Raw genomic sequence first — 57282 nt, 5'->3', positions numbered from 1 at the left:
GGAACGGCGGCCGGATGCTGACACGGTCGCCGACCTTGGCCAGCAGCTCGCGCAGCAGGGCGTGGCGTTCCGACGGCGGCAGGTCCAGGGCGTTGTAGCGCCCCATCCAGGCCACCGCCGCCTCGTGATCGGCCATGATCTCGGGATCGACGGGGCTATAGAGGTCGCCGGCCAGCATGCGCTGCTTGTGGGTGCGGACGTCGGTCACGAGGCGAAGGCTCCTTGCTCGCCTCCTCCATGCCAGACCCGGCAGGTGGCGACAAATCCGGCCGCGTCCCGCTAGAATCTCTCCAGCGCCTCGCGCACCACGTCCGGCGCATGGTCGATGACCCGCAGATAGGCCGTCAGTGCCGCGTCCGACCGGGCCTGGCCCAGCTCCAGGGCCGCCAGCTGGGCCAGCGGGATGCCGAAGGCCCGCGCGAATTCGCCTTGCGACAGGCCGCTGCGCCACCGTACGCCCTGCACCAGGGCCCGGGCCGAACGGGCGTGGCCGGGGTCGGCCTGATCGTCGACGGCCATGTCGGCGGTGATCTGGGATCTGGTCATGCAACGCTCCTCGCACTTCCCCCGATGCGAGGGTGTGTAGGCCCGTTCCGTTGCAGGAATTCGACCCCTTTGCGTCGGCGAGGCGACTCTATCAGGGCTTTTTGGGCGTGATCACCTTCACCGGCTGGGCCGCCATCGCCCGCGCCCTGGCGTCGACGGCTTCGACGCCCTTCAGCGGGTCGCCGGCCGCCTCCAGCATGCTGTTGAACACCTTCAGGTCCTTGGTGCTGATCTTCTGGACGTCCTTGTCCTTGGCCCATTCCAGGCCAATCAACTGACCCAGGCGGCAGGCCTTGGGCAACAGCGCCGGCTGTTCGCCGGGACCGCCCTTGACCAGCAGCTTGCCGACGATGTCGTTCCAGTTAGGCGAGCCGGGGAAGCAGAACGACAGGTGATCGCAGGTCCCCGTCCAGAACCGCTTGTACCAGCGCAGGTGCTCGTCGGTGTCGAAGCGGATGGCGTCCGTCGGCTTGACCACCGACCGGCAATCGGCGCGCACGAACTCGCCGGCCCGGGCGGCCGGCGCGGTTCCCAACACCGCAACGGTCGCCAGCACGACCCAACCTCTACGCAACGCCAATAACGACTTCCCCGAAACGCGACCGAACACGTCCTTTTCGGACACCCTGGCCAAACTTGGTATCCCGCTGATTAAGAACGATCTTCCGACAAAAATGCGGCGGTCGCCTCGATCGCCTCGACCAGGCCCACCCGCTCGATGGTCACGCCCTCCGGCAAGCTGGAGAACAGGCGGGTTGGCGCGGCGGCGTCCAGCATCACGAACACGCCTCGGTCGTCGGCCCGGCGGATCAGGCGGCCGAACGCCTGGCTGATGCGGGCGCGCGCCGTCGAGTCGTCATAACCCTTGCCGCCGAAGCGCGCGCGGCGGGCCTTGTGCAGCACGTCCGGACGCGGCCAGGGCACGCGGTCGAAGACCAGCAGGCGCAGGGACCGGCCCGGCACGTCGATGCCGTCGCGGATGGCGTCAGTGCCGAGCAGGCAAGCGTCCTCCTCGGCCCGGAAGATGTCGACCAGGGCGCCGGCCTCCAGCGGGTCGACGTGCTGGGCGTAGAGGGCTAGGCCCTGGTCGGCCAAGGGCGCGGCGATCCGCTCGTGCACCGCCTTCAGCCGGCGGATGGCGGTGAACAGGCCCAGCCCGCCGCCGCCGGCCGCCAGGAACAGCTCGCGCATCGCCGCCGAGACCTGGCGCGGATCGTCCTTGCCAACGTCGGTGATCACGAAGGCCCGAGCGTTCTTCTCGTAGTCGAACGGCGAGACCAGGCGCAGCACCTTGGGCGACTGCGGCAGGCGCGCGGCCCCGGTGCGCATCTCGGCCAGGGCGAACGGGTCTTCCAAGGCCGGGTCGGTCAGGGTGGCGCTGGTCACCAGCACGCCGTGGGCGGGCGAGAGGACGGCGGCGCGCAAGGGCTCGGTCGGATCCACCCAGTGGCGACGGCAGGCGGCGTCGACGACCCGGCCATAGAGGAAGGTGGCCTCGAACCAGTCGACGAACTCCGGATCGTCTTCCGCGTCCTCGTCGATGGCCTTCAGGATCGAGCGCCAGGCCGGCAGGGTCATGCGGGCCCGGCGGTCCAGGCCGCGCAGCGCCCCCTCGATCCGCGCCCGTTCCGAGGTCGGCAGGGTGTCGGCCTCCTCGTCCAGCACGTCCTCCAGGGTGCGGGCCAGGGCCAGGAGCGGGGCCTCAATGGCGGCCAGGGCCTTGGCGGCCTCGCCGGCCCGCTCGCGCACCAGGTCGATGGCCGGACGGGCGGCGCATTGCAGCCCCTGCTCGGCCGCGCCGGGGCGGTCGGTGACTCTAGCCCGCAGCTGTTCAATCACCGAGACCAAGTATGTTTCAATGGGACCGATCGGATTGACCTGGCCGTCCGGCGGGGCGATGCGGCCCGACCAGCCCTCGCCCGGCAGGGCGGCGGCGGCCTGCAGGGCGGCGTTCAGGGCCGCGCGGGCGCCTTCGCGCTCGCCGATGATGTCCAGCAGCCGGGCCTCCAGCCCCCTGCCCCGCCGGCCGCGTCCCTCCGGACCTCGGAGCCAGCGGCGCAGCTCGGCCGCCTCGGCTCCGGACAGGGCGGCCGAGAAGGCGCTGTCGGCGGCGTCGAACAGGTGGTGGCCCTCGTCGAAGACGATGCGCTTGAGCGAGGTGGTCTCGTTATCGCCCTTCAGGCCACGCGCCGCCCGGGCGCCGTCGAAGGCCGCCTGGCTCAGCACCAGGGCGTGGTTGGCGATGACGATGTCGGCGCGCTTGGACGCCCGCACCGCCTTTTCGATGAAGCAGACGCGATAGTGCTGGCAGCCGGCGTGGATGCACTCGCCCCGCCGGTCGACCAGGTTGGCCGGTCCGGCCTGGACCGAGGGCGGGATGGCGAACAGGGTCGGCAGCCAGGCCGGGAAGTCGCCGCCGGTCATGTCGCCGTCGCGGCTGGCGCGCGCCCAACGGGCCGCCAGGGCCAGGCCGATCAGGTCGCCGTTGCCCAGCTGGGCGGTGTTGACCTGCTCCTGGAAGTTCAGCAGGCAGATGTAGTTCTCGCGTCCCTTGCGGACCACCGCCTTGCGGGCCCGGACCAGGGGGTCGGGATAGATCGAATGGCTCTCGCGCTCGATCTGGCGCTGCAGGGCGCGGGTGTAGGTGCTGATCCAGACCGAGGGGCCGTTCATCTCGGACCAGACCGAGGCCGGCGCCAGATAGCCCAGGGTCTTGCCGACCCCGGTGCCCGCCTCGGCCAGCATCATCTGCGGCTCGCCTTCGCGCTCGCGGGGGGCGAAGGCGTAGGCGGCCTCGCGGGCGAAGGTGTCCTGGGCCTCGCGCACCTCGTCTAGGCCCGAACGGTGCAGCAGCTCGCGCAGGCGCTCGCTGGCGCGTTCGGGATCCACGGGGCGCGAGCCGGGCTCGCCGGGCGGCGCCTGGTCCTCCCACTCCACGGCGCGGGCCCAGACGTCGAGGCCGGAGCTGCGGAACTGGTTGCCGACCGGGGCCGAGCGCAGGGCGCCGACCACTGCGGGTCCCCACGCCCAGCCGGCGCGGGCCAGAGTCTCGGCGACGGCCAAGGCCTCCTCGCGCGACGGCCTCGGCGTCAGGGCCAGTTCGTGCAGCAGGGCCGCGGCGGCGTCGCGCAGGGTCTGGGCCTGGGCGGCGGCCCCCTTGGGTTCGGCCAGGCCGAGGGCGGTGGCCAGTCCCACGGCCGACGGGGCGCAGAAGGTGGCCGGCCGGGTGAAGGCGTAGAGCTCCAGCACGTCGAACACGCCGCGCCCCCGGACCGGGGCCTGCAGGTTCAGCCGCTTGGCGGTCATCGACGCGTGGGCGACCAGCACCGGGCCGTGTTCGAACAGGTCGCGAGCGTCGGGCGTGCGCAGCGTTCGCCCGCCGCCTTCGTCACCCGGCCGCCCCGCGCTTCCATCGGCATAGCCGGCCCGCGGCCCGGGCAGCACGACCAGGGCGGGAGCCAGTTCGAGGGTGGGAATCTGGGCGCTCACGACCCCCTATTAGCAGTTCGGGGTCCGAAACAAAATGCGAACAGGAACGTCAGGCGATCGGGGTTTCCGACGAGCCGCTTTCCAGGCGCTCGACGGCGTCCTCGGCCGTCTGCGCCACCTCGGCGTCGTCGCTCTCGGCGGCCATGCGATACAGCTGCGCGGCCTTGGCGCGGCTGGCCTTCACGCCTTCGCCGTCCTCGTACATCTGGCCCAGGTCGTAATAGGCCGTCAGGTTGCCGGCCTTGGCCGACAGGGCGTAGAGGCGCAGCGCCTTTTCCAGGTCGACCGCCACGCCCTCGCCGTTGCGGTAGGCGGCGGCGACATTGGCCAGGGCGACCGCCGAGCCTCGCTGGGCCGCGTCCACATAGAGCGTCAGCGCCCGGACCTCGTCGACCGGCACGCCGTAGCCCTGCAGATAGTAGGAGCCCAGGTCGTTGGTCGCGTCGACCGAGCCGGCGGCGGCGGCCCTGCGCATCCAGGCCACGGCCAGGGTCTCGTTGGCGGAGACGCCGCGTCCCAGCTGATAGGCCAGGGCCAGCTTGTACATCCCGCCCTCGTCGCCGCCGGCGGCCGCGCGCCAGTACCAGGCCAGGGCCTGGGTCAGGTCTTCGGAGCTCGTCTCATAGACCAAGCCGGCGTTGTAGGCGCCCAGGGCGTCGCCCTTGGCCGCCGCGGCCTTGTACAGCGACAGCGCCTTGGCCTCGTCCTGGTCCAGGTCCTGACCGGCGAAATAGAGGTTGCCCAGGGCGATCATGCAGCCGGTGTCGCCGGCCTTGACCCCGGCGTCGAGCCAGCGCACCGCGGCCTCGACGTCGCGCTGGTCGCCCTTGGCGTTCAGATAGCTGTCGGCCAGGAGGTCGTAGGCGCCGACGTCCCCAGCCTGGGCGCGGCGCAGCAGCTCGGCGCGCGCGGGCTCTGACGGCGCCGTCGGCGCGGCCAGGCACGGCGCGCCGATCGCCAGCATCGTCGCCAAGGCCAAGCCCGCAAGGCTGTTTCGAGCCACCCGTCCCATGTGCGTCACGCCCTCGCGATCCTGACCTTCGGGTAGACCCGCCTACCATCCTTGTCAAAAGGCCGGACTTAGGCAGGTTGACGCATGGAAACGGAACGGGAACATGCTATAGGCCGGTCAATGGCCGAGGCGACCGCCCTTCCTCCCCGCTTTCAGCAATGGTTCGCCGCGCGCGGCTGGGCCCCGAGGCCGCACCAGCTGGCCATGGTCGAGAAGGGCCGGCTGGGCCGCGACGCCCTGCTGATCGCGCCCACCGGCGGCGGCAAGACCCTGGCCGGCTTCCTGCCCAGCCTGATCGACCTGACCGAGCGCCCGCCCCGCAACACCCCGGCCGGGGTGCACACCCTTTATATTTCCCCGCTCAAGGCCCTGGCGGTCGACATCGAGCGCAACCTGGCCACGCCGATCCGCGAGATGGGCCTCAGCATCGTGGCCGAGAGCCGCACCGGCGACACCGGCGAGGCCCGAAAGCAACGCCAGCGCCTGAGGCCGCCCGACATCCTGCTGACCACGCCCGAGCAGCTGGCCCTGTTCTGCGCCTGGGAGGGCGCGCGAAACTACTTCGCCGACCTGTCCTGCGTGATCATCGACGAAGCCCATTCTCTCTGGCCCTCCAAGCGCGGCGACCTTCTGTCGCTGGGCCTGGCGCGGCTGCGGCGGTTCGCGCCGAGGATGCGGCGGGTGGGACTGTCGGCGACGGTGGACGATCCGGATCTGGTGAGACGGTGGTTGGGGATCAATGAGTCCCCTCCCCCTTGCGGGGAGGGGGCAGGGGGCGGGGGTGTCAGCGCCGAGCCGGCCGATCCAGCGCCGGCTCCCCCACCCCCACCCCTCCCCGCAAGGGGGAGGGGCTCGCACTCCGTCGACCTCGTCCTCGGCTCCGGCGGCGCCCAGCCGATCGTCGAGGTGCTGGTCTCCGGCGGCAAGGTGCCCTGGGCCGGCCATACGGCCGAGCACGCCATGGCCGAGATCTACGAGATCATCAAAGGCGCCAGGACCGCCCTGGTCTTCGTCAACACGCGCTTCCAGGCCGAGTTCGCGTTCCAGGAACTGTGGAAGCTGAACGACGACGGCCTGGCCATCGCCCTGCACCACGGCAGCCTGGCGGCCGAGCAGCGGCGCAAGGTCGAGGCGGCCATGGCGCGCGGCGAGATTCGGGCCGTGGTCTGCACCTCGACCCTGGACATGGGCATCGACTGGGGCGACGTCGACCTGGTCATCCAGTTGGCCGCGCCGAAGGGCGCCTCGCGGATGGTCCAACGGATCGGCCGCGCCAACCACCGCCTGGACGAGCCCTCGCGGGCCATCCTGGCCCCGGCCAACCGCTTCGAATATCTGGAGTGCCGCGCCGCCGCCGACGCCATCCTGGGCGGCCATCTAGACGGCGAGCCGGCCCGGGTCGGCACGCTGGACACCCTGGCCCAGCACGTCATGGGCTGCGCCTGTTCGGAGCCCTTCGCCCTGACCGACCTCTATGACGAGGTCCGCACCGCCGGCCCCTATGCCGACTTGTCGTGGGAGGATTTCGAGACCGTCATCGACTTCGTCTCAACCGGCGGCTACGCCCTGCGCACCTACGACAAGTTCCGCCGCATCGTGCCCGGCCAGGACGGCCTCTGGCGGGCCCGCAACGCCCAGGCGGTGCTGGCCCACCGGATGAACGTCGGGGCCATCGTCTCGCCGGCCATGATCAACGTGCGGATCGGGGGCGGCAAACGCCCGATGGGAGGCCGCAAGGTCGGCGAAGCCGAGGAAGGCTTCTTCGAGGCGATGACGCCGGGCGACACCTTCATCTTCGCCGGCCAGGTCTGGCGGTTCAACAGCCTGGTCGGGGCCGACGCCTTCGTCACCCCCGCCCCGGACAAGGACCCGAAGATGCCCAGCTGGGGCGGGTCGAAGTTCCCGCTGTCCACCTATCTGGCCGGTCGGGTGCGGGCGATGATGCACGACGAGGCCGAATGGCCCGCCCTGCCCCCCGACGTCCAGGAATGGCTGGGCTGGCAGAAGGTCCGCTCGATCATCCCCGGACGCGACGAGATGCTGCTGGAGACCTTCCCGCACGGCAAGCGCTTCCACCTGGTCTGCTATCCGTTCGAAGGCCGCCTGGCCCACACCACCCTGGCCATGCTGCTGACCCGGCGACTGGACCGGCTGGGTGTCGGCCCTCTGGGCTTCGTGGCCAACGACTACGCGGTCAACATCTGGTCGCTGAAGCCGATGGACGCCTTGGACCTGGACGAGCTGTTCGCCCAGGACATGCTGGGCGACGACCTGGAGGCCTGGCTGGCCGAAAGCTTCCTGATGAAGCGCGCCTTCAAGGCCTGCGCCCTGATTTCCGGCCTGATCGAGCGCCGCCATCCGGGCCAGGAGAAATCGGGCCGCCAGGTGACCTTCTCGACCGACCTGATCTATGACGTGCTGCGCCGCCACCAGCCCGACCACCTGCTGCTGCGCTGCGCCCGCGCCGACGCCGCGACCGGCTCGCTGGACGTGGCGCGGCTGGGCGACATGCTGGCGCGGATCGGCGGCGGCCGCATCCGCCACGCGGCGCTGGACCACGTTTCGCCGTTCGCCGTGCCGATCATGCTGGAGATCGGCCGCGAGCGGGCGCCGGGCGACGCGGCCGGCGAAATGATCCTGGCCGAGGCCGAGGAAGACCTGATCGCCGAGGCGATGGCTTGATGAGAGTATGCATGGCGTGACCAGTCTGGCGTTCCAAATCGGCGACTGCGGCGGCCTGCGGGTCGAGATCGCGGGGACGCGCGCCGTGCTGCGCCACTCCGGAGCGCTGTGGCTGGAGGCCGAGCGCACGATGGTCGTGGCCGACCTGCATTTCGAGAAGGGCAGCAGCTACGCCGCCCGCTTCGGCCAGATGCTGCCGCCCTACGACACCCGCGAAACCCTCGACCGGCTGGAGCGCGAGATGGCCCTGCTGTCGCCGGCGACCCTGGTGTTCCTGGGCGACAGCTTCCACGACGGGGCCGGCGAGGATCGGCTGCCGGGCGAGGACCGGTCCCGCATCGCCGCCCTGGCCGTGGGCCGCCGACTGGTCTGGGCCGTGGGCAACCACGACGCGGACGGCCCCCGCGCCCTGCCCGGCGACGTGGTCGACGAAGCCAGGATCGCCGGCCTGACCTTGCGACACGAGCCCCTGCCCGGCGCCCAGCCCGGCGAGGTGGCCGGCCACCTGCATCCGGCCGCCAAGGTGACCAGCGGCCGGGCCACGATCCGCCGCCGCTGCTTCGTCACCGACGGACGGCGCCTGGTGCTGCCGGCGTTCGGCGCGTTCACGGGCGGGCTGAACATCCTGGACCAGGCCTTCGCCCCGCTGTTCGGCGGGCCCGCCCTGGCCGCCGCCCTGGGTCCTCGGCGCGTGCACGCGGTCGGCTGGAAATCGCTGCGCCCGGACTGAAGCGGATCACCCTTCTCCTCCGGGCGTTTTGCCCCCGGGACGCTGAAAAGGAAAACCCGTCATGCGACCGATCCTGATCGGCATCGGCGCCGTTCTAGCCTTGTCGTCGCCGCCGATGGCCGCCCTGGCCGGCGAGGCCCCGGTCAAGACCGTGGCCAAGCTCGACGCCAAGGACCCGAAATACGACACCGAAGCCTGCAAGGCCCTTCGCGCCAGGGCGATCGACTACGAAGAGCCCGGCCTGGTCAAGAAGGCGCTCAAGATGGGCGGCAACGCCGTCGTGCCCTTCGCCGGCACAGTGGCCTCGACCGCCCTGGGCATGAAGCAGAGCAGCAAGGAGGACAAGCTGAGCCGGCAGGTGGCCGCCGCCTGCGTGTCCGACCCGCTCAACGAGGAAACGCCGCTGATCAACGCGCCCAAGGCCGAGACCGCCGCAGTGGTCGCGATCGAGGCGCCGGCGGCCGATGTCGCCACGACCGGCGTGGCGGCGGACGTCTCGGCGACCGAAAACCTGACCACGGCCCGATAGCCGCGCGCAAAAAGCTAGAGGTGGAGGGCCTGCTCCAGGGCGAAGGCCAGCGAGATGGCCGCGCCGGACGTCAGCAGGGTGCGCAGGCGCGGCCGCCAGGCCGGCCCCTCGTGGCTGGTCACGTCCCACAGCCATTGCAGGATGAAGACCAGCAGGAAGCCGGAAAGCTGCCAGGCCGGCTCGAACTTCAGTCCGCCCAGCAGCAGGCCGAATCCAGCCAGGGGGAACAACAGGGACAGGCCCAGGGTGATCCAGCGCGGGCTGGCCCGTTCGATCTCGAGGCCGCAACGCACGCCGCCCAGGTACGACATCATGGCCGTCGAATAGGCCAGCAGGCTGATCAGCGCCACCTGGCGCATGTCGATCGGGCCGTAGCAGAACAGCGCCGAGCAGATCACGAAGGGCACGAGCGTGGCCAGGCCGCAAACCCATACCGCCGGGGGAACCGGCACGCGATCCTGCGTGTGATCGGCCGCTGTTGCTTCAAACGCCATACCTGCTCCTTCGGGCGCGCGTTCCGACGCACGCCCTTCCCCCCGGAAGGGATCGACTATTACCGAGGTCAGCCCATAGGTCCACGGACGATATTTGGCCACAGGACACAGCTTTTGAGCGAGCACCGCAGGGCGTTCGCTAAAAAAGACTTTGAAAACCTGGCTTTAGGAGCCGAAGGGCCGTCCGGGGTCAGCGCGCCCAGGTCGACAGGCGGCTGAGGGTTTCGCCGTCCAGCGCCCCGGAGGCCTGGAGGTTCTGGTCGCGCTGATAGGCGGCGATGGCCATCTGCAGGGCCGGCGAGGCGACGCCGTCCTGCGGACCCTGGTAGTAGCCCAGCTTGGACAGCGCCCGCTGGGCGGTGGCCAGGCCGGCGCTGGGCGCGGCGGCCGAGGCGACGGCCTGGACGGGCGCGGCGGCCTGCGAGCGGAAGCCGCTGGCCGAACGCTCGGCGATCCGCTGGCCCTCGGCGGTCAGCTGGCTGCGCAGGGCCATGGCCCGGGCGCGCGAGGCGGTGTCGCCCGACCGCGCCGCGATCAGGTACCACTTGTAGGCCTCGGTCGGGTTCTGGCTGACGCCCCAGCCGCCTTCGTAGAGCTGGGCCAGGTTGAACTGGCTGTCGACCAGGCCCAGGTCCGACGCCTTGCGGAACCAGCTGGCGGCCTTGGTCGAGTTCCGTTCGCCGCCTTCGCCCTTGTAGTAGTAGAGGGCCAGGTTGTGCATGGCGCGGGCTTCACCGGCCGTGGCGGCGCGCTCGGTCCAGCGGCGGGCCTCGGCCAGGTCCTTCTTCACCCCGCCCTCGCCGACCTCGTACATCTTGGCCAGGTAGAACTGGGCGCGCGGCAGGCCCAGGTTGGCGGCCTTGCGCAGGCTTTCCAGGCCAGTGCGGTCCTTGGCCTCGATGCGACGCACGCCGTCGTCATAGAGGGCCTGGGCGTTCTCGCCGGGCGAGGCGACGGCGAGGGGCGCGGCCTCGGTCGAGATCGTCGTCGCTTCGACGGGGGCCTGGGAGGTCAGGGCCACGGCGGCGCGGGCGGCGGCCGGGCTGGTGTCGGCCTCGGCGGCGCGAATCTCGCCAGTGGCCTTGTTCGACGTGCCCTCGGCCACGCGCTCGGGCAGCGGGCCCGAACCTTGGGCCATGCTCATGATCACGCCAGCCGAGCCAACACCCAGGCAAGCGGCGGTGGCCGAGACCATCAGGGCGGTCTTCATGCCGCCCTTCTTGGCCTTCTTCTCCGAGCCCTTGGCGCCGAAGCCGGCGAACAGCGAAGTTCCCGCTTTCTTGGCCTTCGGCTTGTCCTTGCCCTTGGCGTCGCCCGACAGAGCGGCCTGGCGGGCGGCGGCCCGGGCCTGCTCGATCACCTCGCGGGTCGACAGCGGGCGCGACGGCGCGGCCGACTCTTGCGGAGCGGCGAAGTCGGAGCTGGCGAACTCGGGAGCCGAGAAGTCGCCGTCATGATCGTCGGCCGGCTCGAACGCCGTTTCCGGCTCCAGGGCCGAAGCGAAGCCGTCGGCGGCCTCGAAATCCTCATCGCCGAACTCCAGCGCCGGCGGCTCGCTGGCGGGGAAGGCCGGCGCTTCGAACACCGGGGCCTCGACGACGGCCGGCGCCGCGGTGCGGGCGGGCGTCGAGGCGGGAGACGGCGCGTGGGGCGGAATGAAGGCGGCCGGCTGGTGGAAGACGTCCTCCGGGACCTCCTCGCCGCCGAACGAGAAACGCTCGCCGTCGTCGAACGGCGACGGGGCTGGACGCGCGGGCGGCGGAGCCGCGGCAGCGACAGCAGCCTGCTCGGCGGCTCGGCGCTGAGCCTCGGCCAGCCTGGTGTCGATCTTCTCGCGCGCTTCCTCCAGCAGGCGCGCGGTGCGCTCCTCGCTCTGGCGGATGCGGTCGACCAGCTCCTGCGACGTGCGCTCGTGGCGCTGGTTCAGGCGGTCGGTGACGCGGGTGACCTGGTCGCCGACGTCATCGATAGCCAGGGCGTTGCGGCGCTCGGCGTTGCTGATCCGCTCGGCCAGCTTCTCGGTGATCCGGGCGATCTCCGTGCCCAGCTTCTCGAGCGCCTGGGCCTGGACGCTGTCGGCGCGGTTCAGCTTCTGGTCGATGCTGGCGGCGACCTGCTCGATGGCGGCGGTGTTGCGGGCTTCCGAGGTCTGGACGCGGCGGTTCAGGGCGTCGGCCATGCCGACCACCTCGCGGCCCATGCGCTCGATGGCCTGGGCCGAGCGCTGCTCGGCGGCCTGCACGTGGGCGGTCATCTCGCCCAGCTTGCGCTCCATGCGGTCGAAGCGGCCGTCGGCGGATTCGCGCAGCTTGGCGGCCATCTCCAGGCGGGCGGCCTCCATGCGCTGGGTCAGGCTGCCGGCCAGGTCGTCCAGGCGCTTCTGGACGCCTTCGCCGGGATTGCTGCTTTCGACGGTCCGCAGGCGGCCGTCCAGGGCGCTGAACGAGGCGTTCAGGGCCTGCAGGGCGTCCGAGGTGCGGGCCTCGGCGGCTTCCAGGCGCTGGCCGAGACGGGCCACGACCTCTTCGACCAGGGCCGAGGGATCGCCGACGCCGGCGCCGGCCTGGTTGTCCAGGCGCTGTTCCAGGTGGGCGATGGTCTCGCGGGTGCGGGCCTCGCCTTCATAGAGGTGGCCGGCGACCTTGCCGAGCGCGCCTTCCAGGGCGCGCAGGGCCTCGGCCGAGCGCGGACCGGCGGCCTCGGCCTCGATGCGGCGCAGCCGCTCGGCGGCGCGGGCCTGGTCGGTCTTGATGTCGTCCACGGCGCCCTCGAAGCGGGCGGCGACGGCGACCTGTTCGCGCTCGGCGGCGACCAGGCGCTGCAGGGCGCCGCGCACGGACTCGTCGATGCCGGAAATGGCCTGGGCCGAACGCTTCTCGGCCGCCTCGATGCGGTCGGTCAGCCGGTCCAGGGCGACGGCCACGCGGCCGACCTCGTCGGCGGGATGCTCGCGCGCCTCGATACGCGACGGCGCGCCGCCGCGGGCGGTCTCGTAATAGGAAGGATTGGCGCGATCGTTGTTGACCGCCAGGGAGGGACGGCTGGGCTCGCCGAACGCTTCAAGCGACGCGGCGTCGAAGCCCTCGCCCTCGATGATCATGCGATTGAGCCATTCGCCCAGGGTCATGCCGGAGCGGCGCGCGAGGTCCTTGGCGACCTCCCGTGCCTTGGGGTCTATCCCCTTAACGCTCCATGGCGCCGCGGCCGTCATGCGAATCGTTCCCTCTGCACCTGGGAACCAACGCTAGTCACCGATTCCTAGCGTGTAAACGCGACCCATACCGCTACATATAGCAATGGTCTAGATTAACTGTGGATGGTTAACAGGCGCACCTTCCTAACGTGTGTACCTAAGATTCGGCTCCGTGTAGTTAACGCTTGTTAACCATTTGCATGGCCGATTGTCGCAGGCCATGAGAGGCGAATGGACCTGCCCACGACCCTCGCCATCGCCCTGGCCGCCCTGCTGTTCGCCATCTTCTGCGGCTGGCGCGGCGCGCGTCCGATCAATGTTTTAAAGGGTCCGCGCCTGATGCCGTGGCGTCCGCTGATGGTGGCCGGCGCCGTCGTGGCCCTGCTTCTGGCGGCCCATATTCTCAATCTGCTGGGGATGAAGACGGGCGACCCGCGCTACTAGGTCGCGGCCTTTTCGTCAGGCCGGAGACGCCGCCGGACGACAGCAGGCCGATATCGGCGAGCAGAAAAGGGATCGCCCACTTGTGAGGCGCGGCAATGTAGCGCGGCTGCCAGACCGGATCGTACTTGTCCTTGTAGCGTCGGACGCCCTGGAAATTGTAGATTTCCTCGCCGCGCTCGTAGAGCAGGCGGCCCACGCGCGACATGATCGGGGCCAGCGGGCGGTCCTCCAGGCCGGCCAGCGGCGCGACCCCGAACTCGAACGCCTGGTAGCCCTGCTCCTTGCCCCAGCCCAGCAGCTCGACGAAAAGGTAGTCCATCACGTTCTTGGGCGCGTCGTCGGAATAGCGCATCAGGTCCATCGAGAACGAGACCTTGTTAGCTGTCGTCCACAGGGTGGCGAAGGCCACGATCCGGTTCTCGACCCGCACCAGGGCGACCGGGAACTCGGCCACGTAGCGCTCCTCGAAGCCGCCCATCGAGAAGCCCTTTTCGCCGCCAGCGTGGTGGGCCAGCCAGGCGTCGGAGATCCGCTTGAGGTCGTCCATCACCGTGTGGACCTGGTCGGCCGGGATGACCTCGAAGGCCGCCCCGCCCTCCCCGGCCTTGCGCCAGTTGCGGCGCAGGACCTCGCGGCGGCGGCCCGCCAGCGAAAAGGCCTCCAGCGGCACGGCGGCGCTTTCGCCGGTCTTCTGGATGGCCAACCCTAAATCGACGCTGTCGGGCAGGTCGGCGGGGCCCAGGGCGTAGAAGCCGGCGCGGGCGGCATGGGCGTCGGCCAGCTCGCGGAACCGCCAGAACAGCTCCATGCGCTCGTCGTCACGCCCGACCGGCGGCCCCATGGCGATCCACGAGCGGCCGCGCACGCCGAACATCAGGAAGCTCTCGCCAGAGGCCGAGAACAGGAAGCGCTTGTCGCCCAGCAGGGCCAGGTTCGACGGCGGCTCCGCGTTCTCGGCCTTGGCCAGGATGGCGCGGACGCGGTCGAAATCGGGGTCGGTGTCGTCGACGACCGGCGGGGTGGCCGGCGTCGCGATCAGCCGCCACACGCCGATGGCCATCAGCACGATGGCGGCGGCGGCCGACGAGCGAATGGCGCGGGCCACTTCCCGGTCGCCGATCGTCTTCATCACCGACTGGTCGGCGTATTCGGTGTGGGCGAAGGTCCACCAGCCGCACAGGGCCACTCCGATCAGGGCCGCCGCCGCCGACAGCAGCCAGCCCGGCGTGATCTCCATCCGCGACAGGGCGGCCTTGCGCGGGAAGGCCTCGTGGAACGGCAGCATGACCAGCATGATGGCCGTCAAAATGACCGTTTCTTCCCAGTTCAGGCCCTTGAACAGGGCCAGGATCGCCCCGGCCGCCAGGGTGAACAGCGCCGCCCACCAGGCCGCGTCCAGGCGCGAGCGCAGGCCGAAGGCCAGCAGGATCAGGACCAGGCCGAGGATCGACGAGACGAAGTGGCTGACTTCGATCAGCGGTCCGGGGGCCACGGCCACCCAGATCGCGAAGCGGGTCGGCTCGGACGGCGTGGCGCCCGAGGCCAGCAGCAGGATCCCGGCGCAGGCCGCCAGGATGGCCGACAGCGTCGGCGCGACGGCGAGAAAGGCAGGCCTCAGTTGCGGCGCGGACATCAAGACCCCTGATCGGCGAATCCCGGCGGGACACGTCATCGCCTCCTCTATAGCCCGGCTTGCCTCCGGCGGGCGCCCGCCGCGTGACGAACGATCGTTTGAATCAGCTTGCCCCGGCCGCCTCATGGCGTAGTCTGCTGGCCGACGACGCGAAAAAGCGTCGCGAACGACACGAGCGCGTTAGGGAGAACGGCCATGGCGGATTTCGGCGGCGGCGACCTGGAGACCTTCCGCGCCGAGACGCGGGCCTGGCTCGAGGCCAACTATCCCCCGTCCCTGAACGCGCCGATGAGCGAGGACGACGCCCCCTGGGGCGGCCAGAGGTTCCAGTGGAAGAATCCCGACGCCAAGCTGTGGCTGGACCGGATGGCCCAGCGCGGCTGGACCGCGCCGATGTGGCCCAAGGCCTATGGCGGCGGCGGCCTGTCCAAGGCCGAGAACAAGGTGCTGGAGCAGGAGCTGCGTCGCCTCAAGGCCCGTCCCGCCCTGATGAGCTTCGGGATCTGGATGCTGGGTCCGGTGCTGCTGGAATACGCCACCGAGGAACAGAAGCAGCGCTTCCTGCCGCAGATCGTGCGTGGCGAGACCCGCTGGTGCCAGGGCTATAGCGAGCCGGGCGCGGGCTCGGATCTCGCCTCTCTCCAAACCAAGTGTGCGGACAGGGGCGACCACTGGCTGATCAACGGCCAGAAGGTGTGGACCAGCTACGCCGACCAGGCCGACTGGATCTTCTGCCTGGTGCGCACCGACACCAGCAAGAAGCACGAAGGCATCTCGTTCGTGCTGTTCGACATGGCCTCGCCCGGCGTCGAGGCCCGGCCGATCAAGCTGATCAGCGGCTCCTCGCCGTTCTGCGAGACCTTCTTCGACAATGTGAAGGTCCCCAAGGATCAGCTGGTCGGCAAGGTCAACGGCGGCTGGGACATCGCCAAGCGCCTGCTCCAGTACGAGCGCCAGAACATCTCGGCCTCGGGCTTCGGCGGCGGCGGCGGGCTGGACCTGGTCGAGGCGGCCAAGAAGGAGGTCGGCGTCGACGCCTCCGGCCGGCTGGCCGATGGCGACCTGCGGGCCCGCATCGCCCACCACCGCATGGACGCCCACGCCTTCATGCTGACCGTGCGCCGCGCCGAGGCCGAGTCCAAGCAGGGCTCGGGACCCAGCGCCGCCGTCTCGATCATCAAATACGCCGCCGCCAAGATGAACCAGGAGCGCACCGAGCTGCTGGTCGAGGTCCTGGGCCTGCAGGGCCTGGGCTGGGAGGGCGAAGGCTTCGCCCCCGACGAACTGGCCGCGCCGCGCGCCATGCTCCGCGCCAAGGGCAATTCGATCGAGGGCGGCACCAGCGAGGTCAATCTCAACGTCGTGGCCAAGCGGGTGTTGGGCCTGCTGGATCACCAGTAGCGACGGCGCGATCGAGTCCTGGCCATGATCGAGTTCTGGTACGAGTTCGGCAGCACCTACAGCTATCCCGCCGCCATGCGCATCGAACGCCTGGCGCAGGCGGCCGGCGTGCCGGTGGCCTGGCGGCCGTTCCTGCTGGGGCCGCTGATGCACGAGCAGCAGGGCCTGAACGACAGCCCGTTCAACGCCTTCCCGGTCAAGGGCGACTACATGTGGCGCGACCTGCAGCGGATCTGCGACCAGGAAGGCCTGCCGCTGGTCCATCCCAGCCAGTTTCCGCGCAACGGGTTGCTCGCGGCCCGCGTCGCCATCGTCGGGCTGGAGGACGGCTGGACCCCGGCCTTCAGTCGCGCGGTCTACCAAGCCAACTTCGTCGACGACCACGACATCTCCAAGCCCGAGGTGCTGGCTCCGCTGATCGCCTCGGTCGGGGCGGGTCCGGACACCGTCCTGGCCGCCGCCAACACCGACCCGATCAAGACCCGCCTGAAGGACCATGTCCGCCAGGCCCAGGCGCGCGGCCTGTTCGGCGCGCCCTCCTTCGTCACCGCCGACGGCGAGCTCTTCTGGGGCAACGACCGTCTCGAACAGGCCCTCGACTGGGCCGTCCGCCATCAAGACTTTGAACATGCCATTGGGGAGCAAGCCTGACATGGCCGTCCTGACCGAAGAACAGACCATGCTGCGCGACGCCGCCAAAGGCTGGACACAGGACAGCGCCCCGGTCGGCGCTCTGCGCAAGCTGCGCGACGGCGGCTCCAGGCGGAGCTTCGATCCCGCGACCTGGAGCGAGATGGGCGCCATGGGCTGGGCGGGCGTCATCGTTCCGGAGGCGCATGACGGTTCGGCCTTCGGCTATCTGGGCCTGGGCCTGATCCTGGAGGAGACCGGCCGCAACCTGGTGGCCTCGCCCCTGCTCTCCACCGCCCTGGTCGCCGCCTCGGCCCTGGTCCTGGGCGGTTCGGAAGCCCAGAAGGCCGCATGGCTGCCGAAGATCGCGGCGGGCGAGGTCGTCGCGACCCTGGCTGTCGACGAGGGCGCGCACCACGCGCCGCTGAACACGGCGCTGTCGGCGACGGCGTCCGGCGACGGCTTCGTTCTGAACGGGACCAAGACCTTCGTGCTCGACGGCGAGGCGGCCGACCTGCTGATCGTCGCCGCCCGCACCTCGGGCGCGGCGGGCGACGGCGACGGGATCACCCTGTTCCTGGTCGCGGGCGACGCCCCGGGCGTGACCCGGAGCCACCTGGCTCTGGTCGACAGCCGCGGCGCCGCCAAGATCGCCTTCGACCAGGTCCAGGTCGGCGCCGACGCGGTGCTGGGCCAGATCGGCAAGGGCTGGGCGGTGTTGGAACCCGTGCTCGACCGCGCCTACGCCGGCTTGGCCGCCGAAATGCTGGGCTCCGCCACCGCCGCCTTCGAGATCACCCTGGACTACATCAAGACCCGCACCCAGTTCGGCCAGGTCATCGGCGCCTTCCAGGCCCTGCAGCACCGTGCGGCCAAGCTGTTCACCGACCTGGAGACCACCCGCTCGTGCGTCGAGGCCGCCCTGGAGGCGGCGGACGCGGGCGGCGATACGCGCTTGCTGGCCTCGCTGGCCAAGGCCAAGGCGTCCGAGGTGCTGCACCTGGCCTCCAACGAAATGGTCCAGATGCACGGCGGCATCGGCATGACCGACGCCCACGACGCCGGCCTCTACATGAAGCGCGCCCGTGTCGCCGAGGCCCTGTTCGGGTCGGCCTCGTTCCATCGGGATCGGTACGCGAAGCTGTCCGGGTTCTAGGTTCGGCCTGTCCCGTTGGTGAGACGCCGGCGGCGGCCGGCGGTTTCGGCGCGCGCACGGCTGGGCGCGCGTCAGCGCGCCCTTGAAACCGTCAATTCAGGCCAACGGAAGCAAACGCCGCCTCCAGCGTCGATTGATAGAAATGCATTCCGGACGTCAGCGATGCGCGACGTCGTGCTTCTTATTAATATTCCCGCAATGTCGGGTATCCGACGAACCCAATATCGACTTCGGAACCCTTCGAAGCGCTCTGCATTTGTGTCGACTACTCGACAGCGCTCAACCCGCTTCCAACCTATAGCTTCAAACCTTTACTGCATACCCATGATCGATTCGCTTCGACGGGACCGCCGCAACTTTGAAAAATCGTCTGCTCGCCGCCCTGCCGACTGAAGATCTCGGCCTGATCGCGCCTCATCTCACCCAGCACGAGCTGGAGAAGGGCCGCCATCTGTGCGATCCAGGCGACCCGGTCGAAGCCGTCTATTTCCCGCACGACTGCGTCATCTCGCTGATGACCCTGATGGAGAACGGGGCGGCGATCGAGTCCGCGCCGGTCGGCCGCGAAGGGGCCCTGGGCCTGATGGCCGCCGTGGCGCCGCGCCAGTCGCTGGTGCGGGCCATCGTCCAGGCCCCCGGCCAAGCCTCGCGGATCAGCGCCTCGGCCCTGCATGACGCCTGGATCCGCAGCCCCGCCCTGCGCGACCTGGTCGACCGCCACAACGAGGCGCTGTTCGGCCATGCGATCCAGTCGGTGGCCTGCAACGCCCTGCATGGGGTCGAGGCCCGCTTCTGCCGCTGGCTGCTGTCGTGCCGCGACCGCATCGACGGCGACACCATCAACCTGACCCAGGAATTCCTCGCCGACATGCTGGGCGTCCAGCGCACCACGGTCACGGCCGTGGCCGGTTCGCTGCAGACCAAGGGCCTGATCCGCTATCGGCGCGGCGTCGTCGACATCCTGGACCGCGCGGGCCTGGAGGCCATCACCTGCGAGTGCTACGCCGCCGTGCGACGCGGCTACGAACGCCTGCTGCCGCTCCCGTTCGGCTGAAGCTTCTCCAGCTCCAGCCGAAAGCCGGTTCCCTATCGGCGCTTGCGCGTCGGGAACGGCGCGTGGGCCAGGCGTAGCAGATTGGCCGCACCGGGCGCGCCGAACGGGGTGCCGGCGACAATCAGCACGCGCTCGCCCGGGCCGACCAGATCCAGCTCGACCGCCTTGGCGACGGCGTCCGAGGTGACCACCTCCAGGCTGTCGGGCTGGCCGCTGACGCGGGCCTCCACGCCCCAGACCAGGCACATGCGGCGCACGGCCTCGACGCGCGGCGACAGGGCCAGCACCGGCTGCAGCGGTCGCTCGCGCGACAGGCGGCGCGCGGTGGCGCCGGTGGTGGTGAAGGCCACCAGGCACTTGGTCGAACCGGCCTTGGCGGCTTGGGCGGCGGCGACCACCAGCACGTCGGCGTCCTCGTCGTTGTGCGGCTGCTCGGCCTGCATCAGCTCGGGCCAGCGCGGGTCGCGCTCCACCCGCTCGATGATGCGGCTCATCATGGTCACCGCCTCTTCCGGATAGTCGCCGGCGGCGCTTTCGGCCGACAGCATGACCGCGTCGGCGCCCTCGTAGACGGCGTTGGCCACGTCCGACGCCTCGGCCCGGGTCGGGGTCGGCGAGCTGGTCATCGACTCCAGCATCTGGGTGGCGACGATCACCGGAATGCCGCGCTCGCGGGCTGCGCGCAGGATGACCTTCTGGGCCACCGGCACCTCTTCCGGGGCCATCTCGACGCCCAGGTCGCCGCGCGCCACCATCACGCCGTCGCAGAGGTCGAGGATCGGGCCCAGCACTTCCAGGGCCTGGGGCTTTTCGATCTTGGCCAGCACGGCGGCGCGGCCTTCGACGATGCGGCGCAACTCGGCCATGTCTTCCGGCGCCTGCACGAACGACAGGGCGATCCAGTCGACGCCCAGGCGCAGGGCGAAGGCCAGATCCTCTCGGTCCTTCGGCGTCAGGGGCGACATCGGGATCACCACGTCGGGCACGGCCACGCCCTTGCGCTCCGACAGCTTGCCGCCGTTGACCACGGTGGTGTTGGCGTAGCCGGGCCCCGCGTCGGTCACCGTCATCCGCAGCTTGCCGTCGTCCAGCAGCAGGGTCGCCCCGGGGCGCATGGCCACCAGGATTTCCGGGTGCGGCAGATGCACCCGCGTCGCGTCACCGGGCGTCGGGTCATTATCGAACCGGAAGGCCTGGCCGGCCTTCAGCATCACCGGCCCGTCGGCGAACTTGCCCACGCGCAGCTTCGGCCCCTGCAGATCGGCCAGAATGCCCAGCGGCCGCCCGACCACCTCTTCGGCCGCGCGGATGGCGTTGTAAGAGGCGGCGTGGTTGTCGTGGCTGCCATGGCTGAAGTTCAGGCGGAAGACATCCGCCCCGGCCCTGGCCAGGGTGATGATCATCTCCGGCGAGCTGCTGGCCGGGCCGATGGTGGCGACAATGCGGGAGCGGCGCGCGCGGATCATGAACCTGCTCCGAAGAGGCTGGAAGATGCTGCAATGCGGCGAGAAATACCGCACAGCAGAAAAGAATTGCTTGCGGCGAACGCCATTCTCGAATTTCGCACCTGACAACGTTGTCAGAAAGCCCGAGCTTGGATTCGCCATTGCTGACTTAGCGTCAACGCCGAAGCCTTTCCACCTCCATAAGAACTATGGAGCGAAAGGCCTCGCGATTCCGAACGTCCGAAGCGGGCTTCGGATCACGCGGGGGATCTGAAACCTAGCCGACTGGCCCGGTGGATTCGCGGACCACCAGCTCGAAGTCCAGCAGGCGCGACGGCGGCGCCTCGCCCTCGGCCCGGGTCGCGCCGGTCAGCAGCAGGTCGGCCGCGGCGGCGGCCATGGCCTGGATCGGCTGGCGCACGGTGGTCAGTTGCGGCCAGACGACCTTGGCGCCCGGCGTGTCGTCGAAGCCGGCCACCGACAGGCTCTGGGGCACCTCGAGACGCAGGCGGTTGGCCACCGCCATCACCCCCAGGGCCATGTCGTCGTTGGAGGCGAAGATCGCCGTCGGGCGGTCGGGACGGCCCAACAGCCGCTCGGCCGCCTCGAAGCCCGAGCGGAACGAGAACCACCCCTGCTCCACATGGTCTTCGCGCACGGCGTGGCCGTGCTCCTTCATCGCCGCCACATAGCCCTCGTAGCGCAGGTGCGAGGCGCCGTGCTCGGGGTGGCCCTTGATGAAGCCGATGTCGGTGTGGCCCAGGCCGATCAGGTGGGCGGTCATCTCATAGGCGGCGCGCACGTCGTCCATGCGCACATGGGCCGAGCGGTCCTGGTCCTGGTCGGGCGACAGCCGCACATAGGGCACGCCCTCGGCCTCCAGCACGTCCAGCACCGCCACGTTGTCGCAGACTGGCGGCGTCAGGATCACGCCGTCCATGCGCAGGGTGTGCAGCATCGGCTCCACCTGGGCGGCCACGTCGCCCTCGGAGTCGAGCGGCTCGACGATCAGGTGATAGCCTTCCTCGCGACAGCGAGCGATCGCCCCCAGCTGCACGTCGGTGACGTAGGCGGGGCTGGGGTTGTCGAAGAACACGCCGATCAGATAGGCCTTCGAGCCCGCCAGGCTGCGGGCCGAGATGTTGGGCCGGTAGTTGAGGGCCGCGACCGCTTCCTGCACCCGCGTGCGGGTGTCGTTCTTCACGTTCGGCTCGCGGTTCAGCACCCGCGAAACGGTCTTGATCGATACGCCCGACAGGCGGGCGACCTCGTGGATCGTAACCTTGGAACTCAAGACCGGCCTCGCGAAGCGTCGGAAAATCGACAAGCGACGCAATAAAGGCATGACAACCTTGTCAAGGCGAGCCCGCTTCAAGCGGAAATCTCGCCTTGATGGACCGGAAAAGGCGCTCGGAGGGCGGAAAGCTCTACGAAATGGCGGCCTTGCCGTCCGGGGTCATGGCGACGGCCGCGCCGATCAGGGCGGTGTGGGGGTTCATGACCACATGGGTGGGGATGGCGCGGGTGTAGTCGCTGAGCCGGCCCTTCGACTCGAATCGCTCGCGGAACTGACCCTTCTCCAGCAGGTCGACGATTCGCGGCGCGATGCCGCCGGCGATGAACACCCCGCCCCGCGCGCCCAGCGCCAGGGCCAGATCGCCGGCCGCCGAGCCGAGGATGGCGCAGAACCGGTCGATCGTGACCTTGCAGCACTCGTCGCCGGCCACGCCGTGCTCGGTGATCTCCTTGGCGGTCAGGTCGTCGGCCTTGCGGCCCTCCACCTCGGCCAGGATGACGTGCAGGTCCTCCATGCCGGGACCCGACAGGATGCGCTCGATCGAGCAGCGGCCGAACCGCTTGTTCAGCGCACGGAGAATCTCGATCTCGACCTCGTCGAACGGGGCGAAGGCGATGTGGCCGCCCTCCGTGGTCAGGGGCGTCTCGACGCCATGCCGGCGCACCATGCCCGCCGCGCCGAAGCCGGTGCCGGGGCCGATGATCGCCAGGTCGCCCTCGCCCGAGGTCTGCAGCGGACCGATCTGGCGCAGGTCCTTGGGCGCCAGGCGCGGGGCGGCCAGGGCCTGGGCGGTGAAGTCGTTGATCAGTCGGGCCGTGCGGAAGCCGCCGGCCCGGCGCAGACTGTCCTCCGACAGCTTCCACTCGCTGTTGGTGAACTGCACCGCGCCGTGCTCGATCGGGCCGGCGACGGCGACCACGGCCTGGTCCGGATGGCGCACGCCCATCTTGTCCAGATAGGCCTCGACGGCGTCCTCGGCCTGGCCGTAGTCCTCGCCCTTGTACGAGGTCGGCTCGATCAGCTTGGGATCGGCGCCGTCGAAATCGACCAGGGCGAACCGCGCATTGGTTCCGCCGATATCGCCGACCAGGCCAAGCCCGATGGAGTTCAAGCCGCTCATATCCATCACTTCCTAAGCAAACAGCACGGAACCGCCGTGGTCGGCGGCGCCGACCCCCGCGCGCATCCAGCCGAACAATTCCCGCCCAAAGCCCGGCTTGGACGCCGGGACGCTCGCCGGCGTGCGGGCGCGCAGGGTCGCCTCGTCCACCAGGATCTGCAGTTCGCCCGTGTGGGCGTTCAGAGAGATCACGTCGCCGTCCTGGACATAGGCCAAGGCGCCGCCCTTGGCGGCTTCCGGGGTGACGTGGATGGCCGCCGGGGTCTTGCCCGAAGCGCCCGACATCCGGCCGTCGGTGACCAGGGCCACCTTGAAGCCGCGATCCAGCAGCACCGAGATCGACGGCGACAGGTTGTGCAGCTCGGGCATGCCGTTGGCCGACGGCCCCTGGAAGCGGACCACGACGACGACGTCGCGGTCCAGTTCGCCGCGCTTGAAGGCGGCGATGAAGTCTTCCTGTTCCTGGAACACGGCCGCCGGAGCGGTGATCACCTGGTGCTCGGGCTTCACGGCCGAGATCTTGATCACCCCGCGACCCAGGTTGCCGGTCAGCAGGCGCAGGCCGCCTTCCGGGCTGAACGGGGCCGAGGCCGGACGCAGAATGTTGAGGTCCAGCGACTCTTCCGCGCCCTCGCGCCAGGCCAGTTCGCCGTCGAGCAGGATCGGCTCCTGGGTGTAGCGCGACAGGCCCGGACCGGCGACGGTCAGGACGTCCTCGTGGGCCAGACCGGCTTTCAGCAGTTCCCTGACCACGAAGTGGATGCCGCCGGCGGCATGGAACTGGTTCACGTCGGCCGAGCCGTTCGGATAGACCTTGGCCAGCAGGGGCGTCGCCTTGGAGATGTCGTCCAGGTCTTCCAGGGTCAGGATGATGCCGGCCGCGTGGGCCATGGCCACCAGGTGCAGGGCCAGGTTGGTCGAGCCGCCGGTGGCCATCAGGCCGACCACGCCGTTGACCACGGCCTTCTCGTCGATCACCCGACCGATCGGGATCCAGTCGTTGCCCTTGTGGGTGATGGCGGCGACGCGCTTGGCCGCTTCCTTGACCAGGGCTGTGCGCAGGGGCGTATGGGGATGCACGAAGGCCGAGCCCGGCAGGTGCAGGCCCATCAGCTCCATCAGCATCTGGTTGGTGTTGGCCGTGCCATAGAAGGTGCAGGTGCCCGGGCCGTGATAGCTGGCGCTCTCGGCGGCCAGCAGCTCCTCGCGGCCGACCTTGCCCTCGGCGTAGAGGGCGCGGATGCGGGCCTTCTCCGAATTGGGCAGGCCCGAGGTCATCGGCCCGGCCGGCACGAACATCGCCGGCAGGTGGCTGAAGGTCAGGGCGCCGATCAGCAGGCCCGGCACGATCTTGTCGCAGACGCCCAGATAGAGCGCGCCGTCGAAGGCGTCGTGGGTCAGGGCGATACCCGTGGCCATGGCGATCACGTCGCGCGAGAACAGCGACAGCTCCATGCCCGGGCGGCCCTGGGTGACGCCGTCGCACATGGCCGGCACGCCGCCGGCGAACTGGGCGGTGGCCCCGACCTCGCGCGCGGCGTCCTTGATCAGCGCCGGATATTCCTCCAGCGGCTGGTGGGCCGACAGCATGTCGTTATAGGCCGAGACGATGCCCAGGTTGGGGGCGTTGACGTCCAGAGCCCGGACCTTGTCGACCGCCGGCGAGGCGGCGAAGGCGTGGGCCCAGTTGGCGCAGCTCAGCTTGGCCCGGCCCGGCTGGGCGGCCGCGGCGGCGTCCAGATTGGCCAGGTAGGTCGCGCGGCTGTCGCGGCTGCGTTCGATGATCCGCGCGGTGACGTCCGCGATCACGGGGTTCAAGGCCATGGGACTACTCCGCCCAGAGGATACGGACCGGGGCGCGGTCCTGGTTCAGAATCGCGGCGATCGGCAAGCTTTGATCGACCGGACCTTCGAGCAACGTCTTTTTGGCGCCGCCGGTGATCAGCAGGACGATCAGCGATGACTGGATCAACGCCTGGAAAGTCAAGCTGATCCGGGGCAGGTCCGGCGCCGGCTGGCCGGGCGGCACGGCGATCACCGTGCGCTCGGAGCCGGGGTCCAGGCCTTCAGCCAGTTTCGGGTTGCCGGGGAACAGCGACGCGAAGTGGCCGTCGGGGCCGACGCCCAGCAGGGTCACGCCGAACGGCAGCGCCTTGACGACGCCGGCCTCGGCCTTCGCCGCGACCGCGTCCTGGGCCACGCCGTCGACATAGAGCGGCGCGAAGCCGGCCTTGGCCGCCTCGCCTCGCAGCAGGTGCCGGCGAACCAGGCCCTCATTGCTGCTGGGATCGGACGGCGGCACGAAGCGCTCGTCGGTCAGGGTGACCACGACCTTGTCCCAAGGGACGGTCATGGTCGCCAGCCGGTCGTAGACCGGGGCCGGCGTCGAGCCGCCGGTGGCGGCGAACCCGGCCTGGCCATGCTGGGCCACGGCCTCGGTCAGGGCCGAGGCCACGACCGAGGCGGCGGCGTCGTACAGCGCCTCTCGGGTGGCGAAGGCCTCGATCTTGGGGAGGGTCACGGTCGCCACGCCTATTCGTTCCAGGCCCGGCCCTGGGGCGAGATCAGCGCCGTGGCGCTGTGCGGCCCCCAGGTGCCGGCGGCGTAAGGCGCGGGCTCGATCTTGGCCTCGGCCCAGGCGGCCGAGACGCCGTCCACGAACTTCCAGGCCTGCTCGACCTCGTCGCGGCGCACGAACAGGGTGCGGTCGCCGCGGAACACGTCCAGCAGCAGCTTCTCGTAGGCGATGCGGCGGCGGCCGCCGGCCGCGCTCATGGCCAGGGACAGCGGCAGGGACTGCAGCCGCATGCCCTCCTCAGACAGGCCCGGACGCTTGGTCATCACGGTCAGCGAGATGTCCTCGTCCGGCTGCAGGTCGATGACCAGGCGGTTGGCCTTGGTCTCGGCCTGGGCGGCGGCCCCGAAGATGTTGTGCGGCACGGGCTTGAACTGCACGACGATCTGGGTGCGGCGGTCGGGCAGGTTCTTGCCGGTGCGCAGGAAGAAGGGCACGCCAGCCCAGCGCCAATTGTCGATGTCGACCTTCATGGCCACGAAGGTCTCGGTCCTGGAGGGCTTGCCGACCTCTTCCAGATAGCCCTCGCGCGCCGTGCCCTCGACCACGCCGGCTACGTACTGACCGCGCACGGTGTCATGGGCGACATTGGCCTTGGTGAAGGGGCGCAGGCTGCGCAGCACCTTGACCTTCTCGTCGCGGACCGCGTCCGGATCGAAGCCCGACGGAGCCTCCATGGCCACTAGGCACAGCAACTGCAGCAGGTGGTTCTGCAGCATGTCGCGCAGAGCGCCGTACTCGTCGTAATAGGGCCAGCGCTCGCCGACCTTCTCGGTCTCGGCGATGGTGATCTGTACGTGGTCGATGTGCTTGTTGTCCCACAGGGGCTCGAACAGCACGTTGCCGAAGCGCAGGGCGGTCAGGTTCTGGACGGTCTCCTTGCCCAGATAATGGTCGATGCGGAAGATCTGGCTCTCGTCGACCACCGCGCCGACCGCGCCGTTGATCACGCACGAGCTGGCGAAATCCTTGCCGATCGGCTTTTCCAGCACCAGGCGGGTCTTCGGGCCCGTCAGACCGGCCGACTGCAGGGCGGTGCAGACCGAGCCGTAGAGGCTGGGCGACAGGGCGAAATAGACGACGAGGTCGCCGTGCTGGCCGACCTTGGCGGCCAGGGCCTTGGCGCCCTCTTCCTTGGTGATGTCGACCGACAGGTAGTCCAGGCGGGCGGCCAGGCGATTCCACGCCGCTTCCTCGACCGTCGCCCGTTTGCCCAGTTGTTCACGCACCAGCTTGCGATAGCTGTCGGCGTCATGGTCGTGCCGGGCCAGGCCGATGATCCGCAGATCGTGCGGCAGCAGGCGGTCGACCTCGAGAAAGTACAGCGAAGGCAGCAGCATGCGCAGGGCCAGGTCGCCCGCGCCACCCAGCAGAACCAGCACTTCGCGACCCACTTGGTCGTCGTTCGTTTCTTTGGCCAAAGCTTCCACCCTATGACAACGTTGTCATGACACGCCCGTCGGAGCAATGCAAGCGGCCCCCGGAAACGTCTCGTGTCGACGTCCCGACGGGACCGCGCGCGGCGTCTAACTAAGGCGTTTGGGTCGACGCCGCCAGCAGACCAATCGCTTTTCGTGCGCGAAGGTTCACCGCCTGACCGGGCGAAACGCGGCCGCGCCGCAAATGGCGACCGCATGGGCAGGATTGGAAGAAAGATTCGACCCGGCTCGCGATTTGGCGCGGGCCGACGCTCGGGCGTCCTAGCCGCTCGCCTGGGCTCTGAAGCGGTCCTTCATCTTGGCCACCCAGCCGTTGAAGGCCTCGTTGTCGGCGGTGACCTTGCTGAAGTCGGCGCCAGACACGCTGCCCGGATCGGCGCCGGCCAGGGCCACGCGCAGGCCGTCGGGGTTGCGCGCGCCGTCGACGAAACCGCCATAGCGCTGGCGCAGGCGGCCCAGCGCGGCGTCGTCATCGGCCAGGCTGAAGGCCACCGCCGAACGCAGCAACTTGGACTCATCGGCCGGGCTCAGGATCCCCGGCGTCTTCCAGCGGTCGGCCAGGGCGCGTTCGTACAGTGCGCCGGCCTGGGGCCAGGCATGCTGCTTCCAGGCGATCTCGGCGCGGACGTCCTCGGCGTCGCGGCCCTTGTCGCTCTCGATCACCTCCAGAGCGGCGTCGTAGCGGCCCAGGCCCATCAGGGCGCGGGCGGTGGCCAGGCGGCGCTCTGCGTTCAGGGCTGGCGGCAGGATCGTGGTGCGGGTGGCGTTGATGGTGTCCAGCGCGCTCTCGGGCTTGCGGTCCATCAGATAGATCCAGGCCAAGTCCGTGGCCACCTGTGCCTTGGGCACGCCGTTCAGGCGGTTGTCGACCTGGTACTTCAGCAGCTTGGCGGCTTCGTCCAGCAGGTCGACGTCGACCAGACGGCGCACCAGGTTGCGGACCATCTGATCGCCGTCGGCGCCGATCGGGGTCAGGTCCTGGAAGTCGTAGAACAGGCCCACCGCCTGGATCGGCTGCATGCCGTCGGCCAGGCCGTCGAGGAACAGGCTGCGGAAGGCGGTGTTGAGGTCGTTGCGCAGGGCGACGGCCTGCGGCAGGTCGGACTGCACGTTGCTGGCCGAGTGCAGCACTTCCAGCGCTTCGCGATAGCGGCCCTGCTTGATCTGCAGCTGGCCCAGCGCGCGGATGGTGTCCAGCTCGACCCCGTCGCCGCGCCAGCGGAAGCGCAGGGCGTCCAGGCCCTTGGCGGCGATGTCGGCGCTGATCTGGTTCTTGGCCAGGCGCAGTTGGATGGCGTGCAGGGTGGCCGGCGCGGCCAGGCGGTCGATGCCGCAGCGGGAGATGGCCTGGAACACCGGCAGGGCGCGGACGTCGTGGCCGGCCTCGAAGGCCTTGGCCAGGGTCAGGCGCAGCTCCAGCTGATCCTCGACCGGGATGTTCGGCAGCTTCAGGGCCTGATTGACCAGGCGAATGGCGTTCTCGGGCGCGCCGAGGCCGACGGCCGCCTCGGCCTGGGCGCCCAGGAACCGGGCCTGCCACAGGGCCGGGAACATGTTCAGCGCGCGGGCGCCTTCGGTGAAGCGCTGGTTGGCGTCGCCCCACTGACCGCTCTTGCTGGCGATGTAGCCCCGCCACATCGCGGCCGACGGGTCGTCGCTCAGCACCGGCGAGGCGAAGTCGGTTTCGGCCTCGGCGTAGCGGCGCGCCAGCACCTTGGCCACGCCGCGCAGGCCGCGGAACTCGCCGTCGCCCATCAGGGTCTGGTGGGCGCGGCCGGCGGCGTTGAGCACGCCGATCGCCTCGAACGACAGGTTGGAGCCGACCAGGAAGCGGGCCAGGGCCATGCGGGCGGCCGTGTCGTCGCCCTTGCCGTCGGCGCCGCCAGCCGCCGGGATCGCGCCCAGCAGAGCATCGTAGCGGGCCATGAAGCCGCCCGAACCGGTCTTGGACCAGTGCTCGGGATCGATCAGGGCCGGCATGGCCATGGCCTGGGGCGCGCCGGCCCCGGCGTCGGCCTGGGCCTGGCCGCTGGACGACGAAGAGAGCAGCAGGCCCTTGGGCCGGCCGATGCGGACGATGTCGCCGTCGGCGACGACCTGCAGGTCGCCGGAATAGCTTTCCACCGCCAGACCGGTGGCCGACTGCAGCAGGGCCATCTCGACATAGTCGCGGCGCGAGGGCAGGCCCTTGGACGGCGCCAGGGCGGTGGCGACGGCGATGCGGTCGCCGACCGCCGGGTCGCTGACCCAGGCGATCCTGGTCGCGCCCGCCACGTTGGCGGTCAAGGTGGCGGGGCTGGCGTTGTCGTCGCGCGCCACGCGGACCATGTCCGGCGAATCCTGGCTCCCCGCGCCCAGGGCGATCGTCCAGTTGGAGCCGACGCCGTCGGCGTAGAACGGCGCGCCCTGCGGGGTGCTGATGCGCAACGCCGCATAGTCGGGACCCTTGAAGGCCTGGATGTTGCGGTACTGCGGCGTGCTGGCCGGCAGTTTGCCGATGTCCAGCCGAGCCGGGGCGTCGAACACCACCCAGACAGCCTCGCCGCGCCGAAACACGGCGGCCCCGGCCGGATTGGCCCAGTCGAAGCTGAGCTGCACCTGGCCCGAGACCTTGGAGAAGCGGACCGGAACCACGCCGCCGGCCGGCATCGGGTTGGGACGCCGGGCGACCACGGCCGCGGCGGGCGCGGGGGTCGGCGCGGCGATCGGGCGGGCGAACAGGTTGATGAAGTCGTCGCCGTCGGCGTTGCCGGCCCGGAAGTCGGCGTCGTCGCTCAGGGCGACTACGATCTCGACCACGCCGCCGACATGGCGCGCCTGGGCGCCCTTGACCCAGCGCGGCGGGCCGACGTTCAGCTGCGAGAGATTTGGGTTGGCGTCGCGGGGAAAGCGCAACACCACGGCGGTCCCTTCGCGACGCGCCTGCATGCCGCGCGAACCCGGGAACTCCAGGCGCGTGAAGTCGGGCGCCTGGGCGATGCGGACCTGGAGACCCGCCGAAGCGGCGGGACGCGGCGCGGCGGCCTTGCGGGGCGCGGGCCTGGAGACATGACGCGGCGCGGCCGAGATCGACACCGTCGGGGCCGCGACCCCGAGGATGCAGATCGCCGCGACGGTCGATCTCAGGATCCCACCCAGCTTCATGCCCCCGCCTTCGCTCCCGGCCTAGCCGGCCTTCTTGCCGCCGGCCTTGCCGACCTCGGGACTCGCGCCGGCCAGCGGCGCGGCGGCGGCCTGGGCGGTAGGATCGGCGGCGGGCTTGTCGGCGGCGGCCAGGGCGGCGCGCTGCTTGGCGATGGCGTCGGCCGACAGGCGGTTGGCCAGGCGCTCGGTCAGGATCTTGGCGTCGCCGGGCGACATGTTGGCCAGGATCATCGAGAGCGTGCGCTCCTTCATCTTGGCGGCGATCGGCAGGCGCACGCTGTCGTCCAGCACGCTCATGCGGGCGGCGGCGTCCTTGGGCTTCATGGCCGAATAGACCGTGACCATGCGCATGGCCTCGGCCTCCTTCTGGGCGTCGGCCTGGCCCAGCAGGCCCTGGATCTCGCCCTTCATGCCGTTCAGCGCCTTCATCTTGGCGTCCAGCTTGGCCTCGGCGGCGGCCAGCAACTGCAGCTGGACGTCGATGTCCTGCTCGCGCTGATCCAACTGGCCGCGGCGCTGGCCCAGGCTCTGCAGCACGCGCAGCTCGGCCGGCGACAGGCCGGCTTCCTTGGCTAGGTCGCTGGACGACGGCGCGCAGACCAGCGGCGGCGCTTTGGCGGCGGCGTCCTTGCCGGCGTCGGCGGCCGAGGCGGCCTTGTCGGCCCCAGGCTTGGCCACGCCTTCGGCGAAGGCCTTGGCGCCGCTCAGCAGGTCCGGAACCGACTTGGCGCCGGCCAGGGCGTTGACGGCGAGCACGCCGACCACGGCGACCCCGACGATCGGCAGGATGCGCGGAACGTTTTTCATCGACGGCCCCTAAAGGTCGAACCGGGCCGCGGCGGATCTTCCGGGCCCTCGAACAGGTCATCATCTATCCGCGCCCGTGAACGCGGGGTTTCCTTTGGCGCCGAAGGCCGCGCGGCGGAAGGCGGCGGGGCGTCGCGGGGGATGCGAGCTTCGCGGTCCAGGAGCTTCTCGAAGTCCTCGGCCCGCAGGCGGCGCGGGGTTTCCGGCGGAAGTTCCGGCTCGGGTGCGCGCATCGGACGCGGGACGGCGCGGGGCTCGGCCGCGCGCGGCTCGGCGACAGGTCGGGCGGCCGGCGGCGGTGTGACCATCGGCCGGTTCAGGCGCTCGTCCAGCTGGGCGGCCAGGGCCTGGGCCTTGGAAATGCGGTCGGCCAGGGTGTCGGCGGCCTCGTCGGTCGCCGCGCGCAGGTCGGCCAGGCCCTGTTCGGCGCGCATCGCGGCGCGGTCGAGATCGGCCACGGCCTTGGCGAAGCCCTCGTGGCTGTCGCGCAGCGCCTTCAGCCGGCGCTCCAGCCGCCAGCCGACGCCGAGCGCCACCAGCAGCAGCACCGCCAGGAAACCGTTGAGGGCGATGGCCGTCACGCTCATTTCAGCTTCTGAACCGCCTTCTTGGCCGCCATGCTCAGGGGCGCGTCGGCGCGCACGGCGATCGAGTGGTTGCGGCGGCCCATGCGCCCGCGGGTCAGCGGGATGGAGCCGGCGCGCAATTCCACCGGGCTGTCGGGCGTGGCGTTCAGCATCAGGGTGTCGCCCACCTGCAGGTTCAGCACCTTGCTGAGCGGCAGTTGCTGCTCGTCGAGCACCGCGCGCACCTCCATCTGGGTGGTCCAGAGCTCGGTGGCCAAGTGGCCTTCCCAGATGTTGTCGCGGCCGAACTTCTCGCCCATGAACTGCTGCAGCAGCATCTTTCGGATGGGTTCGAGGGTTGCATAAGGCAGCAGAAGCTCGATTCTGCCGCCGCGGTCTTCCATGTCGATGCGAAGCTTGACCAGAATCGCGGCGTTGGCCGGCCGGGCGATGGCGGCGAAGCGCGGATTGGTCTCCAGGCGGTCCAGGCTGAACGACACCGGATGCAGGGGCTCGAACGCCGCCTTGGCGTCGTGCAGCACCACCTCGACCATCCGCTGCACCAGCACCCGCTCGATGGTGGTGTAGGGCCGCCCCTCGATGCGCATGGCCGCGGTGCCGCGACGGCCGCCCAGCAGCACGTCGACGATCGAGTAGATCAGGTTGGAGTCGACCGTCAGCAGACCGTAATTGTCCAGTTCCTCGGCCCGGAACACCGCCAGGATGGCCGGCAGCGGGATCGAGTTCAGATAGTCGCCGAAGCGGATCGAGCTGATGTTGTCGAGGCTGACCTCGACGTTGTCGGAGGTGAAGTTGCGCAAGCTGGTGGTCATCAACCGCACCAGGCGGTCGAAGACGATTTCCAGCATCGGCAGGCGCTCGTACGAGACCAGGGCCGAATTGATGATCGCGCGGATGCCGGTGCGGTCGTCGTTGCCGTCGCCGGACATGTCGAAGCCCAGCAGGCTGTCGATCTCGTCCTGGTTCAGGATGCGCTCGGCGCCCATGCCGTCGCCGCCGCCATCGTCCCAGCCGCCCATGCCGCCGCTGAAGTCGCCAAACTCGTTGGCGCCCGCCTCGCCGCCGAACTCGTTCGGCGGGTTCTCCGAGGCCCACTGGGCCATCGCGGCCTGATCGTCGATTTCTTCCGCCATGTCGGTTCGCCTCAGCCAGCCCGAAGGCTAGTTGATCAGCATCTCCTCGATCAGCACCGCGTTCACCTTGGAGGGCGCGGCGACCAGATTAACGCGACGCAGCAGCTCGGCGCGCAGCTGATAGCTGCCCTGGCTGCCATTGAGGTCTTCCGGGCGCAGTTCGCGCAGGAAGGTCTGGAACATGTCCTGCAGACGCGGGAGATTCGGCGTCAGGGCCTCGGCCGTCTCCTCGTCGGGCAGTTCGAAGGTCAGCTTCAGCTTCAGGAAGGTCGACTTGCCGTCGGCGGCCTGCATGTTCACCACGATGTCGGGCAGGGTGTAGAACACCACGCCGTCGGGGCCTTCCTTGATCACCGGCGCGCCGGCCACGGGCGCGGCGCCCTCGCCGCCACCGCCGTGACCGCCCTTCTCTTCCTTCTTCTTTTCTTTCTTCTTCGGCTTTTCGTGGCCCGCTTCGCCGTGGGCGTCGGGCTTGGGCTTGAGGAGCAGGAACGTGGTCACCCCGCCGCCGACCAGCACGACGGCCGCCGCGGCCGCGATGATGATCATCATCGGCGGCTTCTTCTTAGCCGGAGCTTCGCCCTCGGCGGCGCCCTCTTCGCCTTCCGGGGCGGGAGCGTCCTTGGGGGGTTTGTTGGCCACGCGCGCGGTTCCTTGGAATCTATGGATCTACTCATGCGTGGAGCATGGTTAACGATGTCTTTTGAAGGCCATTTCGCCGCAGGCTGAATCTGCCCGGCAGACTCCGCCGTCGCCGCCCCGTTAACCTTTCTTTTCGTTGAAATTACTGGCTTTTTCGAGTTGGCACGAGGGTTGCTTGCGGACTTACGGCGCATTTGTCGCGCCAGCCGTCTCGGTAACCGGTCATGGACAACGCACTGTATGTGGGACTTTCGCGGCAGATGACCCTGCGCCGCGAACTCGACATCGTGGCCAACAATATCGCCAACGCCAACACGACCGGTTTCAAGGTCGAGGAGCTGATGGTCCGCACCGAGCCGGCGAAACCGGCCCGCACCGCCGGTGGCGCCAACCCCGTGAAGTTCGTGCTGGACGACGGCGTGGCGCGCGACTTCGGCCAGGGCGCCCTGACCCAGACGGGCGGCGACTTCGACCTGGCCCTGGAAGGCCAGGGCTTCTTCAAGGTCTCCACCGCCGGCGGCGAGCGCTACACCCGCGACGGCCGCTTCACCATGAACCCCGAGGGCAAGCTGGTCACCCAGAACGGCCAGGCCGTGCTGGACGACGGCGGCGGCGAGATCCTGCTGGACCCGCTGAAGGGCCCGGTCACCATCGCTCGCGACGGCACGGTCAGCCAGGGCGCCGAACGCGCCGGCAAGATCGCCGTGGTGCGCCCGACGGACTTGGCCAGCTTCCGCAAGGACGGCGACAACCTCTATCGCAACACCACCAACGACACCCCCCAGGCCGCCCCGGACGCCGCGATCCACCAGGGCATGCTGGAAGCCTCCAACGTCCAATCGATCACCCAGATCACCAAGCTGATCGAGGTCAGCCGCGCCTACGAGAGCGTGGCCAAGATGATGGATCAAACCTCGGAACTGTCCCGGTCCGCCGTCGAGCGGATGGGCAAGGTCCAGTAAGGGATAACTGAACGATGCAAGCGCTTCGCACCGCCGCGACCGGCATGTCGGCCCAACAGCTGAACGTCGAGGTCATCTCCAACAACATCGCCAACATGAACACCGTCGGCTTCAAGCGCCAGCGGGCCGAGTTCCAGGACCTGATCTACCAGACGATCGAGCGGGCCGGCTCGCAGTCGTCGGGCGACGGCAACGTGGTGCCGACCGGCGTGCAGATCGGCGGCGGCGTCAAGGCCGGCTCGGTCTACCGCATCCACGAGCAGGGCACGCCGACCATGACGAACAACGAGTTCGACGTGGCCATCCAGGGCAAGGGCTTCCTGCAGATCCTGCTGCCCTCGGGCGAGACCGCCTACACCCGCGCCGGCAACTTCTCGACCAACGACCAGGGCCAGATCGTCACCGAGGACGGCTACACCGTCCAGCCGGGCATCACGATCCCGCAGAACGCCGTCTCGACCACCATCAGCAAGACCGGCCTGGTGCAGGTGAAGCTGGACGGCGACCCGACCCCGCAGACGGTCGGCCAGATCGAACTGGCCAACTTCATGAACGAAGGCGGGCTGGAAGCCATCGGCGACAACATGTTCATGGAGACCGCGGCCTCGGGCGCGGCCAACATCGCCGCCCCCGGCCAGCCCGGCTTCGGCACCCTGCTGCAGAACTACACCGAAGCCTCGAACGTCGACTCGGTCAGCGAAATCACCGCCCTGATCGTCGCCCAGCGCGCCTACGAGATGAACTCCAAGGTCATCACCACGGCCGACCAGATGCTCCAAGCCACGTCGAACCTGAGGTCGTAAGCTCATGAAAGCCCCGACTTTTTCCTTTGGCGCCCTCTCCCTCGCCGCCCTGCTGATCGCCACCCCGGCCCTGGCCGGCCAGGGTGTGTCCCTGCGGTCCGACACCACCGACGCCGACGGCAAGATCACCCTGGGCGAACTGTTCGACGGGGCGGGCGCGGCGGCCGGCGTGGTCGTCGCCACCCGCGTGGGCCCCTCGGCGGTGCTCGACGCCGGCGCGGTGCAGATCGCCGCCCGCCGGGCCGGGCTGGACTGGTCCAACGACGCCGGCCTGCGCCGGATCATCGTTCGCCAGGGCGCCGACAGCGGCCTGGCCGGCGCCTCGCGCGGCAATGTGGAAGTTCTTGCCTACGCCCGCAGCCTGGCAACCGGCGAAATGGTCCAGCCGGAGGACCTGGTCTGGATCAAGGCCGCCGCCGGCCCGTCGGACGCCCCGCGCGACGCCGATGACCTGATCGGCATGACCGTCAAGCGCCCGCTGCGCCAGGGCGCGGTCGCCAGCCTGCGCGACGTCTCGACCCCGCAGGTCATCAAGGCGGGCGATATCGTCGCAGTCACCTACGAGGACGACGGCGTGGCGCTGACCTTGCAAGGCAAGGCCATGGCGGCGGGGGCGATCGGCGAAAGCCTGATGGTCCAGAACACCGCCAGCAAGAAGATCATCGAGACCGTGGTCACCGGACCCGGCTCGACCGCCGTCGGCCCGCAGGCGATGCGCTTGAGGGCCAACCGTAACAACACGCTGCGCTACGCCGCTCGCTGAGAAGGTCACACCTGATGCGCCCCGCCCTCGCCGCTCTCCTGCTGCTCGCCCCGCTCGCCGCCTGCTCGACCGTCAAGGAAGCGGTGAAGGGTCCCGAACTGGCCCCTGTCGGCTATCCGGCCCAACTGGCGCCGATGACCCAGCAATACGCCGCCATGCCCCAGCCGGCCTCGGCCAACTCGCTGTGGCGCACGGGCGCTCGCGCCTTCTTCAACGACCAGCGCGCCAGCAAGGTCGGCGACATCCTGACCGTCAACATCGACATCGACGACAGCGCCACCACCAAGAACCAGACCGCCACCTCGCGCGCCTCCAACAGCTCGCTGGGCGTGCCCAACCTCCTGGGCCTGGAATCCAGCCTCGGGAAGGTCCTGCCGGGCGGCTTCGACCCGGCCAACATGATCAACACCAAGTCGGGCACGTCCAACGCCGGCGCCGGCTCGGTGAACCGCTCGGAAAAGATCAGCCTGACCATCGCCGCCGTCGTCTCGGGCGTGATGCCCAACGGCAACCTGGTGATCCAGGGCACCCAAGAGGTGCGCACCAACGCCGAGGTGCGCCAGCTGACCGTGGCCGGCATCGTGCGCCCCGAGGACATCTCCTCGGCCAACACCATCAAGCACACCCAGATCGCCGAGGCCCGCATCAGCTACGGCGGCCGCGGCGACATCAGCCGCGTCCAGAAGACCCCGGGCGGCCAGGCCCTGGTCGAGAAGTTCTCGCCGTTCTAGGGCTTGGCCGCAGGACGGCCGAGGCGGACTCCTTGATCGGGCGGGCGCGCGAGGCCAGATTAGCTGGCGTCACAGCGTTCGCCCGGACTCGTCGGGCCTGATCCGGAGCCGACCCCATGAGCCAGCGCATCCGCGCCCTTTCCGCCCTGGTCGGCGCCGTCCTCTTGGCGACCGCCCTGCCTGTCGCCGCCAGCGCCCAGCCATTCAGCGGCCCGATGGGCGTGACCGGACGCTGGGCGATCGACCTGCCGCGCTCGAAATTCAATGTCGCCCTGACCGGCCCCCCGCCGCTGAGCGGCGAGTTGGACGTCACCATCGACGACGGCAAGGCCCTGGCCTGGACCCTTGTGGAGGTGGACGAGGCCGGCGTCGCCGCCCTGCAGTTCGCCCACGCCGTGCTCGATGGCCCGCCGACCCAGGCCGTCGTCAACCTGAACCTGGTGAAGATCAGCGTCCAGCGCGTGGGCCAGAGCGCGGTGACCGTCACCACCCACGGCGAAAAGGACGTGCGCCATCAGTCGATGAAGGTCACCCGCACCGACCCCGACACCCTGCTGGTCGAACAGGACATCGACGGCCGCCCCGGCCCGCCGGACCAGACGCTGATTTTGACGCGGGTGAAGTAGGCTCGCCTTCTTTTCTTCCCTAGAACGCCAGACCTTCGCGCCGCCGCGAGACGGCGCGAAGGCGACGCGTCACCAGTTGAACATGGTCCCGTCCTCCAGCCGGTTCACTGGCAGGTAGGCGCGCCGGTAGGGATATTGCTCGGCCAGGGCCTCGTCGATGTCGACGCCCAGGCCTGGCTTGTCGCCGGGGTGCAGCATGCCGTCGTTGAAGGTGTAGGCGTGCGGGAACACCGCGTCGGTCTCCGGCGTGTGGCGCATGTATTCCTGAAGGCCGAAGTTCGGGATCGACATGTCGAAATGCAGGGCGGCGGCCATGGTCACCGGCGAGAGGTCCGTGGCGCCGTGGCAGCCAGTGCGGACATGGTGCAGGTCGGCGAAGGCGGCGATCTTCTTCAGGTTGGTGATGCCGCCGGCGTGCAGCACGGTGGCCCGCAGATAATCGATCAGTTGCTCCTGGATCAGGATGTTGGCGTCCCAGACGTGGCTGAAGATCTCGCCGACGGCCAGCGGGGTGGTGGTGTGCTGGCGCATCAGGCGGAAGCCGGCCTGGTTCTCGGCCGGCACCGCGTCCTCCAGCCAGAATAAGCGGTACGGCTCCAGGTCCTTGCCCAGGCGGGCCGCCTCGATTGGGGTCAGGCGGTGATGGACATCATGCAGCAGGTGGACGTCGTCGCCCAGCGCCTCGCGCGCGGCCTCGAACAGCTTGGGCGCGTGCTTGAGATATTTGGCCGTCGACCAGACGTTCTCGGTGGGCAGGTCGGCGTCGGCCGGCTCGTAGAACATCTTGTCGCCGGACACCCCGTAGGTGCTCGCCAGGCCCGGCACGCCGGTCTGCAGGCGGATCGCCTTGTAGCCGAGGCCCTTGTACTTCACCGCCTCGGCGATGGTGTCCTCGATGGTCTCGCCGTTGGCGTGGCCGTAGACCGTGACGCCCTCGCGGCAGGCGCCGCCCAGCAGCTGATAGACCGGCAGGCCTGCGACCTTGCCCTTGATGTCCCACAGCGCCATGTCGACCGCCGCCAGGGCCGTCATGCCCACCGGGCCGCCGCGCCAGTACGAGCCGCGGTAGAAGAACTGCCAGATGTCCTCGATCCGATGGGCGTCGCGGCCGATCAGGCAGGGGATCATGTGGTCGCGCAGATAGCTGACCACCGCCAGCTCCCGCCCGTTGAGCGTGGCGTCGCCGACGCCGGTAACGCCGTCCGACGTGGTGATCTTCAGGGTGACAAAGTTGCGGCCAGGGCAGGTGACGATCACCTTGGCGTCGACAATCTTGAGCATGGAGCGTTGGTCTACCTTTATCGCTTAAGTGGCCTGACCAATCCATAGGCCAGATATTGCGGATGCGCCAGAGCGTCGTGGCGTCTTTCGCCGCTATGCTTTAGGCTGTCGGCGTTCCGGCGATGCGCGCCGGACGGGAAAGTCGCATGACCACGTCGACCGCAGAAACTCGCAAGCTCTACCAGCAGGTCGCCAACGCGATCGCAGAATCGATCCGCGAAGGCGACTTCCAGCCGGGACACCGCCTGCCCTCGGAGCGAGACTTGGCCGAGGAATACAAGGTCAGCCGCCCGACGGTGCGCGAGGCGATGATCGCCCTGGAGATCCGCGGCCTGGTCGAGGCCCGCCACGGCTCGGGCGTCTATGTCACCGAGGCCCCCGCCCCCGAGGCGCCCGCCCCCGAGCTGGACATCGGCGCCTTCGAGCTGACCGAGGCCCGTCGCCTGATCGAGGGCGAATCCTGCGCCCTGGCCGCCACCACCATCACCGACCAGGAACTGATCGATCTGGAAAGGATCCTCGACGACATGGTCGAGGAGAACGAACACGACGTGCGCGGCGACCTGGCCGACCGCCGGTTCCACGTCACCATCGCCCGCGCGACCCGCAACAGCGCCCTGGTCACCGTGGTCGAGAACCTGTGGGACCTGCGCTACAAGTCGCCGCTGTGCCGGGCGATGTTGGAGCGCGCCCGCCAGGTGGGCGTGCGGCCGTTGATCGACGACCACCAGGAAATCCTCACCGCTCTGAGGGCCCGCGATCCCAAGACCGCCCGCAACGCCATGCGCGAGCATCTGGGCCGGGTGATCGACAACCTGCTGACCGCCACCGAGATCGATGCGATGCAGCAGGCCCGCAGCGAGGTCGCCGCCCGCCGCAACGAACTGGCGCGCCGCTCCCAGATCTAACCGGTTCGATTTCGGCCGGGTCGAAGCTTGGGGATGGGCGGCTGGAAGCAAGATCCAGCCGGCCGCCGGTACAGCCCCGCCGCGGCCCGATGCAAGACAACTGGCCTGACCAATCTTACAAAACCATGAGGTTGGCGGGACCCAGCCCGCCGGCGAACTGGCCGCCGCTCTCGTCGAGCGGGTGCAGGAACTCACGGTCGCCGCTTGAAGTCCGGCCCAGGCGTCATAGGTGCATCCAACCCCTCCCCTGCCCGTTGGGAGACGCGAAGGAACACCATGGCCGAGACCGTCAACATCGTCTGCCCGCACTGCGACGCCACCAACCGCCTGCCGGCCGCGCGTGACGCCAAGGCGGCCAAGTGCGGTCGCTGCGCCCAGCCGCTGTTCACGGGCCAGCCGGTCGACCTGACCACCGCCCGCTTCCGCAAGCACGTGGCCGGCAGCCAGATCCCGGTCGTCGCCGACTTCTGGGCGGCCTGGTGCGGACCGTGCAAGGCCATCGCCCCGATCTTCGCCCGCTCGGCCGCCGAGCTGGAGCCCCGCGCCCGCTTCGTGAAGGTCGATGTCGACGCCGAGCCGGCCCTGGCCCAGACCTATGGCGTGCGCGGCGTCCCGGCCCTGTTTCTGTTCAAGGACGGCAAGGTCGTCGCGAACCAGGCCGGCCTGCCCGATCCCGGCTTCTTCCGCCGCTGGTTGGACGAGCACGCGCCCGCCTAGAGCGAGCTGGAGCCGGGGGGCCCGTCCCGCGTTATTCTCGGCAACGAAGGGAGGGAGGCCGATGATCTCCACAGCCCGTCATGCCCTGCTGATCGCGGGTCCCGCCGCCCTGCTGCTGTTGTCGGCCTGCTCGGGCGGCCCGGCCTTGCCGCCCGAGCAGGGCTACGGCCCCAATCCCGTCCTGCCCGCCGCCAGGAAGCAGGCCATCCCGGTGATGAAGATCGCCCCGGCGGTCGGCTGGGCCGACGGCCAGACCCCGGACGCCGCGCCCGGTTTCGTCGCCACCGCCCTGGTCCGCGGCCTCGACCACCCCCGCTGGCTCTACGTGCTGCCCAACGGCGATGTCCTGATCGCCGAGACCAACGCCCCGCCCAAGCCCGAGGACGGCAAGGGCCTCCGGGGCTGGTTCCAGAAGATCATGATGAAGCGGGCCGGCGCGACCCCGCCCTCGGCCAACCGCATCACCCTGGTGCGCGACGCCGACAACGACGGAACGCTGGAGGTTCGCGCCACCTTCCTGTCGGGCCTGAATTCGCCGTTCGGCATGGCTCTGGTAGGCGACACCTTCTATGTCGCCGACAGCGACGCCCTGCTGGCCTTTCCCTACCAGGCCGGCCAGACCCGGATCACGGCCGCGCCGCGCAAGGTCGCCGACCTGCCAGCCGGGCCGATCAATCACCACTGGACCAAGAACGTCATCGCCAGCTCGGACGGGACGAAGCTGTACGTGACCGTCGGCTCCAACAGCAATGTCGGCGAGAACGGCATGGCCAACGAGGAGCGCCGGGCGGCGATCCTGGAGATCGATCCGACCACGGGCGCCAGCCGCGTCTTCGCCTCGGGCCTGCGCAATCCCAACGGCATGGCCTGGCAGCCCGCCACCGGCGCGCTATGGACCAGCGTCAATGAGCGCGACGAGATCGGCAACGACCTGGTCCCCGACTACATGACCTCGGTCCGGGACGGCGGCTTCTACGGCTGGCCCTACAGCTATTACGGCCAGACGGTGGACGCGCGCGTGAAGCCCCAGCGGCCCGACCTGGTGGCCAGGGCGATCAAGCCGGACTACGCCCTGGGCACCCATACCGCCTCGCTGGGCCTGACCTTCTACGACGCCGACGCCTTCCCGCCGCGCTATCGGGGCGGGGCCTTCATCGGCCAGCACGGCTCGTGGAACCGCAAGCCGGTCAACGGCTACCGCGTGGCCTTCGTGCCGTTCTCGGGCGGCAAGCCGTCCGGACCGGCCGAGCCGTTCCTGACCGGATTCCTCGACGCCAAGGGCCAGGCCCTGGGCCGGCCGGTCGGGGTGGCGATCGACAAGTCCGGCGCGCTGCTGGTGGCCGACGACGTCGGCAACGCCGTATGGCGGGTCGCCGCCAACACGCCCCCGCCTTAGGGATCAGGCTGGAACGGCCTCGTCCGTTCCCACCTCGCGCGGCGGGGCGTTGAAGACCGCCTCGTCCAGGATCCCCTCGCGCTTGGCGACGATGGTCGGCGCCAGGGCCTGGCCGGCGACGTTGACCGCCGTGCGGCCCATGTCGAGGATCGGGTCGATGGCCAGCAGCAGGCCCACCCCTTCCAGCGGCAGGCCCAGGGTCGATAGGGTCAGGGTCAGCATGACCACCGCCCCGGTCAGGCCGGCGGTCGCCGCCGAGCCCAGCACCGAGACGAAGACGATCAGGCCGTAGTCGGTCAGCTGCAGCGGCAGATGATAGAATTGGGCGATGAAGATCGCCGCCACCGCCGGATAGATGGCCGCGCAGCCGTCCATCTTGGTGGTTGCGCCCAACGGCACGGCGAAGGCGGCGTAGGCGCGCGGCACGCCCAGGCGGGTCTCGGTCAGGGCCTCGGTCACCGGCAGCGTGCCGATCGATGAGCGCGAGACGAAGCCCAGCTGGATGGCGGGCCAGACGCCGGCGAAGAACCGCAGCGGGTTCAGGCCGTTCAGCGCCAGGATCGTCGGATAGACCACGAACAGCACGAGGGCGAGGCCGATATAGATCGCGCCGGCGAAGGCGCCCAGCTGGCCCAGGGTGGTCCAGCCGTACTGGGCCACGGCGTTGCCCAACAGGCCGACGGTGCCGATCGGCGTCAGGCGGATCACCCACCACAGCACCTTGCGCACCACCGCCAGGGCCGAGGCGTTGAAGGCCAGGAAGCCCTCGCCCGCCGGCCCGGCCTTGATCGCCGCCACGCCGGTCGCCAGGGCCAGCACCAGGATCTGCAGCACGTTGAACGAAGTAGTGGTCGTGGCCGCGCCGTCGACGATCTTGGTCGAGGCCTGCAGGCCCAGGATGTTGGACGGGACGAGACCCGTCAGGAAGTCGAGCCACGAGCCGGTCGTGCGCGGGGCGTGGGCGGTCGCCAGGTCGACGACGGCGTGGTCGCCGGGGCGCAGGATCAGGCCCAGGGCGATGCCGATGGCCACGGCGATCAGGGCGGTGATCGCGAACCACAACAGGGTGTTCCAGACCAGCCGGGCGGCGTTCTGCAGCGCGCGCAGGTTGGCGATGCTGGCGACGATGGCCGTGAACACCAGCGGCGGCACCAGCACCCGCAGCAGCTGGACGAAGATCGCCCCCACCTGGTGCAGGGTCTCGGCCAGGCCGTAGCCGGGCTGCCCTTCGGCCGGCCCCAGCGAGCGGGCCAGCAGGCCCAGTCCCAGGCCGACGATCATGGCGGCCAGCACCTGGACGCCGAAGCTTCCGATGAAGCGTCCGGCTTTCGGCTTGGAGGGCGAAGATGGAGCGGTCTGGGTCTGGGCCATCTGGATCCTCTCGAAAGCCCGCTTCCGGGCCTTCCGGCATAACGTCACAAGGTCCGCCGGCGTCACGCCGCACGGGCCGTCTTGCCCCTGGTTCTGACGTAGTCGGGTGGAAACGCCCAACCAGAATTCATCGACGCCGGTTCAATGCATCTGGATCGCCCGGATCGCGCAAGACGGCGCCCGGCGTCGGCTTGTCACATGGTCAACGACGCGGCCCCGACCGTAAAAGGGGGCCGGTCGCAGCTTCCAGCACTCCAGGGATTTCCATGAGCCAGTCCTTCCTCATCGGCGCCATCATCGGCTCCGGCGCCTTCATCCTGCTGGGCCGCGCTCCGGCGCAGAAGCTGGTCGCGGCCGTCCAGGCCCGCATCGGCAAGCCCCGCTGACCGCGACCGAAAGCAACGCGCGAACGAACCAGAAGTCTTCGCCACGTTTCCACGCCTAAACACGCAAGCGTGTCGGAACGAAAATCTTGGTCAACGCCTTTATTTCGCATCGGCGCGCGGTTCGCACGCCTTTTGGTGCCAAGGAGGCGTACATGTCTATTCTTGCGTGGATCGTGCTGGGCCTCGTAGCCGGCTTCATCGCCAGCAAACTGGTCAGCCGCAGCGGCGGCAGCCTGGTGGTGGACCTAGTGCTCGGGATCGTCGGCGCCGTGGTAGGCGGGTTCCTGTTCAATCAGTTCGGGTCCGCCGGCGTCACGGGACTGAACCTCTACAGCCTGCTGGTCGCCGTGATCGGCGCGGTCGTCGTGCTGGCGATCTACCATGCGTTCACCGGTCGTCGAGCGCTCTGACGCTCGAGGCCTTCCACACGGAAACAGCGCCTTCGGCCCACGCCGGAGGCGCTTTTTCATGGCCGCCGGGCCCGCTAGAGCATCGCGCGGAAAAGTGGACACCGGTTTTCCGCAAAAACGATGCGAAAACAAAAATCTAGAGCGCCACGGCCTGCTGCAGCATTTTCAGCGCCACGCGCAGGCATTCGATCCGCAGCGGGCCCCGGCCGATGTCGCCGAACCGGGCCTGGCGATGATGGGTGTAGCCGCCGCGGCGGGCGCAGGCGAAATGGACCAGGCCGCCGGGCCTTTCCGGATCGCCGACCTCCTCGGCCCAGCCGGTGATCGACACCGCCACGTCGGCGTTGGACCGTCTGATCGCCCCGTCGGCCATGGCGATGGCGGTCGGCTGCGAAACCGCGCCGCCGTGCGGCAGGAACGACGGCGGCACGTCGAGAAGCGCGATCTTGGCGTCGTCGCTATAGACCACGAAACCCCGGTCGAAGGCGTGCGAGCATCCCGGCACGTCGGTCAGCAGCGACGCCAGCAGGCCGCCCGTGCAGCTCTCGGCCGTCGCCAGCGTCAGCCGGCGCGCGCAGGCGGCCTCCAGGACCGCCTGCGTCAGCTCAGCGATGTCCGGCGGCAGGATCGGATCAAGCGCCTCGGCCATGAGCACTCCGAAAGCGGGGGAAGGCCGGGCGGCCCTCCCCGTGACGTCAGTTCGGTTGTTTTCCGCCCAGCTCGGCCATCAGCTCTTCCTTGCGGGCTTTCAGGCGCTGGCCCATGGCCTCCAGATCCTCGTCGCCCTTCTTGGCCTGGGCGAAGATGCCGCCGGGCTGCTCTTCTTCCTTGACGTGGTGCTTGATGTACTCGCCCAGCACCTTGACCTTGGCGTCGTAGTAGTCGTCGCCCGGTTGCATCGCCTCGATCTCGGCGATCAGTTTCTTGGCCCCGTCGTGCTCGACATAGGCCTCGTCCAGCAAGTCGTCCTCGATCTCGCCGCGCTCCTCCGGATAGAAGATCTCCTCCTCGATCCGCGTGTGGACCTTGAGGGCCAGGGCGATCTTGTTGAAGAGGGCCAGCTTCTCAGCCCCCTCCTCCAGCTGTTCGTATTCGTCGAACCAACCTTCGACCTCGCGGTGATCCTTCTTCAGAAGGGTGATCGCCAGCGGATCGCGGCGGCCGGTGCGGCGCGTGCGGCGAGGCTTGGCGGACTTGGCCCTGGTCGATGAGTTCTTGGCGGTGGTCGCCATGGTGTCTCTCCCTGAATGCTTTGTGGCCGAAGTCGGCGGATCACAAACACTTCGCTTCGAGGGGCGTTCCCGCTTCAGAGCTCTTCCATGGAAGTAACCTGCATTGAGTCGACAGTCCGACACTCTTTGTCGCAATGCATTCTCATTCTCAGACCTACGACATAGAAAGAGCCCGGACGCGTCGCGCCCGGGCTCTTCGGCGTTTATCGAGGTCCGCCTAGTGCGCCGAGACCACTTCCTCCTGGATCTCGTGGACCTTGGCGCCGCGCGCCGCGAACGAGAACCACAGGACGTACAGGTAGCAGATCAGCGGCGCGATGAAGGCCAGCGACTTCGAGCCGGTCATCTCCTCGATCTTGGCGAAGATCAGCGGCAGGAAGGCGCCGCCCACGATGGCCATGCACAGCAGGCCCGAGGTCGCCGAAGTGGGCGCCGAGGACCGTTGCAGGGTCAGGGTGAAGATCGTCGGGAACATGATCGAGTTGAACAGGCCGATCAGCAGGGCCGCGAAGGCCGGGATCAGGCCGCTGGTCAGCGGAGCCTGGGCCAGGATCAGGTTCAGCGTGCCGGCGTGCGCGGTCGGGGTCATGTCCTTGGTCAGGATCACCACCACGCAGAGCGCGATGGCGCCCAGGGCGACCAGCATCAGCAGCACGTAGTCCTTGACCGTCTTCAGCAGGGCCGATCCGGCGAAACGGCCGATCATCGCGAAGACCATGTAGAAAGTGGTCAGCTTGCCGGCCTGTTCGGCCGGGATGTTCAGGACGTGGCCCTGTTCGATGAACAGCAGCAGGTTCAGCGAGATCGCCACCTCGGCGCCGACATAGAGGAAGATGCCGATCGCGCCGAGATTGGCCCACTTCGACGCGAGGGCCGAGAACGGGCTGACCAGGTGACCGGTCTTCGGCGCGGCTTCGGTGATCTTATGACGAACCAGGAAGATCACGGCGATGAACAGGGCCAGGCCCAGGCCGATCGCCAGATAGACGTTCGAGACGAAGCCCAGGGCCTGTTCGCGCAGGGCCGGCGTGATCACGACGCCATGCTTGAAGATGTCGCCCTTGAGCAGGAAGTTGGCGCCGAACCACAGGCCGCAGGCCGCGCCCAGCGAGTTGAAGGCCTGCGACAGGTTCAGGCGGAAGGACGCGCCCTCCGGCTTGCCCATCGAGGCGATCAGCGGGTTGGCGGCCACCTGCAGCAAGGTGACGCCCGAGGCCATCACGAATAGTCCGACCAGGAAGACGCCGAAGACGTGCAGCTTGGCCGCCGCGATGGCGATGAAGCAGCCGGTGACGATGCCGCTGAGGCCGACGATCACCGACCGGGCGTAGCCGAATTTCGACAGAAAGGCAGCCGACGGCATCGACATGACGCCATAGGCGATGAAGAAGGCGAAGCCGGTCAGGTTCGCCTCGACCGGGCTCAAGGTGAAGACCGTCTTCATGGTCTTCAGCAGCGGGTCGAGCAGGTTGGTGACCAGCGCCCAGATGAAAAAGAGCGCCGTCACGCAGACGACGGCCAGGACAAGACTGCCTCCCGCCTTGGGTCCGGGCCCCGAAATCGGCGTCCGCGACGCCTCCATAGCAGCCATGTTGTTTCACTCCCTGTCCGACATTGCGGGACGCGACATCCACCTCAACAGTGACAACGTTGTCAAGCATCAAGGCCGAAAACGCGCGCCGCGGAGATCCCGCCGAGCCGCCCTTTGGGAATCGATTTCCCGATTCGACGGTTAAAGCGAAAACTCCGACAAATCACCGCCAATGGGAAGAGCGTGTTGTCGATGATCGCGATTCAGCGCCTGTCGAACCAGGTAATTGCAATCTCCATGGTTAGATAGAGCCGCACATACCCGCATTGGAGGTGTGGCGCCGCCACCCTGGGTCCGGACAAGCGCTGCGCGCCATCCGGGACGGCGGCGGCTCTCAGCCTTTCCTAGGCCGCCCTGCGTCCCGTCGCCGGCGTGGCTGGCGCGTCCCATACGTCATGGGCGACTTCCCCCGCCAAAATGTTCTCGGCGGTCAGCAGGCCGCTGAGCGTGGCCTGGTCGCGTTCGCCGTCGCGGTGCAGGCCGTTGCGGCCGGCCAGGTGCAGGCTGGGGAACTGCATCTTCAGATCCAGGCGGATCATCGCCCGGTGCTCGGCGCAGTCCTCGTCCTCGATCGGCAGCACCTTGCGCTGGCGCAGGACGCGGGCGTCGCTGACGGCGGTCGGGTCCATCAGCCCCATCACCGCGGCCTCGCGCCAGGCCAGGGCCACCAGGTCGGCGTCGCTGGCCGTCCACAGGCCGTCGCCCTCGAAGCAGAAATAGTCCAGGCCCAGGCAGCTGTCCGCCTCGCCTTCCGGCGCCATGGCCGGCGACCAGGCGCGGTAGTTCTTCACCCGGCCGACCTGCAGGTCGGTGTCGTGGACGTCGATCGCCGCCTCGCGCAGCGGCTTGCGCGTGCGGCCCACCAGGGCCACCGTGATCTGGTCGCGGTACATCAGCTCGCCTGCGTGGAACAGGCTGATCGGCGCGGGCCGCAGCATGGCCATCAGCTCGCGCAGCGGCGCGGTCGAGACCACGTGGTTGGCGGAGCGGACCTCGTGGGCGCCGTCCTCGCGCAGGATGGTCGCCGTCCACAGCTTGGCGACAGCGTCGAATTTCAGGGTCTCGACCCGCCGGCCCAGGGCGACTTCGCCGCCGAAGACCGTGATCCGGTCGGCGCAGGCCCGCCACAGCGCGCCGCCGCCCTGGCGCGGATAGCGCAGGTTGGCCGCCGGCCGGGCGGCGCCGGCGCGGCCGGCCGGCATCTGGTCGCGGATCAGGCCCGACACCTTCTCGGCGAACGGCAGGAACAGCATCGATGACAGCCGGGCGCCGACGCGGTTGCGGATCTCGTCGCCAAAGGTCCTGGGCGTCCTGATCGGACGGATCTTGGCTAGGCCGAACGAGGCCAAGCAAGCCGCCGCGCCGCGCAGCCCCAGATGGGCCAGGGTCTCCGCGCTCTTCAGCGGATAGGCGTAGAGCCGCTCGCGGTGATAGATCCGCGCCGTTCGGGGCTGTTCGACGAAGCCGTCGGGCGACAGCTCGGACCACAGCGCCAGCACGCTGGGCGAGGTCGAGGCGTAGGCCCCGCCGTTCAGGTCGATCTTGAAGCCGTGATGGTCGATCGTGCGGCACGAGCCGCCGACCTCGTGGGGGTCCATTTCCAGGACCGCGACCTCGCGTCCCGCCCTGGCCAGGACATAGGCGGCGGTCAGGCCGGCCGGCCCGGCCCCGATCACCAGGGTTTCGACGTGCTGCCCCATGACGCGATGGTCCTCGTTTCGAGAACCATTCTGGCGCAAGAAGGTTAAAAACCGTCACGCCGATCGCGGCGAACTTGACCATGGGACGCTATGCCGCGCCCCAGGGAAGGCTGGGAAACCTAAGCCAGTTGGTCGCCGATCGGCAGGGTCCGGATGCGCTTGCCGGTCGCGGCGAAGATGGCGTTGACCAGGGCGGCCGGGGCCGGCGGCAGGGCGGGCTCGCCCAGACCGGTCGGCGGGTTGTCGCTGGTCACGAAATGCACCTCGACGTCCGGCGCGTCGGCCAGGCGCAGCATCGGGAAGTCGCCGAAATTGCTCTGGGCCACCGCGCCGTTCTCGATGGTGATCGCCTGGCCCAGCGAACTGCCGATCCCGTCGAGGACCGAGCCCTGCACCTGCTGCTCGGCGCCGTTCGGATTGACGATCTGGCGGCCGACATCGACCGCCGCCCAGGCCTTGCGGACCGTCAGGCTCCCGTCGGCCACGGCCGCCTCCACGACCACCGCCACATAGCCCCGGTGGCTGTAGTGGCAGGCCACGCCCAGGCCGACGCCCTTCCCGGTCTTCCGGCCCCAGCCGGACGCCTCGGCGACCTTATCCAATACGGCCCGCATGCGGCCGGTGTGGAAGCTGTCGCCCCTGCCCGGCTCGCCGATCAGCCGCGGCGCGCCCAGCAGCTGGCGGCGGAACGCGACGGGGTCGGCGCCCGCCGCGTGGGCCACCTCGTCGGTGAAGCCCTGCAATACGAAGCCGTAGGCGTTGTTGCCCGGCGCCCGCAGCCAGCCGGTCGGCACGCCCAGCGGCATGACCGAGACGTCCAGGGCGTAGTTCTCGACCGCGCCGAACGGAAACTGCGTGCCGGCCATGTTGGCGGCCCGGGCGAACTTCTGGCCCTCGCCGAAGGTCACGAAGTGGTTGCGCCAGGCGGTCAGCCCGCCCTGAGCGTCCAGCCCCGCCGTCAGCCGGTGGAAGCCGGCCGGACGGTAGAAGTCGTGCTGGAGGTCATCCTCGCGGGTCCACAGCAGCTTGACCGGCGCGCCGACCACCTTGGAGATCCACGCCGCCTCGACCATGAAATCGTTCATCAGCCGCCGGCCAAAGCCGCCGCCGCTGCGGGTGAAGTGGATGGTGATGTCCTCGGGCTTGATCCCCAGGGTCCTGGCCACCAGCTCGCGGCCGTCCTCGGGGTTCTGGGCCGGGGCCCAGATCTCGACCTTGCCGTCCTTGAAACTGGCCGTGCAGTTCTGCGGCTCCAGCGTGGCGTGGGCGTTGAACGGATAGCTGTAGTCGGCGCTGACCACCTTGGCCGCGCTCTTCAGGGCGGCGTCGACGTCGCCGACCGCCTTGAGGTTCCGGTGCGGCGGCTGGCCGTGCAGCTCGGCGGCCTTTTTGATGAAGCCCGCGCTGCTCTGGGCGCTGGTCGGATGGTCGGCCCAGGTCACCTCCAGCGCGTTGCGGCCCTTGCGCGCCGCCCACCAGGTGTCGGCCACCACCACCACGCCGCCCAGCAGGCCTTCCAGTTCGGTCCCGCCGTCGACCACGAAGGCGTGGCGGACGCCCTTGACCGCCCTGGCCGGCGCCAGGTCGACCTTGGCCACCTTGGCGGCGAACACCGGGGCCTTCAGGAAGGTGGCGTACAACATGCCCGGAACGCGCACGTCGATCCCGTACAGCGGCTTGCCCACGACGATGGCGGCGGTGTCGGACTGGGGGTGCGGCTTGCCGATGATCCGGTAGGCCTTGGGATCCTTGAGGACCAGGGTCTTGGGATCGGGCGGGGCCAGGCTGGCCGCGGCCTGGGCCAGCTCGCCGTAGGGCAGGCGACGCCGGCCGGCCTTGTCGACCACGAAGCCGGGCTCGGTCGCCAGGCTGGGGGCCGGAACGTTCCAGCGCTGGGCGGCGGCCTGGATCAGCAGGGCCCGTCCCACCGCCCCGACCTGGCGCATGGGCTCCCAGTCCTCCGGCGTGGAGGTGCTGCCGCCGGCCGACTGCTCACCGAACACCTTGGCGTCGATTGGGGCCTGCTCGATGCGGACGGCCGCCCAGTCAACGTCCAGCTCCTCGGCGATCAGCATCGGCATCGAGGTCTTGATCCCCTGCCCGATCTCCGGCCGCTTGGCCGCGATGGTGACGGTCCCGTCGGGGGCGATGCGGACGAAGGCGCTGAACGGGTTGGCCGCCGCTCCACCCGGCGTTTCGTCCTGCGCCCGGACCAGGCCCGGCAGGCTGAACGACAGCAGCAGGCCGCCGCCGGCCGCCGCGCCGGTCTTGAGGAACAGGCGGCGGGCGGGATTGTCCAGGATCGCGGTCATGCCCGCGCCTCCACCTGGCCGGACGCCGCCTTGATGGCCTTGCGGATGCGGATGTAGGTGGCGCAGCGGCAGAGGTTGCCGTTCATCGCCGCGTCGATCTCGTCGTCGGTCGGCTTGGGCGCGGCGGCCAGCAGGGCCGTGGCCGACATGATCTGGCCGGCCTGGCAGTAGCCGCACTGCGGCACGTCGATCGCCTTCCACGCCTCCTGCACCTTGGCCCCGACCGGATTGGCCCCGACGCCCTCGATGGTGGTCACCGCCTTGCCGCCCACCCGGGCCAGTGAGGTGACGCACGAGCGCATGGCCACGCCGTCGATGTGCACGGTGCAGGCGCCACACTGGGCCACGCCGCAGCCGTACTTGGTCCCGACCAGGCCCAGCTCGTCGCGCAGCACCCACAGCAGCGGCGTATCCGGTTCGGCCTCGACCGCGTGGACCCGGCCGTTCACCTTGAGGCTTGTCGACATGCCGCTGCTCCTGAACCAATGCGCGCGCCAGAGTGCCAAAGGCCTTGCGCCGCGACCAGAGGGCGCACCCCGTAAAAGCTGTCATAAAACCGTCACGAAGGACTTGAACGCGGCCGCCTTCCGTGGTTCCGCTCCGCCGCGCCGGGCGTTCTTCCGTACAAGGACGTCCGCGACACTCTCCACGCTTCGAACAGAGGATGAAGCGACCATGCTGGGCTTGTTCCGGGCCGTTATGCCCAAGGAAGACCGCTTCTTCGAGCTGTTCGCGCAGCACGCAGCCACCCTGGTGCTGGGCGCCAAGGCGCTGCAGGACCTGATGGAGGGCGGCGACGGCGTCGAGGCCGCCAGCGCCCGCGTCTACCAGCACGAGGAAGAGGCCGACGAGATCACTCGCCAGGTTATGGGCGCGGTCCGCCGCAGCTTCATCACCCCGTTCGATCGCAGCGACATCCAGGACCTGACCACCTCGCTGGACGACGCCATCGACCAGATGCGCAAGACCGCCAAGGTGGTCAGCCTGTTCGAGGTCAAGACCTTCGAGCCGCCGATGCGCGAGATGGCCGCGATCATCGTCCAGGCCGCCGAGCTGACCGTCGAGGCCGTGGCCCTGCTGCCCGACATGCGCAGGAACGCCCAGCGGCTGACCGAGCTGGCCGTCCGCGTCACCCAGATCGAGGAGCAGGCCGACCAGATGTACGACCAGGGCCGCAAGGCGCTGTTCCTGGCCCACCGCACCGGTGACCCGATGACCTTCATCGTCGGGGTCGACATCTACAGCCACCTGGAAAAGGTGGTCGACCGCTTCGAGGACGTCGCCAACCGCATCAGCGGCATTGTGGTCGAGCAGGTCTAGTGGACCCGACCTTCCTGATCCTGGTCGTGCTGATCGTCGTGGCCCTGGGCTTCGACTTCCTGAACGGCCTGCACGACGCCGCCAATTCGATCGCCACCATCGTCTCGACCCGCGTGCTGTCGGCCCGGTGGGCGGTGCTGTGGGCGGCGTTCTTCAACTTCATCGCCTTCATCTTCTTCGGCACCAGCGTGGCCAAGATGGTCGGCGCGGGGATCATCGACCCCCACATCATCGGCGACCGCCTGATCTTCGCCGCCTTGATGGGCGCGATCAGCTGGAACCTGATCACCTGGTGGGCCGGCATCCCCTCGTCCAGCTCCCACGCCCTGATCGGCGGTCTCGTCGGGGCGTCCGTCGCCAAGGTCGGCAGTTTCGGCGCGGTGCAGTGGGCCGGTCTGGGCAAGACCGCGGCCGGCATCGTGGTCTCGCCTTTGATGGGCTTCCTCTTGGCGCTGCTGCTGGTGCTGATCGTCTCGTGGATCTTCGTCCGGCGCTCGCCGTTCTTCGCCGACCGGTTCTTCCGCATCGCGCAGTTCTTCTCGGCGGCGGCCTATTCCCTGGGCCACGGCGGCAACGACGCCCAGAAGACCATGGGCATCATCGCCGCCCTGCTGTTCGCCCACGGCGCCACCCACGCCCCGGGCACGATCCCGCTGTGGGTCGTCCTGTCGTGCCAGACCGCCATGGCGCTCGGCACCCTCTTCGGGGGTTGGCGCATTGTGCACACCATGGGCAGCAAGATCACCCGCCTGACTCCGATGCAGGGCTTCTGCGCGGAGACCGGCGGAGCGATTACTTTGTTCCTGGCGACCCATATCGGCGTTCCGGTCTCGACGACTCACACGATCACGGGCGCTATTGTCGGCGTCGGCGCTTCGCGTCGGGTTTCGGCCGTCCGATGGGGCGTGGCCAAGAGCATCGTGACCGCCTGGATCGTCACCCTGCCTGCGGCCGGCCTCGTCGCGGCGGCGTTCTACTATCTCGGGTTCTGGATGAAGTGACGGATACGGCGGACGGCAAGCAGGCGGGACTCAAGTCCAGGACGCGGCGCCGTCAGGTCGCCGCTCTGCCCTGGCGCGCCGATGCGGTCGCGGGCCTGCAGGTCCTGCTGGTGTCGTCTCGCGAGACCCGCCGCTGGGTGATCCCCAAGGGCTGGCCGATGAAGGGCAAGACCGATCCCCAGGCCGCCGCCCAGGAAGCCTACGAGGAGGCCGGTCTCGACGGCCGCATCGCGGAAAAGCCGATCGGCGACTATCCCTATCTGAAGCGCCTCAAGAGCGGCGTCGCGCGCCCCGTGACGGTCGACGTCTACCCGCTGGAAGTCACCGGCGAGCACCCGACCTGGCCGGAACAGGGCCAGCGCAGCCTGCGCTGGATGTCGCCGGTCGAGGCCGCCCTGGCGGTGCAGGAGCCGGAGCTGCGCGACCTGATCGCCCGCTTCGCCCAGATCGAGCTGCCCGCCGAGGAGCGCCCGGCCCCCGCCCCGGCTCCGACGCCGATGCGCGTGGCCCTGACCCGCCTGCGCCGGCGGATCACCGTGATGTGGGGGCGCCGCCGGCCCTGGTCCTGACGGCGAGCCTGGGAACAAGCTGGGGATAACTCGACAAGCCGCCGCGCGTTCACTATGTTCTCGTTACGTTCCGAATGAGAATCGCCATGCAGCTGTCCCTCGACCTGTCGACCTCGCCGCTCGAAGCCCTGCGCGACGGGCTGCTCAAGACCTTCGGGCCGCAGCGGCCGACCAAGCGGCTGGATCCGGTGTCGCAGCTGGTCAAGTCGGCGATCAGCGGCCGGACCAAGGACGCCGTTTCCTGGGGCGCCTACCATCGCCTGAAGGAGCGCTTCGCCACCTGGGAAGAACTGGCCGAGACGCCCGACGCCGAGATCCAGGCGCTTATCAAGGACGTCACCTATCCCGAGGAGAAGGCCCGCCACCTGCCCCACGCCCTGCGGCTGATCCAGGTGCGCAGCGGCTGGAGGCTGTCGCTGGACCACCTGGCCGAGCTGGAGCTGGACAGCGCCCGCTGGTGGCTGCAGGGCCTGCCCGGCGTCGGGGTCAAGGTCGCCGCCTCGGTGCTGAACTTCAGTCCCCTGAACATGCGGGCCCTGGTGGTCGACACCCATGTGCATCGCGTCGCCGGCCGCTACGGCCTGATCCCCGCCGGCTATGACACCGCCCACGCCTACCGGGCCTTGATGGACCTGGTCCCCGACAGCTGGACGGCCGAGGACCTGTACGAGCTGCACTGGCTGATGAAGGGCCTGGGCCAGCTGCTGTGCTCGCACCACGCGCCGCGCTGCGGGGCCTGTTCGCTGAAGGCGGCGTGCCCGCGGGTCGGGGTGGAGCGCAGCGCGGACATTCTGGCCTGGCGGCCACGGTGAACCTTTCTCACCGTCTCACGCCCGCCTTCTCCAGTTCGCTGAACGTCTCGGTCCCGATGCCGTAGTCCCGCCAGTCCTGGTAGTCGAAGTGCCACCATTCCTCGGGATAGATCTCGAAGCCCTGGGCGACCATGGCCTCGCGCAGGATCGAGCGCATCGCCCGCTGCTTCGTGGTCCCGCCGATGAAGTCGGCGTAGGAGCGGCCCGACATCTCGTCGTAGCGGCTGGGCATCTCGACCGGCTTGCCGGTCTTCAGGTCGTACAGCGTCAGGTCGACGGCGCAGCCGCGGTTGTGGCGCGAGCCCTGGGCCGGATCGGCCACGAACATGTGGTCCTCGGGCGGGGTGGCCTCCCAGAACATCCAGGTGACGAACCAGGGCCGGTAGGCGTCGTGGATCAGCAGGCCGTAGCCCTTAGCCTTCAGCGCCTGGGCGGCCCGGGCCAGGGCCAGGGCGGCCGGGCGCTGCATGTAGGCGGCGGCGCGCTCGTAAAGCGGCAGACCCATGAAGTTGTCGGAACCGGCGTAACGGATGTCGAGGCGGATCGTCGGGTCCAGGGCCGACAGGTCCACCAGGTCGGCGGGCCGATGCCGCGCGGTCTCGACCGGCGGCGTCGCGGCCAGGGCCCGGGCCCGCAGGGCGGCGGGGTCGGCGCGCACCGCCGCCCGGACGCCGGCCTCGACCTCGGCCCCGAAGTCGTGGCGCGGCAGGCGGGTCCCGTCCAGGCGCACGGCGACCGGCTCCAGCACCAGCTCGCCGCCGCCCTCGATCGCGTAGCGGCCGCGGCCCAGCGGCGTCAGCCGGGCGTCCTGGCGGCCCTGGCCGTCGATCCGCAGGACGCCGGCCCGCTCGAACACCGTCAGCGGCGCCGCGCGCTGGCCGTACTGGCCGACCGCCGCCATCTCGGCGGCGTCCAGGGGCTGGGCGAAGGCTGTGGCGTTCAGGACAAGTCCGATCAGCAAGGGGGCGACGAAAGCCAAGGCCCGAACCATAACTCGCATCGCCCCGCCCCCGCCTATTTCATCGTCGGGATGACGAAGGCGTCGCCTTCGTGTTCGCCCTCGGGCCAGCGGGCGGTGATGGTCTTGACCTTAGTGTAGAACTTCACGCCCTCGACGCCGTGCTGGTTGGTGTCGCCGAAGGCGCTGCGCTTCCAGCCCCCGAAGGTGTGGTAGGCCACCGGCACCGGGATCGGCACGTTGATCCCGACCATGCCGACATTGACCCGGCTGGCGAACTCGCGCGCCGCCCGGCCGTTGCGGGTGAAGATCGCCACGCCGTTGCCGTACTGGTGCTCGGACGGCAGGCTGAGCGCCTCCTCGAAACTCTCGGCGCGGACGATCTGCAGGACGGGTCCGAAGATCTCCTCCTGATAGGTCTTCATGCCCTTCTTGACCCCGTCGAACAGCGACGGGCCGATGAAGAAGCCGTTCTCGAAGCCCTGCAGGGAAAACTCGCGGCCGTCGACCACCAGCTCGGCGCCTTCCTCGACGCCGATCCTGATGTAGTCGGCGATCTTGGCGCGGTGCGCGGCGCTGACCACCGGGCCGTAATGGGCGGCCGCGTCGGTGGAGATCCCGACCTTCAGGGTCTCGATCTCGGCGACCATCCGCTCGCGCAGTTCGTCGCCGGTCTTGCGGCCGACCGGCACGACGACCGGCAGGGCCATGCAGCGCTCGCCGGCCGAGCCGAAGGCCGCGCCCGACAGGTCCTTGACCACCTGGTCCAGGTCGGCGTCGGGCAGGACGATCCCATGGTTCTTGGCCCCGCCCATGGCCTGGACGCGTTTGCCGTGCGCGGTGCCGGTCTGGTAGACGTAGGAGGCGATGTCGGAGCTGCCGACGAAGCTGACCGCGCGGATCAGCGGATGGGTCAGGATGGCGTCGACCGCGGTCTTGTCGCCGTGCACGACGTTCAGCACCCCGGCCGGCAGGCCCGCCTCCATCATCAGCTCGGCCAGCTTGACCGGCACGGTCGGATCCTTCTCCGACGGCTTGAGGATGAAGCTGTTGCCCACGGCGATCGAGATGCCGAACATCCACATCGGGATCATGGCCGGGAAGTTGAACGGGGTGATCCCCGCGCAGACGCCCAGCGGCTGGCGCATCGAATAGACGTCGATGCCGGGGCCCGCCCCCTCGGTGTAGTCGCCCTTCAGGACGTGGGGAATGCCGCAGGCGAACTCGATGACCTCCAGGCCGCGCTGGATGTCGCCCTTGCTGTCGGCGATCACCTTGCCATGCTCGGACGACAGGATCTCGGCCAGGGCGTTCATGTCGCGCTCGATCAGGCGCTTGAACTCGAACATCACCCGGGCGCGGCGCTGGGGATTGGTCGCGGCCCAGCCGACCTGGGCGGCGGCGGCGAGCTGGACGGCGGCGTCCAGCTCGGCCGCGCTGGCCAGCGCCACCCGGGCCTGGACCTCGCCGGTGTTCGGATTGAACACATCGCCGAAGCGGCCGGACTGCCCTTCCAGGGTCTGTCCGTTCACGAAATGGCTGATGGTCCGCATGATACGCTCCCTAGACCTTGTTTTGCGCGTCAATAGCATCCGACGACGAGGGCGTATCGCGCATATTCTCTCCGCCGTAATTCGTGATGGCGGCCCTACGCCTCCACGTGCACGCGGCGAAACCGGCCCTGCAGATAGACCAGCGGCTCGTGGTCCGGATCGTAGCGCAGCTTCACCACCCGACCGACATAGACCCGGTGGTCGCCGGCGTCGAAGACCTGGTGGGTCACGCATTCGAAATTGGCCATGCAGTCGGGCAGGATCGGAACGCCGGTGCTCCAGGTCTCGGTGTCGATGCCCGCGAACCGGTCGCCGTCCTTTTGCACGAACTGGCGGGCCATGGCCTGCTGGTCGGCGTGCAGGACATTGACCGTGAACCGCGCGGCCGCGTCCAGGATCGGCAGGCTGCGCGAGGCCAGGTCGACGCAGACCAGGGCCAGGGGCGGATCCAGCGACACCGAGGTGAACGAATTGGCCGTCAGCCCGATGCGGCGGCCGTCCTCGCAGACCGTGGTGACCACCGTCACCCCCGTCGTGAAGCATCCGAAGGCGTGGCGCAGCGCCCGGGCGTCATGCGCGCCGCCCTCGCCCAGTTCGATCGTGACCGGCTGACTCATTCGCTCACCAGTGAGGCAAACCGGCGTTACGGGCAAGAGTTTGAGGGCGATCCCCCTCCGGCCCTCCGGGCCACCTCCCCC

The 57282-nt window shown here is 69.4% G+C and carries 51 protein-coding genes (1 of these 51 only partly in view); 21 read left to right on the top strand and 30 right to left on the bottom strand.

Annotation, left to right across the window (positions count from 1 at the left end; all coding sequences use genetic code 11):
• The 5 genes from BM066_RS10295 to BM066_RS10275 form a co-directional block, all read right to left on the bottom strand.
• Window positions 1-208: the beginning of a sugar O-acetyltransferase gene (locus BM066_RS10295; RefSeq protein ID WP_304441206.1), read on the bottom strand. It extends 347 nt beyond the left edge of the window; the window shows 208 of its 555 coding nt (coding positions 1-208); its start codon is at window positions 206-208; the stop codon falls past the left edge of the window.
• A 71-nt stretch (window positions 209-279) separates the two neighbouring features.
• Window positions 280-546: a helix-turn-helix domain-containing protein gene (locus BM066_RS10290; protein WP_089927104.1), complete on the bottom strand. Its 267-nt coding sequence runs from the start codon at window positions 544-546 to the stop codon at window positions 280-282.
• 91 nt (window positions 547-637) lie between these two features.
• Window positions 638-1102, bottom strand: coding sequence for a hypothetical protein (locus BM066_RS10285; RefSeq protein WP_255367542.1), 465 nt, complete (start codon window positions 1100-1102; stop codon window positions 638-640).
• Between the two features lie 95 nt (window positions 1103-1197).
• On the bottom strand, window positions 1198-4035 hold the full coding sequence (locus BM066_RS10280; RefSeq protein WP_089927099.1) for an ATP-dependent DNA helicase: 2838 nt from the start codon (window positions 4033-4035) through the stop codon (window positions 1198-1200).
• 49 nt (window positions 4036-4084) lie between these two features.
• Window positions 4085-5047, bottom strand: coding sequence for a tetratricopeptide repeat protein (locus BM066_RS10275; protein ID WP_089927094.1), 963 nt, complete (start codon window positions 5045-5047; stop codon window positions 4085-4087).
• 120 nt (window positions 5048-5167) lie between these two features.
• On the opposite strand from BM066_RS10275, the gene BM066_RS10270 reads away from it, so the two are divergent.
• The 3 genes from BM066_RS10270 (at window position 5168) to BM066_RS10260 (ending at window position 8988) form a co-directional block, all read left to right on the top strand.
• Complete coding sequence (locus tag BM066_RS10270) at window positions 5168-7729, top strand: ligase-associated DNA damage response DEXH box helicase (protein WP_089927090.1); 2562 nt, start codon at window positions 5168-5170, stop codon at window positions 7727-7729.
• 25 nt (window positions 7730-7754) lie between these two features.
• On the top strand, window positions 7755-8459 hold the full coding sequence (gene pdeM, locus BM066_RS10265) for a ligase-associated DNA damage response endonuclease PdeM (protein WP_255367546.1): 705 nt from the start codon (window positions 7755-7757) through the stop codon (window positions 8457-8459).
• A gap of 61 nt (window positions 8460-8520) precedes the next feature.
• Window positions 8521-8988 carry a hypothetical protein gene (locus BM066_RS10260; protein WP_089927084.1) on the top strand — a complete coding sequence of 156 codons (468 nt, stop codon included), beginning with the start codon at window positions 8521-8523 and terminating at the stop codon, window positions 8986-8988.
• Window positions 8989-9002: 14 nt separating this feature from the next.
• Here the strand turns inward: BM066_RS10260 and BM066_RS10255 are convergent, their stop codons facing one another.
• Both BM066_RS10255 and BM066_RS10250 read right to left on the bottom strand, forming a co-directional pair.
• Window positions 9003-9482, bottom strand: coding sequence for a DUF3429 domain-containing protein (locus BM066_RS10255; protein ID WP_089927080.1), 480 nt, complete (start codon window positions 9480-9482; stop codon window positions 9003-9005).
• Between the two features lie 190 nt (window positions 9483-9672).
• Window positions 9673-12693, bottom strand: a complete 3021-nt coding sequence (locus tag BM066_RS10250; protein ID WP_089927078.1) for a peptidoglycan-binding protein — start codon at window positions 12691-12693, stop codon at window positions 9673-9675.
• A gap of 213 nt (window positions 12694-12906) precedes the next feature.
• On the opposite strand from BM066_RS10250, the gene BM066_RS10245 reads away from it, so the two are divergent.
• Entirely contained in the window at window positions 12907-13119 is a 213-nt protein-coding gene (locus BM066_RS10245) for a hypothetical protein (protein WP_089927075.1), read from the top strand.
• Here the strand turns inward: BM066_RS10245 and BM066_RS10240 are convergent.
• The gene (locus BM066_RS10240; protein ID WP_089927073.1) at window positions 13079-14752 is read right to left on the bottom strand and encodes a phosphatidylglycerol lysyltransferase domain-containing protein; all 1674 of its coding nucleotides are present in this window, start codon (window positions 14750-14752) and stop codon (window positions 13079-13081) included. The genes BM066_RS10245 and BM066_RS10240 overlap by 41 nt on opposite strands.
• A gap of 195 nt (window positions 14753-14947) precedes the next feature.
• Here BM066_RS10240 and BM066_RS10235 point away from each other — a divergent pair, with 195 nt between their 5' ends.
• The 4 genes from BM066_RS10235 to BM066_RS10220 all read left to right on the top strand — a co-directional run bounded on the left by BM066_RS10235 (window position 14948) and on the right by BM066_RS10220 (window position 18993).
• A complete protein-coding gene (locus BM066_RS10235; RefSeq protein WP_089927069.1) occupies window positions 14948-16153 on the top strand; it encodes an acyl-CoA dehydrogenase family protein in 1206 nt (401 codons plus the stop codon).
• A gap of 24 nt (window positions 16154-16177) precedes the next feature.
• Window positions 16178-16804, top strand: coding sequence for a 2-hydroxychromene-2-carboxylate isomerase (locus BM066_RS10230; RefSeq protein ID WP_089927067.1), 627 nt, complete (start codon window positions 16178-16180; stop codon window positions 16802-16804).
• A 1-nt stretch (window position 16805) separates the two neighbouring features.
• Window positions 16806-17939: an acyl-CoA dehydrogenase family protein gene (locus BM066_RS10225; RefSeq protein ID WP_089927064.1), complete on the top strand. Its 1134-nt coding sequence runs from the start codon at window positions 16806-16808 to the stop codon at window positions 17937-17939.
• Between the two features lie 358 nt (window positions 17940-18297).
• Window positions 18298-18993: a Crp/Fnr family transcriptional regulator gene (locus BM066_RS10220; RefSeq protein ID WP_089927060.1), complete on the top strand. Its 696-nt coding sequence runs from the start codon at window positions 18298-18300 to the stop codon at window positions 18991-18993.
• Window positions 18994-19025: 32 nt separating this feature from the next.
• Here the strand turns inward: BM066_RS10220 and pyk are convergent, their stop codons facing one another.
• From pyk to fliL, 11 genes are all read right to left on the bottom strand, one after another.
• Entirely contained in the window at window positions 19026-20459 is a 1434-nt protein-coding gene (gene pyk / locus BM066_RS10215; RefSeq protein ID WP_089927057.1) for a pyruvate kinase, read from the bottom strand.
• Between the two features lie 256 nt (window positions 20460-20715).
• Entirely contained in the window at window positions 20716-21732 is a 1017-nt protein-coding gene (locus BM066_RS10210; RefSeq protein WP_089927054.1) for a LacI family DNA-binding transcriptional regulator, read from the bottom strand.
• A 133-nt stretch (window positions 21733-21865) separates the two neighbouring features.
• Complete coding sequence (gene glk / locus BM066_RS10205) at window positions 21866-22855, bottom strand: glucokinase (RefSeq protein ID WP_089927051.1); 990 nt, start codon at window positions 22853-22855, stop codon at window positions 21866-21868.
• A gap of 12 nt (window positions 22856-22867) precedes the next feature.
• The gene (gene edd, locus BM066_RS10200) at window positions 22868-24679 is read right to left on the bottom strand and encodes a phosphogluconate dehydratase (protein WP_089927047.1); all 1812 of its coding nucleotides are present in this window, start codon (window positions 24677-24679) and stop codon (window positions 22868-22870) included.
• A 4-nt stretch (window positions 24680-24683) separates the two neighbouring features.
• Window positions 24684-25376 (bottom strand): 6-phosphogluconolactonase, encoded by a 693-nt coding sequence (gene pgl / locus BM066_RS10195; protein WP_089927280.1) that lies wholly within the window; start codon window positions 25374-25376, stop codon window positions 24684-24686.
• Between the two features lie 11 nt (window positions 25377-25387).
• Window positions 25388-26851 (bottom strand): glucose-6-phosphate dehydrogenase, encoded by a 1464-nt coding sequence (gene zwf, locus BM066_RS10190; protein ID WP_089927044.1) that lies wholly within the window; start codon window positions 26849-26851, stop codon window positions 25388-25390.
• A 279-nt stretch (window positions 26852-27130) separates the two neighbouring features.
• Window positions 27131-30013, bottom strand: coding sequence for a tetratricopeptide repeat protein (locus BM066_RS10185; RefSeq protein ID WP_089927041.1), 2883 nt, complete (start codon window positions 30011-30013; stop codon window positions 27131-27133).
• Window positions 30014-30034: 21 nt separating this feature from the next.
• Window positions 30035-30820 (bottom strand): MotE family protein, encoded by a 786-nt coding sequence (locus BM066_RS10180; RefSeq protein ID WP_089927038.1) that lies wholly within the window; start codon window positions 30818-30820, stop codon window positions 30035-30037.
• On the bottom strand, window positions 30817-31407 hold the full coding sequence (locus BM066_RS10175; RefSeq protein ID WP_089927034.1) for a DUF6468 domain-containing protein: 591 nt from the start codon (window positions 31405-31407) through the stop codon (window positions 30817-30819). The genes BM066_RS10180 and BM066_RS10175 overlap by 4 nt, the downstream gene beginning before the upstream one ends.
• On the bottom strand, window positions 31404-32540 hold the full coding sequence (gene fliM, locus BM066_RS10170; RefSeq protein WP_089927031.1) for a flagellar motor switch protein FliM: 1137 nt from the start codon (window positions 32538-32540) through the stop codon (window positions 31404-31406). The genes BM066_RS10175 and fliM overlap by 4 nt, the downstream gene beginning before the upstream one ends.
• 27 nt (window positions 32541-32567) lie before the next feature.
• On the bottom strand, window positions 32568-33182 hold the full coding sequence (gene fliL, locus BM066_RS10165; protein ID WP_089927028.1) for a flagellar basal body-associated protein FliL: 615 nt from the start codon (window positions 33180-33182) through the stop codon (window positions 32568-32570).
• 224 nt (window positions 33183-33406) lie between these two features.
• Between fliL and flgF the strand changes: the two genes are divergently transcribed.
• From flgF to BM066_RS10140, 5 genes are all read left to right on the top strand, one after another.
• Complete coding sequence (gene flgF / locus BM066_RS10160) at window positions 33407-34144, top strand: flagellar basal-body rod protein FlgF (RefSeq protein WP_089927025.1); 738 nt, start codon at window positions 33407-33409, stop codon at window positions 34142-34144.
• A gap of 14 nt (window positions 34145-34158) precedes the next feature.
• On the top strand, window positions 34159-34947 hold the full coding sequence (gene flgG, locus BM066_RS10155) for a flagellar basal-body rod protein FlgG (protein WP_089927021.1): 789 nt from the start codon (window positions 34159-34161) through the stop codon (window positions 34945-34947).
• Window positions 34948-34951: 4 nt separating this feature from the next.
• Window positions 34952-35710 (top strand): flagellar basal body P-ring formation chaperone FlgA, encoded by a 759-nt coding sequence (gene flgA / locus BM066_RS10150; protein ID WP_089927018.1) that lies wholly within the window; start codon window positions 34952-34954, stop codon window positions 35708-35710.
• An 11-nt stretch (window positions 35711-35721) separates the two neighbouring features.
• Window positions 35722-36441: a flagellar basal body L-ring protein FlgH gene (gene flgH / locus BM066_RS10145; protein ID WP_089927015.1), complete on the top strand. Its 720-nt coding sequence runs from the start codon at window positions 35722-35724 to the stop codon at window positions 36439-36441.
• 116 nt (window positions 36442-36557) lie between these two features.
• Entirely contained in the window at window positions 36558-37067 is a 510-nt protein-coding gene (locus tag BM066_RS10140; RefSeq protein ID WP_089927011.1) for a hypothetical protein, read from the top strand.
• A gap of 69 nt (window positions 37068-37136) precedes the next feature.
• On the opposite strand, the gene manD is transcribed toward BM066_RS10140, so the two are convergent.
• Entirely contained in the window at window positions 37137-38348 is a 1212-nt protein-coding gene (manD, locus tag BM066_RS10135; protein WP_089927008.1) for a D-mannonate dehydratase ManD, read from the bottom strand.
• Window positions 38349-38494: 146 nt separating this feature from the next.
• Between manD and BM066_RS10130 the strand changes: the two genes are divergently transcribed.
• The 3 genes from BM066_RS10130 (at window position 38495) to BM066_RS10120 (ending at window position 41369) form a co-directional block, all read left to right on the top strand.
• The gene (locus BM066_RS10130) at window positions 38495-39256 is read left to right on the top strand and encodes a FadR/GntR family transcriptional regulator (protein ID WP_089927005.1); all 762 of its coding nucleotides are present in this window, start codon (window positions 38495-38497) and stop codon (window positions 39254-39256) included.
• Between the two features lie 276 nt (window positions 39257-39532).
• A complete protein-coding gene (trxC, locus tag BM066_RS10125) occupies window positions 39533-39973 on the top strand; it encodes a thioredoxin TrxC (protein ID WP_089927001.1) in 441 nt (146 codons plus the stop codon).
• Between the two features lie 61 nt (window positions 39974-40034).
• Window positions 40035-41369 carry a PQQ-dependent sugar dehydrogenase gene (locus BM066_RS10120; protein WP_089926998.1) on the top strand — a complete coding sequence of 445 codons (1335 nt, stop codon included), beginning with the start codon at window positions 40035-40037 and terminating at the stop codon, window positions 41367-41369.
• 3 nt (window positions 41370-41372) lie between these two features.
• Here BM066_RS10120 and BM066_RS10115 read toward each other — a convergent pair whose 3' ends face one another.
• Entirely contained in the window at window positions 41373-42740 is a 1368-nt protein-coding gene (locus tag BM066_RS10115; RefSeq protein WP_089926995.1) for a dicarboxylate/amino acid:cation symporter, read from the bottom strand.
• 538 nt (window positions 42741-43278) lie between these two features.
• On the opposite strand from BM066_RS10115, the gene BM066_RS10110 reads away from it, so the two are divergent.
• The gene (locus BM066_RS10110) at window positions 43279-43536 is read left to right on the top strand and encodes a GlsB/YeaQ/YmgE family stress response membrane protein (RefSeq protein ID WP_035081411.1); all 258 of its coding nucleotides are present in this window, start codon (window positions 43279-43281) and stop codon (window positions 43534-43536) included.
• 136 nt (window positions 43537-43672) lie between these two features.
• On the opposite strand, the gene BM066_RS10105 is transcribed toward BM066_RS10110, so the two are convergent.
• From BM066_RS10105 to BM066_RS10080, 6 genes are all read right to left on the bottom strand, one after another.
• Window positions 43673-44185: a CinA family protein gene (locus tag BM066_RS10105; protein ID WP_089926991.1), complete on the bottom strand. Its 513-nt coding sequence runs from the start codon at window positions 44183-44185 to the stop codon at window positions 43673-43675.
• Between the two features lie 46 nt (window positions 44186-44231).
• Window positions 44232-44768 (bottom strand): hemerythrin domain-containing protein, encoded by a 537-nt coding sequence (locus BM066_RS10100; RefSeq protein WP_089926988.1) that lies wholly within the window; start codon window positions 44766-44768, stop codon window positions 44232-44234.
• 217 nt (window positions 44769-44985) lie between these two features.
• Window positions 44986-46350, bottom strand: coding sequence for a sugar MFS transporter (locus tag BM066_RS10095; RefSeq protein ID WP_089926985.1), 1365 nt, complete (start codon window positions 46348-46350; stop codon window positions 44986-44988).
• Between the two features lie 353 nt (window positions 46351-46703).
• Complete coding sequence (locus BM066_RS10090; protein WP_089926981.1) at window positions 46704-48059, bottom strand: FAD-dependent oxidoreductase; 1356 nt, start codon at window positions 48057-48059, stop codon at window positions 46704-46706.
• 119 nt (window positions 48060-48178) lie between these two features.
• Window positions 48179-50371, bottom strand: coding sequence for a xanthine dehydrogenase family protein molybdopterin-binding subunit (locus tag BM066_RS10085; protein WP_089926977.1), 2193 nt, complete (start codon window positions 50369-50371; stop codon window positions 48179-48181).
• Window positions 50368-50838 carry a (2Fe-2S)-binding protein gene (locus BM066_RS10080; RefSeq protein WP_089926974.1) on the bottom strand — a complete coding sequence of 157 codons (471 nt, stop codon included), beginning with the start codon at window positions 50836-50838 and terminating at the stop codon, window positions 50368-50370. Before BM066_RS10080 ends, BM066_RS10085 begins: the two co-directional genes overlap by 4 nt.
• Window positions 50839-51046: 208 nt before the next feature.
• On the opposite strand from BM066_RS10080, the gene BM066_RS10075 reads away from it, so the two are divergent.
• The 4 genes from BM066_RS10075 to nth all read left to right on the top strand — a co-directional run bounded on the left by BM066_RS10075 (window position 51047) and on the right by nth (window position 54073).
• Window positions 51047-51691, top strand: a complete 645-nt coding sequence (locus BM066_RS10075; RefSeq protein WP_089926971.1) for a DUF47 domain-containing protein — start codon at window positions 51047-51049, stop codon at window positions 51689-51691.
• Window positions 51691-52692: an inorganic phosphate transporter gene (locus BM066_RS10070; RefSeq protein WP_089926967.1), complete on the top strand. Its 1002-nt coding sequence runs from the start codon at window positions 51691-51693 to the stop codon at window positions 52690-52692. The genes BM066_RS10075 and BM066_RS10070 overlap by 1 nt, the downstream gene beginning before the upstream one ends.
• Window positions 52689-53261 (top strand): NUDIX hydrolase, encoded by a 573-nt coding sequence (locus tag BM066_RS10065; RefSeq protein WP_089926962.1) that lies wholly within the window; start codon window positions 52689-52691, stop codon window positions 53259-53261. Before BM066_RS10070 ends, BM066_RS10065 begins: the two co-directional genes overlap by 4 nt.
• Window positions 53262-53347: 86 nt before the next feature.
• Window positions 53348-54073: an endonuclease III domain-containing protein gene (gene nth / locus BM066_RS10060; RefSeq protein ID WP_089926957.1), complete on the top strand. Its 726-nt coding sequence runs from the start codon at window positions 53348-53350 to the stop codon at window positions 54071-54073.
• Between the two features lie 7 nt (window positions 54074-54080).
• Here nth and BM066_RS10055 read toward each other — a convergent pair whose 3' ends face one another.
• From BM066_RS10055 to BM066_RS10045, 3 genes are all read right to left on the bottom strand, one after another.
• Window positions 54081-55052 (bottom strand): M15 family metallopeptidase, encoded by a 972-nt coding sequence (locus BM066_RS10055; RefSeq protein WP_255367540.1) that lies wholly within the window; start codon window positions 55050-55052, stop codon window positions 54081-54083.
• A 35-nt stretch (window positions 55053-55087) separates the two neighbouring features.
• On the bottom strand, window positions 55088-56584 hold the full coding sequence (locus BM066_RS10050; RefSeq protein WP_089926951.1) for a CoA-acylating methylmalonate-semialdehyde dehydrogenase: 1497 nt from the start codon (window positions 56582-56584) through the stop codon (window positions 55088-55090).
• A gap of 95 nt (window positions 56585-56679) precedes the next feature.
• On the bottom strand, window positions 56680-57201 hold the full coding sequence (locus BM066_RS10045; RefSeq protein ID WP_089926948.1) for a flavin reductase family protein: 522 nt from the start codon (window positions 57199-57201) through the stop codon (window positions 56680-56682).
• Between the last annotated feature and the right edge of the window lie 81 nt (window positions 57202-57282).

Source organism: Caulobacter sp. UNC279MFTsu5.1 (genome assembly GCF_900114015.1).
Classification (GTDB): domain Bacteria; phylum Pseudomonadota; class Alphaproteobacteria; order Caulobacterales; family Caulobacteraceae; genus Caulobacter.
The sequence above is the reverse complement of the archived record's forward strand: the minus strand, read 5'-3'. Positions and strand labels throughout refer to the sequence as shown.

Bases quoted from the DNA above. Each gene is read 5' to 3' on its own strand.
- BM066_RS10290 (WP_089927104.1), bottom strand. From the start codon at position 546: ATGACCAGATCCCAGATCACCGCCGACATGGCCGTCGACGATCAGGCC.
- BM066_RS10275 (WP_089927094.1), bottom strand. From the start codon at position 5,047: ATGGGACGGGTGGCTCGAAACAGCCTTGCGGGCTTGGCCTTGGCGACG.
- BM066_RS10270 (WP_089927090.1), top strand. From the start codon at position 5,168: ATGGCCGAGGCGACCGCCCTTCCTCCCCGCTTTCAGCAATGGTTCGCC.
- BM066_RS10260 (WP_089927084.1), top strand. From the start codon at position 8,521: ATGCGACCGATCCTGATCGGCATCGGCGCCGTTCTAGCCTTGTCGTCG.
- BM066_RS10255 (WP_089927080.1), bottom strand. From the start codon at position 9,482: ATGGCGTTTGAAGCAACAGCGGCCGATCACACGCAGGATCGCGTGCCG.
- BM066_RS10250 (WP_089927078.1), bottom strand. From the start codon at position 12,693: ATGACGGCCGCGGCGCCATGGAGCGTTAAGGGGATAGACCCCAAGGCA.
- BM066_RS10245 (WP_089927075.1), top strand. From the start codon at position 12,907: ATGGACCTGCCCACGACCCTCGCCATCGCCCTGGCCGCCCTGCTGTTC.
- BM066_RS10240 (WP_089927073.1), bottom strand. From the start codon at position 14,752: ATGTCCGCGCCGCAACTGAGGCCTGCCTTTCTCGCCGTCGCGCCGACG.
- BM066_RS10235 (WP_089927069.1), top strand. From the start codon at position 14,948: ATGGCGGATTTCGGCGGCGGCGACCTGGAGACCTTCCGCGCCGAGACG.
- BM066_RS10230 (WP_089927067.1), top strand. From the start codon at position 16,178: ATGATCGAGTTCTGGTACGAGTTCGGCAGCACCTACAGCTATCCCGCC.
- BM066_RS10225 (WP_089927064.1), top strand. From the start codon at position 16,806: ATGGCCGTCCTGACCGAAGAACAGACCATGCTGCGCGACGCCGCCAAA.
- pyk (WP_089927057.1), bottom strand. From the start codon at position 20,459: ATGATCCGCGCGCGCCGCTCCCGCATTGTCGCCACCATCGGCCCGGCC.
- glk (WP_089927051.1), bottom strand. From the start codon at position 22,855: ATGAGCGGCTTGAACTCCATCGGGCTTGGCCTGGTCGGCGATATCGGC.
- edd (WP_089927047.1), bottom strand. From the start codon at position 24,679: ATGGCCTTGAACCCCGTGATCGCGGACGTCACCGCGCGGATCATCGAA.
- BM066_RS10185 (WP_089927041.1), bottom strand. From the start codon at position 30,013: ATGAAGCTGGGTGGGATCCTGAGATCGACCGTCGCGGCGATCTGCATC.
- BM066_RS10180 (WP_089927038.1), bottom strand. From the start codon at position 30,820: ATGAAAAACGTTCCGCGCATCCTGCCGATCGTCGGGGTCGCCGTGGTC.
- BM066_RS10175 (WP_089927034.1), bottom strand. From the start codon at position 31,407: ATGAGCGTGACGGCCATCGCCCTCAACGGTTTCCTGGCGGTGCTGCTG.
- fliM (WP_089927031.1), bottom strand. From the start codon at position 32,540: ATGGCGGAAGAAATCGACGATCAGGCCGCGATGGCCCAGTGGGCCTCG.
- flgF (WP_089927025.1), top strand. From the start codon at position 33,407: ATGGACAACGCACTGTATGTGGGACTTTCGCGGCAGATGACCCTGCGC.
- flgG (WP_089927021.1), top strand. From the start codon at position 34,159: ATGCAAGCGCTTCGCACCGCCGCGACCGGCATGTCGGCCCAACAGCTG.
- flgA (WP_089927018.1), top strand. From the start codon at position 34,952: ATGAAAGCCCCGACTTTTTCCTTTGGCGCCCTCTCCCTCGCCGCCCTG.
- BM066_RS10140 (WP_089927011.1), top strand. From the start codon at position 36,558: ATGAGCCAGCGCATCCGCGCCCTTTCCGCCCTGGTCGGCGCCGTCCTC.
- manD (WP_089927008.1), bottom strand. From the start codon at position 38,348: ATGCTCAAGATTGTCGACGCCAAGGTGATCGTCACCTGCCCTGGCCGC.
- BM066_RS10130 (WP_089927005.1), top strand. From the start codon at position 38,495: ATGACCACGTCGACCGCAGAAACTCGCAAGCTCTACCAGCAGGTCGCC.
- trxC (WP_089927001.1), top strand. From the start codon at position 39,533: ATGGCCGAGACCGTCAACATCGTCTGCCCGCACTGCGACGCCACCAAC.
- BM066_RS10120 (WP_089926998.1), top strand. From the start codon at position 40,035: ATGATCTCCACAGCCCGTCATGCCCTGCTGATCGCGGGTCCCGCCGCC.
- BM066_RS10115 (WP_089926995.1), bottom strand. From the start codon at position 42,740: ATGGCCCAGACCCAGACCGCTCCATCTTCGCCCTCCAAGCCGAAAGCC.
- BM066_RS10110 (WP_035081411.1), top strand. From the start codon at position 43,279: ATGTCTATTCTTGCGTGGATCGTGCTGGGCCTCGTAGCCGGCTTCATC.
- BM066_RS10105 (WP_089926991.1), bottom strand. From the start codon at position 44,185: ATGGCCGAGGCGCTTGATCCGATCCTGCCGCCGGACATCGCTGAGCTG.
- BM066_RS10100 (WP_089926988.1), bottom strand. From the start codon at position 44,768: ATGGCGACCACCGCCAAGAACTCATCGACCAGGGCCAAGTCCGCCAAG.
- BM066_RS10095 (WP_089926985.1), bottom strand. From the start codon at position 46,350: ATGGAGGCGTCGCGGACGCCGATTTCGGGGCCCGGACCCAAGGCGGGA.
- BM066_RS10090 (WP_089926981.1), bottom strand. From the start codon at position 48,059: ATGGGGCAGCACGTCGAAACCCTGGTGATCGGGGCCGGGCCGGCCGGC.
- BM066_RS10085 (WP_089926977.1), bottom strand. From the start codon at position 50,371: ATGACCGCGATCCTGGACAATCCCGCCCGCCGCCTGTTCCTCAAGACC.
- BM066_RS10080 (WP_089926974.1), bottom strand. From the start codon at position 50,838: ATGTCGACAAGCCTCAAGGTGAACGGCCGGGTCCACGCGGTCGAGGCC.
- BM066_RS10075 (WP_089926971.1), top strand. From the start codon at position 51,047: ATGCTGGGCTTGTTCCGGGCCGTTATGCCCAAGGAAGACCGCTTCTTC.
- nth (WP_089926957.1), top strand. From the start codon at position 53,348: ATGCAGCTGTCCCTCGACCTGTCGACCTCGCCGCTCGAAGCCCTGCGC.
- BM066_RS10050 (WP_089926951.1), bottom strand. From the start codon at position 56,584: ATGCGGACCATCAGCCATTTCGTGAACGGACAGACCCTGGAAGGGCAG.
- BM066_RS10045 (WP_089926948.1), bottom strand. From the start codon at position 57,201: ATGAGTCAGCCGGTCACGATCGAACTGGGCGAGGGCGGCGCGCATGAC.